Raw genomic sequence first — 57,671 nt, forward strand, 5'->3', positions numbered from 1 at the left:
AGGTGGAGTTGACTGGTACTAATAGGCCGAGGGCTTGTCCATTGATGCTCGCGTCCACTGTGTATGTTCTGAGGCAACGAACGGTTGCCGGCTTAGAGCTGAACTGTGAACACAAGTGAAGAGTGTGCTTGTTCGCTCGAAACCATTAGGGTTTCGGTGGTCATAGCGTGAGGGAAACGCCCGGTTACATTCCGAACCCGGAAGCTAAGCCTCACAGCGCCGATGGTACTGCAGGGGGGACCCTGTGGGAGAGTAGGACGCCGCCGAACAATCTTTGGAGGACCCCTGGTCACCAGCGTTCAGCTGGGACCAGGGGTCCTTTTGTTTTTACAATGCTTGTGGTACCGAAGACAGGAGTCACCATGTCCACCAACTCTCCCGACGACCGACCGGAGCGCGACCAGCGGCGACGGGACAGTGGTGACCGGGGTGACCGTGGCGGCTTCCGCCGCGACAACGACCGCCGTGACTACGACCGGCGTGGCGGCGACGACCGGCGTGGTAGCGACCGTGGTGGCGATCGTGGTGGCTACGGCCGCCGCGACGATCGCCGTGATGACCGGCGCGACGACCGCCGTGGCGGCGGTTTCCGCCGCGAGGGCGAGCGTGGCGCGCGTCCGGGGTTCCAGCGGGATGACCGCGACCGGGGCGAGCGCGGCGGATTCCGTCGCGACGACCGCCGAGACGACCGCGGTGACCGTGGTTTCCGCCGCGACGACCGCGGTGACCGGGGCGACCGCCCCTCCTTCCGCCGTGACGACGACCGTGGCGGCTACGGCCGGCGCGATGACAACCGCGGTGGCTACGGCCGCCGTGACGACCGTCGGGACGACCGGCGCGACGACCGCGACCGCGGCGAGCGCGGTGGCTTCCGGCGGGACGATCGCCGTGATGACCGGCGCGACGACCGCAGGGACGACAGCCGTGGCGGCGGCTACCGCCGTGAGGGAGACCGGGGTTCGCGTCCGGCCTTCCGTCGGGACGATCGGCGTGACGACCGTCGCGATGACCGCAGGGACGACCGCGGGGACCGTGGTTTCCGCCGTGACGACCGCGGTGACCGGGGTGACCGCCCCTCCTTCCGGCGTGACGACGACCGTGGTGGCTTCCGCCGCGACGACCGGCGTGACGACGACCGTGGCGGGTTCCGCCGCGACGACCGGCGTGACGACCACCGAGGTGGCTTCCGCCGCGATGACCGCCGTGACGATCGCCGCGATGACCGCCGTGACGATCGTGACCGCGGCGACCGTGGTGGCTTCCGGCGGGACGACAGCCGTGGTGAGCGCGGTGGCTTCCGTGGCCGTGACGGCCGGGACGACCGTGGGGGCCGCGGGCCCCGCAGGGACGACCGTGGTGACCGCGGCGGGCGTCCCGGTGGCTACCGGGGCCGTGACGGCCGTGACGGCCGGGACGACCGCCGTGGCGGCGGCCGGTTCCGTGATGAGCGGGACCGGGACCGGGAGCCGATCAAGCGGCTGCCGATCCCGGAGGACGTCACCGGCGACGAGATCGACAAGGACGTCCGGCAGGAGTTGCAGAGCCTGCCCAAGACGCTCGCGGAGGACGTCGCCAAGAACCTGGTGATGGTCGCCCGGCTCATCGACGAGGACCCCGAGGGCGCCTACGGCTACTCCAAGGTGGCCCTGCGCCTGGCGTCCCGCGTGGCCGCCGTGCGCGAGGCCGCGGGATTCGCCGCGTACGCGAACCAGAAGTACGGCGAGGCGCTCGCCGAGTTCCGGGCCGCGCGGCGGATGACCGGCACCGTGGACCTGTGGCCGGTGATGGCCGACTGCGAGCGCGGGCTCGGCCGGCCGGAGAAGGCGCTGGACATGGCCGGCGCCCCCGAGGTGCACAAGCTGGACAAGGCCGGTCAGGTCGAGATGCGGCTCGTCGCCGCCGGTGCCCGGCGTGACATGGGCCAGCTGGACGCGGCCATCGTGACCCTCCAGAGCCCGGAGCTGGCCTCCAACTCGGTGCAGCCGTGGACGGCTCGCCTGCGCTACGCGTACGCGGACGCCCTGCTGGCCGCCGGCCGGGAGCGCGAGGCGCGGGAGTGGTTCGCGAAGGCCGTCGAGGCGGACCGGGACGGCAGCACGGACGCCTCCGACCGGCTCGCCGAGCTGGACGGCGTGGAGTTCGTCGACGCCCTGTCCGAGGACGCCGAGGACACCGAGGACGGCGCGGACGCGGCCGGCGAGTCCGCCGAAGCCGCCCCGGAGGACGGCGACAAGGACTGACGTCAGTCACCGGGAAGAGGGCAGGCTCCTGAAGGAGCCTGCCCTCTTCCGTGTGCCGGCGGCCCGTGCGTTGACGCCTGCTGCCGGCTCAGATCTCCAGTGCCCGCAGCACCAGCCCCGAGGCCGGTTTCGGGCCGAACGACGTCGACTTCCGGGGCATGGTCACGCCCTGCCGGGCCAGGTCGCGTACGACCTCCTCGCGGACCGGGTGCAGCAGGACCGCCGTACCGCCGTCGCGTTCCGCCTTCTCGACCGTCGCCGCCGTGTCGTGGATGTAGGCGATGTGGGCCGGGGAGTCCTCGGGGATGTGCCAGACGTGGTCCAGCAGCGTGGCGTGCAGGACCGTCGCGTCCAGGGTGCGCCAGGCGGCCGGGCGGTCCGCGGGGACGGTCCGGGCCAGGAGATCGGGGTCCGGGCGGTCGAGCAGGTGGAAGGCGCCGTCGCCGGCGAGCAGGAAGGCGTTGCCGGCGCAGGCCGCGTCCGCCAGCGTCTCCAGGGCCTGGGCGAGGGGCTTGTCGAGGCGCCGTACCCGGAACAGGCCGTCCACCGCGGCCAGGGCGTCCGCGACCGGCAGGCCGTGCAGCAGCCGGTGGATGGCGCGGACGCGCAGCGGGTAGCGGGCGGTGTCGACCAGGAGGACCAGGCCGTAGTCCCAGGGGCTGGGGGAGGGGTGTTCCAGGCGCAGCCGGCGGTAGGTGGCCCAGCGGTGGTGGCCGTCGGCGATGAGGGCCTGGCGGCCGGCGAGGTCGGTCTGGATGCGGGTCAGTTCGTCGGGGTCGGTGACGGACCAGAGGCGGTGCCGGTAGCCGTCCTCGGTGGTCGTGGCCAGCAGGGGCGGTCGGTCCGCCGTGCGCTCGACGACCTCGGCCGCCGTGCCGTCGCCCCGGTAGGTCAGCAGCAGCGGCTCCAGGTTGGCACGGGTGGCCCGCATGAGGGCCGCGCGGTCGGCGACCACGGGCGGCATGACGTCCTCGTGCGGGAGCACCACGCCCTCGGCGGGTTCGGTGACCCGCAGGGTGCCGATGATGCCGCGCTGGAGCATGCCGTCGCCGTGCCGCTGCTCGTACACGTAGAGGCCCGGCTCGGGGTCGGCGGCGAGGATGCCCTCGTCCAGCCAGCGGCGCAGCGTGTCGGCGGCCTGCTCGGTGCGGGCGCTGGGGGTGCCGGCCTGGGGCAGGATCAGCCGGACGATGTTGTAGGGGTCGGCCGACTGGAGGTGGTGCAGGCCGTCGGGGCGTACGACGACGTCGTAGGGCGGGGAGGTGACGGAGGCGAGGCTGCCGACCCGGTCGGGGTCGTAACGAAGACCTCGGAACGGGGTGAGTTCCAGGCCTCGACGCGGTGTTGCCTCCCAGTGACCTGCTGTGTTCATCCCGGCATCGTACGTGTGTCAGTGGCGTGCGGGATGATCGGGGGAAAGGCGAGTGAACGAGGAGCGATGTGGACATGAGCCAGGGCGTCAGGACGAGGCCCGAGGGCAGTGGGCAGCCCCTGAGCGAGGCGTACGACACGGCGCTGCTCGATCTGGACGGGGTGGTGTACGCCGGCGGGAGCGCGATCGCGCACGCGGTCGACTCGCTGGCGGTGGCCCGGTCGGGCGGGATGCGTCTCGCGTACGTCACCAACAACGCGCTGCGGACCCCGGACGCGGTGGCCGGACATCTGACGGAGCTGGGCATACCGACGGGCGCGGACGATGTCATCACCTCCGCGCAGGCCGTCGCGCGGCTGATCAGCGAACAGGTGCCGGCCGGGGCCCGGGTGCTGGTGATCGGTGGTGAGGGGCTGCGGGTGGCGCTGCGTGAGCGGGGCCTGACGCCGGTGGAGTCGGCGGACGACGACCCGGCGGCGGTCGTGCAGGGTTACGGCGGGCCCGATCTGCCCTGGGGGCGGTTCGCGGAGGCGTCGTACGCCGTCCGGCGGGGTGTGCCGTGGTTCGCGTCCAACACGGATCTGACGATTCCCAGCGGGCGGGGCATCGCTCCGGGCAACGGGGCGGCCGTGGAGGTCGTGCGGATCGCGACGGGCGCCGAGCCGCAGGTCGCGGGCAAGCCGCTGCCCCCGATGCACCGGGAGACGATCATCCGGACCGGTGCGGAGCGGCCGTTGGTGGTCGGGGACCGGCTGGACACGGACATCGAGGGCGCGTTCAACGGCGGGGTGGACTCGCTGCTGGTGCTGACCGGGGTGACCGACGGGGCGCAGTTGCTCGCCGCGCCGCCGCAGCACCGTCCGACGTACGTGGACGCCGATCTGCGCGGGCTGCTCACCGGGCAGCCGGATATCACCCGGGAAGGTGACGGTTTCCGTTGCGGCGGGTGGACGGCGGCGGCCGGAACGGACCGGCTGGAGCTGACGGGCGACGGCGAGCCGCTGGACGGGCTGCGGGCGCTGTGCGCGGCGGCCTGGACGGCGGCGGGGGAGGGATCCTGCGCGCTGGACGGGGAGAAGGCGCTGGCCAGGCTGGGGCTCTGACGGTTCCCCAGGCGGTTGCCGGCGGCCCTCGGGGAGCGGCGGGACGCGGGCGGACCGCGGGGCGCCTCGGCGGGCTTCAGCGGGCCTCAGGGGAACCGGGGATCGAGATCCGATGCGAGGGTAGGCTAACCTAACCTCGTGTTGGTCGACAGTCCTCCGGAACAGCGCGCGGAGACCGCCCCCGCGCCCCCAACCCGCCGGGCGGCGAGGGCCCTTGGGCTCCTGCTCTCGGTCGTGCTCCTGGTGCTCGTCGCCCTGGCGAGCATCGCGATCGGGGCGAAAGCGCTGTCGCTGGACCAGGTCTGGCACGGCCTGTTCCACGACACGGGGACGTACGGCGACGTGGTCGTCGACGAGCGGCTCGCGCGTACGGCCCTCGGTCTGCTGGCCGGTGCCGCGCTCGGCCTGTCCGGCGCGGTGCTCCAGGCGCTGACCCGCAACCCGCTGGCCGAGCCCGGGCTGCTCGGCATGAACGCGGGCGCCTCCGCCGCCGTCGTGACGGCCATGACCTACTTCGGCGTCACCAGCCTCAGCGGCTATGTGTGGTTCGCGTTCCTCGGCGCGGCGGCGGTCGGCGCGCTGGTGTGGTTCCTCGGCGGCAGCCGGGGGGCCACCCCGGTCCGGCTCGCGCTCGCCGGTACGGCGATCAGCGCGGCCCTGTACGGCTACCTCCAGGCCGTGCTCATCACGGACGGCGCGGCCCTCGGCAAGATGCGCTTCTGGACGGTGGGTTCGCTGGTCTCGGCCACGAACTCGACCATCGTGCAGGTGCTGCCGTTCCTCGCGGTCGGCACGGTCCTCGCGCTCGCCCTGGCCCGGCCGCTGAACGCCGTGGAGATGGGCGATGACACCGCGCGGGCCCTCGGCGCGAACCTCGGTCGCACCCGGGCGCTGGCCATGCTGGCCGCCGTGGTGCTGTGCGGTGCCGCGACCGCCGCCTGCGGCCCGATCGTCTTCGTCGGCCTGATGGTCCCGCACGTCGTGCGCTCCTTCACCGGTCCCGACCTGCGCTGGATCATGCCGTACGCCACGGTCCTGGCGCCCGTGCTGCTGCTCGGCGCCGATGTCGTCGGCCGGGTCGTGGCCCGCCCCGCAGAGCTTCAGGTCGGCATCGTCACCGCGATCATCGGCGGCCCGGTCTTCATATTTCTCGTACGACGGCGGAGGACGGCCCAGCTGTGAAGACACACTCCAGGAGCCGTGCCATACGCACCCCCGGCGGGCTCTCGCTGCGCCTGGACCCGCGTGCGCTGGTCGTCGTCGTGCTGCTGCTCGCCGCGGCCTGTGCCGCCGGTGTCGCGTTGATCGGCACCGGCGAGGCGAGGATCCCGGCGGCCGACGTGCTGCGGACGCTCGCCGGCGACGGCACCGCGTACCAGGACTTCATCGTCAACGAGCTGCGGCTGCCGCGCGTCCTCGTCGGCCTGCTGGTCGGTGCCTCGCTCGGCCTCGGCGGGGCGCTGTTCCAGTCGGTCTCCCGCAACCCGCTGGGCAGCCCGGACGTGCTCGGCCTGTCGCAGGGGTCGACGGCCGGCGCGCTCGTCGTGATCGTGCTGATGTCCGGCAGCGCCTCCCAGGTGACCGTGGGCGCGCTGGCCGGCGGCCTGGCGACCGGCCTCGCCATCTACGCGCTCGCCTGGAAGCGGGGCGTGCATGGATACCGGCTGGTGCTGGTCGGCATCGGCGTCAACGCGATCATGACGGCGGTCAACGGATATCTGCTCACCAAGGCCGACCTGGTCGACGCCACCCGCGCGGTGGTGTGGATGACCGGCTCCCTGAACGGCAGGGGCTGGGAGCAGGTCTGGCCGCTGCTCGGGCTGTGCGCCGTCCTCGTCCCGCTGGTCCTCGCCAACGCGCGCGGCCTGCGGATGATGGAGATGGGCGACGACATCTCGAACGCGCTCGGCGTGCGTGTGCAGCGCGTCCGGCTCGTGCTCATGGTCTGCGCCGTCCTGCTCGTCGCCGCCGCCACGGCCGCCGCCGGCCCCGTCAGCTTCGTCGCGCTCACCGCGCCGCAGCTCGCCCGCCGCCTCACCCGCTCGCCGGGGCCGAACCTGGTGCCCTCCCTGTGCATGGGGGCGACCCTGCTGGTCGCCGCCGACTGGGCCTCCCAGCGCGCCTTCGGCGCCGACCAGCTGCCCGTCGGCGTGGTCACCGGCGTCCTCGGCGGCGCCTACCTGCTGTGGCTGCTGGTCACCGAGCGCCGGGCGGGCCGGATATGAAGCGCGCGCAGGGCCCCGACGCGAGCGGCACGCACCCGAACACCCCTAGGAGCACTGTGAACCGCCTGTCCGCGGAGAACGTCACCCTCGCCTACGACCAGCGGGTCATCGCCGAGCAACTGTCGGTGGAGATCCCGGACAACTCCTTCACGGTGATCGTCGGCCCGAACGCGTGCGGCAAGTCGACGCTGCTGCGGGCGCTGTCGCGGATGCTCCGGCCCAGCCAGGGCCGGGTGCTGCTGGACGGGCAGGCCATCCAGTCGATGCCCGCCAAGAAGGTCGCGCGGACCCTGGGCCTGCTGCCGCAGTCGTCCGTCGCGCCCGACGGCATCACCGTCGCCGACCTCGTCGGCCGGGGCCGCTACCCGCACCAGGGCCTGCTGCGCCAGTGGTCGGCACAGGACGAGCGGGTCGTGCGGGAGTCGATGCGGCAGACCGGCGTGGCGGAGCTGGCCGAGCGGTACGTGGACGAGCTGTCCGGCGGGCAGCGGCAGCGGGTGTGGATCGCCATGGCGCTGGCCCAGCAGACCCCGCTGCTGCTCCTGGACGAGCCGACCACCTACCTGGACATCCAGCACCAGATCGACGTCCTCGACCTGTGCGCCGAGCTGCACGAGGAGCAGGGCCGGACGCTGGTGGCGGTGCTGCACGACCTCAACCACGCCGCCCGCTACGCCACCCACCTCATCGCCCTGCGCGGCGGCACGGTGATCGCCGAGGGTGCCCCGAACGACATCGTCACGGCCGAGCTGGTCGAGGAGGTCTTCGGGCTGCGCTGCCAGGTCATCGAGGACCCGGAGACGGGCACCCCGCTGGTGGTGCCGGCGGCCCGGAAGGCGCGCGCGGAGAAGGCCACGGCGGCTTCCTGACGACGCGAGCGCCTACAGCAGCTTCCGCAGCCGGAACAGGTCCAGCAGGCTCGCCTCCAGCCTAACCCGGCCCGAGCCCCAGGCGGTGGCGAAGTTCAGCTCGCCGCCCACCAGGGCCACCAGGTCGTCCCCGGCCATGGCGAGCCTGATCTGCGCCTTCTCACGGGGCGGCCCCGGAAGGGTCTCGTCGACCTCGATCCGGCCGCCGGTCATCCGGCCCGCGAAGGTGACGTCGAGATCGGTGATGTGGCAGCTCACCGAGCGGTCGAGCGCGGCGGCGGCGCGGACGTCGCCCTCGGCCCCCCGCATGTTGTCCGAAAGCTTCTCCAGTGCGGCGCGGCACTCCTCGATCGTGGCCATCGCCCACGACGGTACCCCAGCGGTTCGGGGTAGCGTCTGGGCATGAGCGAGTCCGTGTCCGAGGCCGACATCGACACCGAGGCGGCGCCCGCGTACGACCCCGCGGCGCCCGCCCCCCTGAACGTCGCGCGCACCCCCACCGGCAACGCCGAGGTCGACGCCCAACTCGACCGGCTGGCCGACGCCGACCACCTCGCCACCGACGGCCATGTCGAGGTGTACGAGGATGTACACCGGGGACTGCGCGACGCGCTCACCGCGCTCGACGCCCGCCCGGGACCCGCGGCCCCCTCACCGTCGTACCACCAGAGCAGGAGCTGAACCGAACGTGGCAGGAGTCGCACGCCGCCGTCTCGACGCGGAGCTGGTCCGCCGGAAGCTCGCCCGTTCGCGCGAGCACGCCAGCCAGCTGATCGCCGCCGGGCGGGTCACCGTCGGCAGGACCGTGGCGACCAAGCCGGCCACGCAGGTGGAGTCCGCGGCGGCGATCGTCGTCCAGGCCGACGACAGCGATCCCGACTACGTCTCCCGGGGCGGGCACAAGCTCGCCGGCGCGCTGGCGGCCTTCGTGCCGCGGGGGCTCGTCGTCGAGGGCCGGCGCGCGCTGGACGCCGGCGCGTCCACCGGCGGCTTCACCGACGTCCTGCTGCGCGCGGGCGCCGCCCACGTCGTCGCGGTGGACGTCGGCTACGGACAACTCGCCTGGTCGCTCCGGAAGGATGAACGCGTCACCGTCAAGGACCGTACGAACGTACGCGAGTTGACGCTTGAGGCGATCGATGGGGAACCTGTGGATCTTGTCGTGGGTGATCTGTCCTTCATCCCGCTCGGGCTGGTGCTGCCCGCCCTGAAGCGGTGCGTGACGGCGGACGCCGACCTGGTGATGATGGTCAAGCCGCAGTTCGAGGTGGGGAAGGAGCGGCTCGGCAGCGGGGGAGTCGTACGGAGTCCGCAGCTGCGGGCGGAGGCCGTGCGAGGAGTGGCCGAGAAGGCGTGGGAGCTGGGGCTCGGGGTGCGGGGGGTCACCGCGAGCCCGCTGCCCGGCCCCTCGGGGAACGTGGAGTACTTTCTCTGGCTGCGGGCGGGGGCACCCCAGGTGGACCCGGCCGACGTCGAACGTGCAGTGGCGGAGGGGCCGCGTTGACACAGAACCTGGCGCGTACTGTTTTCCTGCTCGCCCACACCGGGCGGCCCGCGGCGATCCGCAGCGCGGAACTCGTCGTCAAGGGCCTGCTGCGGCATGGCATCGGGGTGCGGGTGCTGGAGGAGGAGGCGCGCGACCTGCCGCTCCCGGACGAGGTGGCCCTCGTCAAGGAGGCGACCCCGCAGTGCCTGGACGGGTGCGAGCTGCTGATCGTGCTGGGCGGCGACGGCACGCTGCTGCGCGGCGCCGAGTTCGCGCGGGCCTCCGGGGTGCCGATGCTCGGCGTCAACCTCGGGCGTGTCGGGTTCCTCGCGGAGGCCGAACGGGACGACCTCGACCGGGTCGTGGACCGGGTGGTGGCGCGGTCGTACGAGGTCGAGGAGCGGATGACCGTCGACGTCGTGGTGCACCGCAACGGCGACATCGTGCACACCGACTGGGCGCTGAACGAGGCGGCCGTGCAGAAGGCCGGCGCCGAGAAGCTGCTGGAAGTCGTCCTGGAGATCGACGGGCGGCCGGTCACGGGCTTCGGGTGCGACGGCGTCGTGCTGTCCACACCGACCGGGTCCACGGCGTACGCCTTCTCCGCCGGGGGGCCGGTGGTGTGGCCGGAGGTGGAGGCACTGCTGATGGTGCCGATCAGCGCGCACGCGCTGTTCGCCAAGCCGCTGGTCACCTCGCCGGACTCCGTGCTGGCGGTGGAGGTGCTGCCGCACATCCCGCCGGGCGTCCTCTGGTGCGACGGGCGGCGGACCGTGGAGCTGCCGCCGGGTGCGCGGGTCGAGGTGCGGCGGGGCGCCGTGCCGGTGCGGCTGGCCCGGCTGCACCATTCGTCCTTCACTGACCGGCTTGTGGCGAAGTTCGCGCTGCCCACCACGGGATGGCGGGGCGCGCCCCACCACCCCTCGGAGTGACATAGGCGGGCCATGTGCGCTCCCGGCCCCGGACCTCGTATGGTCTGTTCCGTGTTGGAGGAGATGCGGATACGGTCGCTCGGGGTCATCGACGATGCCGTTGTCGAGCTGTCGCCGGGGTTCACGGCCGTCACCGGTGAGACGGGTGCGGGCAAGACCATGGTGGTCACCAGCCTGGGGCTGCTGCTCGGCGGCCGGGCGGACCCGGCGCTCGTGCGGATCGGGGCCGAGAAGGCGGTGGTGGAGGGGCGGGTCACCGTGCCCCCCGGAGCCGCCGCCGTCGTGCGCGCCGAGGAGGCCGGGGCCGAGCTGGACGACGGTGCCCTGCTGATCAGCCGTACCGTTTCCGCCGAGGGCCGCTCCCGGGCGCACCTGGGCGGGCGCAGCGTGCCCGTCGGGCTGCTCGCCGAGCTGGCCGACGACCTGGTGGCCGTGCACGGGCAGACCGACCAGCAGGGGCTGCTGAAGCTGTCCCGGCAGCGGCAGGCGCTCGACCGGTACGCGGGCGACGCCGTCGCGGTGCCGCTCGCCAAGTACGGCGAGGCGTACAGGCGGCTGCGGGCCGTCGCCGCCGAGCTGGAGGAGATCACCACGCGCGCGCGTGAGCGGGCGCAGGAAGCCGACATGCTGCGGTACGGGCTCGACGAGATCGCCGCCGTGGAGCCGCGGCCCGGCGAGGACGTGGAGCTGGCCGAGGAGGCGGAGCGGCTGGGGCACGCCGAGGCGCTGTCGTCCGCCGCGACGGCCGCGCACGCCGCTCTCGCGGGCAATCCGGAGGACCCCGAGGGGATCGACGCCTCGACCCTCGTCGCGGGCGCGCACCGGGCCCTGGAGGCCGTGCGGTCGCACGATCCGGCCCTGTCCGCGCTCGCCGACCGGATCGGGGAGATCGGCATCCTGCTGGGTGACGTGGCGGGTGAGCTGGCGGGGTACGCCGACGATCTCGACGCCGACCCGCTGCGGCTGGCCGCGGTGGAGGAGCGCCGGGCCGCCCTGAACGCCCTGACCCGCAAGTACGGGGACGACGTCGCCGGCGTGCTGGCCTGGGCCGAGCGGAGCGCCGCGCGGCTCACCGAGCTGGACGGCGACGACGAGCGGATCGAGGAGCTGACCGCCGAGCGGGACGCGCTGCGCACCGAGCTGGGCGGGCTCGCGCAGGCGCTGACGGACGCGCGGACGGAGGCGGCCGAGCGGTTCGCCGCCGCCGTGACCGCCGAGCTGGCCTCGCTGGCGATGCCCCACGCGCGCGTGTCCTTCGACATCCGCCAGACCGAGGACCCGGAGGGCGTCGAGGTCGGCGGGCGGACGGTCGCCTACGGCCCCTCGGGCGTGGACGAGGTCGAGCTGCTGCTCGCCCCGCACCCGGGCGCCCCGCCGCGGCCCATCGCCAAGGGCGCCTCCGGCGGTGAGCTCTCCCGCGTGATGCTGGCCGTGGAGGTGGTCTTCGCGGGCACCGACCCGGTGCCGACGTACCTCTTCGACGAGGTCGACGCGGGTGTCGGCGGCAAGGCGGCGGTCGAGATCGGCCGGCGGCTGGCGAAGCTCGCCAGGACCGCGCAGGTCGTCGTGGTCACCCACCTGCCCCAGGTCGCCGCGTTCGCCGACCGCCAGCTGCTGGTGGAGAAGACCAACGACGGCTCCGTGACCCGCTCCGGTGTGAAGGTCCTGGAGGGCGAGGAGCGCATCCGCGAGCTGTCCCGGATGCTGGCGGGCCAGGAGGACTCCGAAACGGCCCGCGCCCACGCGGAGGAACTCCTGGCGACGGCCAGGGCTGATCTCTGAGAGCCCGGCCGGGCGGGCTTGCCGCTCGCCCGGCCCGCGGTGTCACTCGCGGCGGTTCATGCGTTGCCGCGCCATGTGATACGCCCAGGCGTGGGTCGACACCTTCTTCTCGATGCCGAAGTGCCGTCCTGTGGCTTCTTCCAGGACCTGGTGGAACTCCTCCATCAGCGAGCCCCGGTCGGTGACGGCGAAATCGCTGTCGGTCCAGCCGTAGAGGGACTTCAGTTCGTGTTTGACGGCGGCGAAGAAGGCGGGGCGCTCGCGCTCGCCCACACCGATCCGGACGCCGTGCCGCTGGAGCCACTGTGTGAGTTCCCCGGGTGCGTCCAGCCACTTGTCCGGGCTGTCCCGCAGCTCGGCATGGTCGACCCAGGCCCAGAAGCTCTCGGCGTCGGCCGTGGCTTCGCCTTCCTCGCCATGTTCTCCCCTGGAACCGTCGGTGTCGTGAGGGCATCGTGGCAGGCGGCACTGACAACGGCCGGGCGCCGGCCGGGAGCGGTGGGCCGCCCCCGGTGCCGCACCGGGGGCGGCCGCGGTGGCGGGAAACCGGCGCGCGGGGCTGCTCGCGCACGCCGTCGCTCTGGTGGCCGCGGTCCGCTACGGTGACCGGGGCAGCGCCTGGGCGCGCGCCCGGTGAGCGGCTGACCTCGTCGTATGCCCTCGTACACCGTTCGGCCGCGGCAGACGGTCCCTCACCCGTGTGGGTGATGTGCTCCGGCGCATTGCCCCGGCCCGCCGCACGGTGCGCCCTCCAGGATGTCCCTGAACGGCCGTACGTCCTGGCATGCTTGGCAGGGAACGCGGGGCGGGCAGCGGGTACGGACGGCCGGCCCGGGAGGCGCGCGGGGTGCGCCCTTCCGCCCCCCTGAGCCCGCTACCTTCTGTACGTTTCCTCGTGACCACCCACGTGATCCCCGTGCCCGTCCCCCGTGAACCAGGAGCCCCGGCCCCGTGAGCCCCCTGAGCAGCAACGCACCGCGCGGCCAGTCGCCGCTGCGCACCGTGCAGGTGCTCGGCGGAGGCAACGCCGGCAGCAGCGCGCACGTGCGCTCCCTGGCCGAGGGACTGGTGGCGAGGGGCGTGCGGGTCACCGTGTGCGCCCCCGTCGAGGCCGATCACGCCTACGACTTCCTCGGGGCCGGCGCCGAGCACGTGCACGTGCCGCGCAGCAGCGACCCCGTCTCCGTGGCCGCGCTCCGGACGGCCTGCGCGAACGCCGACCTGGTGCACGCGCACGGCCTGCACGCCTCCTTCAGGACCGTGCTCGCGCTCAGCGGGCGCACCACCCCGCTGGTGGTCACCTGGCACAACCGGGCGCACGCCCAGGGCCCGCGGGCCCATCTGCTGCGGCTGCTGGAACGGCGTGTGATGCGCACCGCGTCCGTGGTCCTCGGCACCAGCCCCGACCTGGTCGACCGGGCCCGGCGGACCGGCGCGCGCGACGCCCGGCTCGCGGCCGTCTCCCTGCCGGGCCGGCACCGCACCCGCGGCCTCCTCGGCGCCGGCGCCCTCGCCCTCGACACCCTGGACGCCTTCGACGGCCCCGACCGCGACGACCCCGACCGGCTGCGGCCCAAGACCCGGGCCGAACTCGGCGCCACCGGACGCCCGTTGCTCATCGCGGTCGGCTCCCTGGACCGGCACCGCGGCTACGACGTCCTGCTCGACGCGGCCCGCGCGTGGCGCGACCTCGACCCGGTGCCCCTGGTGGTCGTCGCGGGGGAGGGGCCGCTGCGGCCGGTGCTGCAACGGCGGATCGAGGACGAGGAACTGCCGGTGCGGCTCATCGGACACCGCGAGGACGTGCCCGAGCTGCTCGCCGCCGCCGACCTCGCGCTGCTCACCAGCAGTTGGGAGTCGCGGTCCGTCCTCGCCCAGGAGGCGCTGCACGCGCGCGTGCCGCTCGTCGCCACCCGCGTCGGCGGCATCCCGGACCTCGTCGGCGACGCGGCCGAACTCGTCCCGTACGGCGATCCGGAAGCCCTCGCCGACACCGTCGTACGGCTCCTCGCGGACCCGGAGCGGTGCGCGGTGCTGCGCGAACGCGGGACGCGGCAGGCCGCCACCTGGCCGACCGAGGACGAGACCGTCGCCCAAGTGCTCAGCGTCTACGACGAGTTGACCCAGCCGAGGCCGCTGGCCTGAGCGGGCTCAGGGCACGTGCCGGCGCGCCCGCAGGGCCAGGCTCAACGCCAGTACCGTCTGCGGGTCGTCCAGGTCGGTGCCCAGCAACTCCCCGATCCGGGCGAGCCGGTTGTACAGCGTCTGCCGGTTGAGATGCAGCTCGCGGGCCGTCTCCGCCTTGCGGCCGGCGTGTGCCAGATAGGTCTCCAGGGTCGGCAGCAGCGGCGGCCTGGAGCGGTGGTCGTGGTCGCGCAGCGGGCCGATCGCCCGGTCCACGAAGGCCGCCAGGTCCGGGTGGTCGCGCAGCCGCCACAGCAGCAGGTCGATGTCGAGGCGCCGGGCGTCGTACCAGGGCCGGTCGGTCAGGCCCTGGGCCGCCGTCGCGGTCTCCGCCGCGTGCCGCAGCCCCGCCGAGGCCGCCGCCCAGCCGCCCGCCACCCCGACGACCACCACCGGCGGCGGCGAGCCCGCCCGGCGCATCCCGGCCCGCTCCACCCCCGCCCGCAGCGCCGCCGCCACCCGGTCCGCGACCGCCGCCCGCTCCGACTCCGAGCGCAGCCCCAGCAGCACCAGCACCCGGCCCTCCACCGGCCGCACCCCCAGCAGCACCGGCACCCCCACCGCGGCCAGTTCCTCGGAGACCGCCCGGGCCAGCACCGCCCAGCCCCCGCCGGGGGAGAGGCTGTCCCCGATCCGCATCACCACGGGCAGCAGCGGGCTGTCGCCGGGCTTGAAGCCGAGCACCCGGGCCTGCGCGGGGGCGTCCTCCGCCGCGATCCGGGCCTCGGCGAGATCGGTGAGGAAGTCACCGCGCCCGCGCGCCGCCAGCTCCTCCTCCTGCCGGGCCTGCATCAGCACCACCGCCAGGATGCCCGCGGCCCGCTCGGCGGCGATCCGGTGCACCGGGGCCAGCGGTGCGCGGACCGGCAGCAGCACCAGGCGGGCGCGCACGGCACCGGCGGTCCCGGGCCCGCCGCCGGGCACGTCCACCAGCACCGACCCGGCGGGCGGCGGGGCCTGCTTGTGCGGGCCGCGCAGCCCCTCCCACACCTGGAGCGGGTCCGCGCCCTCGGGCCCGGCACCGGCGGCGTACAGCAGCCGGCCGTCGGCGGTCTCCAGGAACACCGGGTTGTCGCCGAAGCCGGCCAGGATGTCCAGCACCTGCGGCACCCCGCCGCCGCCCAGCAGGGCCTCGGTGCAGCGCCGGTGCACCTCCTCGGCGCGCTGGAGCAGCGCGTAGTGGCCGTTGACGATCTCGGTGTGGATCTCCTCGGTCACCGTCACGAACGGCACCTCGCGGTGCAGCTGGACCAGCGGCAGCCCGGCCGCCCGGGCCGTGTCCACCAGGGCGGCGGGCAGCCGGGTGAAGCGCGGGCCCAGCTCCACCACCAGGGCGGCGATCCCGCGCTCGGCGAGGGTGCGCACGAACGCCCGCTGCTCGGCCGGCCGGGTGCCGAGGCCGTAGCCGGTGGTCAGCAGCAGCTCGCCGCCCTTGAGCAGCGAGGCGATGTTCGGGACCTCGCCCGCGTGCACCCAGCGCACGGTGCGGCCGAGCCGGTCGGCGCCCGCCAGCACCTCCGGCAGCCCGCTGCGCAGTCCGGGCAGCTCCAGCGCCCGCTGCACGGTGATCCCGGCGCCCTGGGTGTCGGATCGGTGGTCGGTACGGCTGTCCATGCGGTGACGCTACCTGCGGGAACGCCCTCAGGACAGCCGCCTTGACAGGACCTAGACCGGCCGGATGTTGTGGTTGAAGCGGAAGACGTTGTCGGGGTCGTAGCGCCGCTTCACCTTCGCCAGGCGCAGGGTGTTCCCGGCGCCCAGGCCCGCGCGGACCCGCTCGGGGCCCTCGTTGCCGATGAAGTTGAGGTTGACCGCACCCGTGCTCCACCGCCGCAGGCCGGCGCGCACGTCCCGCACCCAGCCGATCGCCCGCTCGTCGCCGGCCGGGTCCGGCCAGATCGCGAGCGGGTGCGCCGCCCAGGGCGCGTCCCGGTACGGCACCGGGTACTCGTGCGGGCCCGCCGCGACGGCCCCGCCCTGCGGGAAGAGCAGGTGCTGGGTGGGGCTCGGCACGGGCATGCCGTCCGCGCGGGCGCAGAAGACGTCCACGGCCTCGTCCGGCAGCCCGGTCAGACACTCCGCCGACCAGTGGTTGCGCAGCCCCGCCGGCTGGTCGAGCATGCACTGCACATCGGCGTACGGCATGTCACCGGCCAGCTCCACCTCGTGCGGCAGCGCGAGCAGCGGCTCGGCGAGCTTGCGCAGCTCGTCCTCGCCGCCGGCGTACGTCAGCAGGGCCGCGCACAGCGGCGTGCCCACCAGCTCGGGCGGTGTGAACCGCGCGGGCGGCCCGGTGAGGTACAGCGCCGCGCCGCCCACCTCGTCCGGCCCGGTGCGGAAGATCTCGCGGAAGGTGCGGAGCACGTCCGGTCCGACGTCCGGCAGGAACAGCAGCAGGACGATCGAGAACTCCGGCAGCTCGTGCAGCCGCAGGGTGAGCGCGGTGGCGACGCCGAAGTTGCCGCCCCCGCCGTGCAGCGCCCAGAACAGCTCGGGGTTCTCGTCGGGGCTCGCGTGCACCCGCTCGGCGTCGGCGGTCACCAGCTCCACGGCGATGAGGTTGTCCACGGCGAGGCCGAAGGCGCGGTCCAGCCAGCCGGTGCCGCCGCCGAGGACGAAGCCGCCGACGCCGGTGGTGGAGGCACGCCCGCCGGTGGTCGCGAGACCGTACGGCTGGGTGGCGCGGTCCAGGTGGCTCATCGTGGCGCCGCCCTCGACCCGCACCGCCTCGGCCGCCGGGTCGACGGTCACCCGGTGCATCCGGCGCAGGTCCACCACGAGCGCGCCGTCGCCCAGCGCCGTACCCGCCACGCCGTGGCCGCCGCCGCGCACCGCGATGTGCAGGTCCAGCTCCCTGCCGAAGCGCACGGCCCGCACCACGTCGGTGGCGTCCGCGCACCGCGCGATCACCGCGGGCCGCCGGTCGACCATCGCGTTGAAGACCGCACGGGCCTCCTCGTAGCCCGGGTCCCCGGGGGCGAGCACCTCGCCGACCAGGTCCTCGCGCAGCGCGGCGAGGGCCGCGCCCGCCTTCGAGAGGGAAGCCATGGCCGCCCCCTTCCGGAACAGGGGCCGTGTCCGGCTTCCAGCCTAGGCGGGCGCGACCGCGCGGGCCCGCTCAGCCGCCGTAGGCGCCCGACGCGGTCAGCCGCAGGGCCGTGTCGATCAGCGGGACGTGGCTGAACGCCTGCGGGAAGTTGCCCACCTGGCGCTCCAGGCGCGGGTCCCACTCCTCGGCGAGCAGACCGAGGTCGTTGCGCAGGGCGAGGAGCTTCTCGAACAGCTTGCGGGCCTCGTCCACCCGGCCGATCATCGCCAGGTCGTCCGCCATCCAGAACGAGCAGGCCAGGAACGCGCCCTCGTCACCCGGCAGGCCGTCGACGCCCTCGCGGTCGCCCTCCGTCGGGTAGCGCAGGATGAACCCGTCCGGGGTGGACAGCTCGCGCTGGATGGCCTCGATGGTGCCGATCACCCGCTTGTCGTCCGGCGGCAGGAAGCCCATCTGCGGGATGAGCAGCAGGGAGGCGTCCAGCTCCTGGGAGCCGTAGGACTGGGTGAAGGTGTTGCGCTCCTTGTCGTAGCCCTTCTCGCACACGTCCCGGTGGATGTCGTCGCGCAGTTCCTTCCAGCGCTCCAGCGGGCCGTCGGCGTCGCCGGACTCGATCAGCTTGATCGTGCGGTCGACGGCGACCCAGGCCATCACCTTGGAGTGCACGAAGTGCCGGCGCGGGCCGCGCACCTCCCAGATGCCCTCGTCCGGCTCCTGCCAGTGGTCCTCCAGGTAGCGGATCAGCTTCAGCTGGAGCAGGGAGGCGTAGTCGTTGCGGGCGAGCCCGGTCATGTGGCCCAGGTGCAGGGCCTCGGTGACCTCGCCGTACACGTCCAGCTGGAGCTGGTGCGCGGCGCCGTTGCCGACCCGGACCGGGGCCGAGCACTCGTAGCCGGGCAGCCAGTCCAGTTCGGCCTCGCCCAGCTCGCGCTCACCGGCGATGCCGTACATGATCTGGAGGTTCTCCGGGTCGCCGGCGACCGCGCGCAGCAGCCACTCGCGCCAGGCGCGGGCCTCCTCGCGGTAGCCCGTGCGCAGCAGCGAGGACAGGGTGATCGCCGCGTCCCGCAGCCAGGTGTAGCGGTAGTCCCAGTTGCGCACGCCCCCGATGTCCTCGGGCAGGGAGGTCGTCGGGGCCGCGACGATGCCACCGGTGGGCGCGTAGGTCAGCGCCTTCAGGGTGATCAGCGAGCGGACCACCGCCTCGCGGTACGGCCCGTGGTACGTACAGTGCTCGACCCACTCGCGCCAGAAGTCCTCCGTCGCCTCCAGCGAGGCCTCCGGCTCCGGCAGCGGCGGCGGCTGCTTGTGCGAGGGCTGCCAGGAGATGGTGAACGCGATCCGGTCACCGGGGGCGACCGTGAAGTCGGCGTACGTGGTGAGCGCCTTGCCGTAGGTCTCGGCCTCGGTGTCGAACCACACCGAGTCCGGTCCGGCGACGGCGACCGTGCGCCCCTCGTGCTTGTGCACCCACGGCACCACCCGGCCGTAGGAGAACCGCATCCGCAGGGCCGAGCGCATCGGGACCCGGCCGGTGACGCCCTCCACGATCCGGATGAGCTGCGGGGCGCCGTCACGCGGGGGCATGAAATCGGTCACACGGACCGTGCCGCGCGGGGTGTCCCACTCCGATTCCAGGATCAGCGAGTCGCCGCGGTAGCTGCGCCGGGCGGCCGTGGGCGGCTTGGCGTCGGCGGCGTGCGCCGGTCCGAGCCGCCAGAAACCGTGCTCCTCGGTGCCCAGCAGGCCGGCGAAGATGGCATGCGAGTCGAAGCGGGGCAGGCACAGCCAGTCCACCGTGCCATCCCGGCAGACCAGCGCCGCGGTCTGCATGTCTCCGATGAGTGCGTAGTCTTCGATGCGCCCGGCCACGTGCAACTCCAGTCGAACGGCCACGTCACACCCCCGCGCAGGGGGCTGTCGCTTAGTGCGGTCAAGGGATCTTGTTAAGCGTCGTTGAGCGGTGAAGCAAAGCAGCCCGCCGAGCCCTGAGGCAACACGACAGTCTTTGCTCAACGAACTGCCGCGCTCTCGTTGTTCCGGGTGATGTTGGCGGGGGTGTGCCGTCGTTCCGGCCGGGCTCGGCAGCCAATGTCCGAGCAGGATACGACGCACGTAGATGATCTGCGTGCCGCTCCGGGCAACCTGTGTGGGCCGAACGGGTGAGCACCGGGTGAGGACAGTGTGTCCGCAGGATGACTCAAGTGACACCTGTGACCTGTGTGGCGGCCCGCTGTGCCCAGGCGAGTGCGAAGAGTGGCCGGGAGCCATCTCGCCCAGGCGCTGATACGCTGGTAGCCCGTGGACCGGTGGGAGAAAACCCCCGAACCGCAGCGACGGCACCCCCGGAAACACCCGGGAGGGTCGCCGTATCGCACCCCCAGACCGCGACCACGGGAGCCCCCTCTTGGCCATGCCGCCCAACACCACGACGACCAAGCACATCTTCGTGACCGGGGGTGTCGCCTCCTCGCTCGGCAAGGGCCTGACCGCCTCCAGCCTGGGCATGCTGCTCAAGGCGCGGGGCCTGCGTGTCGTGATGCAGAAGCTCGACCCGTACCTGAACGTCGACCCGGGCACGATGAACCCCTTCCAGCACGGTGAGGTGTTCGTCACCAACGACGGCGCCGAGACCGACCTGGACATCGGCCACTACGAGCGGTTCCTCGACCGCGACCTGGACGGCAGCGCCAACGTCACCACCGGCCAGGTCTACTCCACCGTGATCGCCAAGGAGCGCCGCGGCGAGTACCTGGGCGACACGGTGCAGGTCATCCCGCACATCACCAACGAGATTAAGCACCGCATCCGGCGCATGGCCACCGACGAGGTGGACGTCGTGATCACCGAGGTCGGCGGCACGGTCGGCGACATCGAGTCGCTGCCGTTCCTGGAGACCGTCCGCCAGGTCCGCCACGAGGTCGGCCGGGACAACGTCTTCGTCGTGCACATCTCGCTGCTGCCCTACATCGGCCCGTCCGGCGAGCTGAAGACCAAGCCGACCCAGCACTCGGTGGCCGCGCTCAGGAACATCGGTATCCAGCCGGACGCGATCGTGCTGCGCTGCGACCGGGAGGTGCCGACCGCGATCAAGCGGAAGATCTCCCTGATGTGCGACGTCGACGAGGCCGCCGTCGTCGCCTGCCCTGACGCCCGCTCGATCTACGACATCCCCAAGGTCGTGCACGCCGAGGGCCTGGACGCGTACGTGGTCCGCAAGCTGGACCTGCCCTTCCGGGACGTGGACTGGACGACCTGGGACGACCTGCTCGACCGCGTCCACAACCCCGACCACGAGGTCACCCTGGCGCTGGTCGGCAAGTACATCGACCTGCCCGACGCCTATCTGTCGGTCACCGAGGCGCTGCGCGCGGGCGGCTTCGCCAACAAGGCCCGCGTGAAGATCAAGTGGGTGACCTCGGACGACTGCAAGACCCCGGCCGGCGCCAAGGCCCAGCTCGCGGACGTGGACGGCGTCTGCATCCCCGGCGGCTTCGGCGACCGGGGCGTGCTCGGCAAGGTCGGCGCGATCCGCTACGCCCGGGAGAACAAGATCCCGCTGCTCGGCCTGTGCCTGGGCCTGCAGTGCATCGTGATCGAGGCCGCGCGCAACCTGGCCGACATCCCGGACGCCAACTCCACCGAGTTCGACCCGGCCACCGCCCACCCGGTCATCTCCACCATGGCCGAGCAGCTCGACATCGTCGCCGGCGAGGGCGACATGGGCGGCACGATGCGGCTGGGCATGTACCCGGCCAAGCTGGCCGAGGGCTCGATCGTGCGTGAGGTCTACGACGGCAAGGAGTACGTCGAGGAGCGCCACCGGCACCGCTACGAGGTCAACAACGCCTACCGCGCGGAACTGGAGAAGAAGGCCGGCATCGTCTTCTCCGGCACCTCCCCCGACGGCAAGCTCGTGGAGTACGTGGAGTACCCCCGCGACGTCCACCCGTACCTGGTCGCCACGCAGGCGCACCCCGAGCTGCGCTCGCGGCCGACCCGCGCGAACCCGCTCTTCGCGGGCCTGGTGAAGGCCGCGGTCGAGCGGAAGAACGCGCAGTAACACACCAGTTGTACGGTGGCCGGGGTGCGAACCTTCAAAGGTGAGCGCCCCGGCTTTCTTTGTCGGCCGGTTCGTTCGGAAAGCGTGTGGAAGGACAGGGCATGACGATCAAGGACACTCCCGAGGAATGGGAGATCCGGGCCACGGACACCCCCTTCGTGGGCAACAAGACCTCCGTCCGCACGGACGACGTGGTCATGCCCGACGGGTCGGTGGCCCGCCGTGACTACCAGGTCCACCCCGGCTCCGTGGCCGTCCTCGCCCTGGACGAGGAGGACCGGGTGCTGCTGATCAACCAGTACCGGCACCCGGTGCGGCACAAGCTGTGGGAGATCCCGGCCGGGCTGCTGGACGTGCCCGGCGAGAACCCGCTGCACGCCGCGCAGCGGGAGCTGTACGAGGAGGCGCACGTCAAGGCCGAGGACTGGCGGGTGCTGACCGACGTGTACACCACCCCGGGCGGCTGCGACGAGGCCGTACGGATCTTCCTGGCCCGCGGCCTGTCCGACGCCGAGGGCGAGCGCTTCGCGGCGGAGCACGAGGAGACCGACATGCAGCACGCGCGCGTGCCGGTCGAGGAACTGGTGCGCCTAGTCCTGGCCGGGGACCTGCACAACAACTGCCTCGTGGTGGGCGTGCTCTCCCTGGTCGCCGCCCGCGGCGGGGACGGCCTGGACGCGCTGCGCCCCGCTGACGCGCCCTGGCCCGCGCGCCCCTTCGAGAACTGACCCGGCCCGTCCGGGACCCGACCGGACCCGTCCGGTCCGCCGGTGTGACGATCGCCTGATCCGATCGGGCGATCCCCCCGCCGCGCTCTTCCCGGAACGTCGCAGAGCGTGAACTAGGCTCTTCAACGCCCGTATCGGAAGACACCGGCGGGCTTGCGCGTGCGGTGGGACGGGAGTGTGGCCCGTGACGGATCAGGCGGTGGACCCAGACGGTGCGGAGCGGACCGCGCACCCGGCCAGGGAGGACCGATTCCTGGGCCGGGCACGGGAGTTGAAGGAGCTGCGCGCCGACATCGAGCGCGCCGGACTGGACACCCTCTCCGGCCGCAAGGCCCCCCGCGCGCGCGTGCTCCTCATCGCCGGCCGCCCCGGCTCCGGCCGCACCCGCCTCGCCGAGCAGCTCGTCCGGCAGGTCGCCGGCCGCTACCCCGACGGAGTGCTGCGGGCCCGGCTCAGCGAGCCCGGCGGCACGCCGGTGCCCGTCGAGCAGGCCGCCCGCGACCTGCTCGCCGCGCTGGAGCTGCCCGCCCCCGCCGGCGCCGCCGAGGACGACCTGGCCGCGGCCCTGCGCGCCGCCCTCGCCGGCCGGCGGATGCTGCTCCTGCTCGACGACGCGGCCGGCGCCGAGCAGGTCGACGCGCTGCTCCCGGACGCCCCGGACTGCCTGGTGGTGGCCGTCTCCGGCGGACCGCTCACCGGCATCGCGGACGTCCGCCCCTGCACGCTCGGCGGCCTCGACACCAAGTCCGCGGTGGAACTGCTCACCGGTTACGCCGGCTCCGTCCGCGTCACCGTCGACCCGCGCTCCGCGGAGAGCCTGGTCGAGGCCTGCCACGGCCATCCGGCCGCGCTGGTGCTGGCCGGCGGCTGGCTCGCCGCCCGCCCCCAGGCCGCAATCTCCGACCTCGCCAAGCGGCTGCACACCGACGGCGGCACGGACGGCACCCCGCTGTCCCGCGTCTTCCGGCTCGTGTACGACCAGCTGCCCGGCCCGGCCGCCCGCGTCCTGCGACTGCTCTGCCTGGCCCCGGCCGGCCTGGCCGACCCGCACACCGCCTCCGCGCTCGCCGGCTGCTCGGTCGACGCCGCCCGCGCCACCCTGGACGACCTCGTCGGCCTCGGCCTGCTGCGCGCGCTGGACTCCCCGCTGCCCCAGTACGAGGTCCCCGGCTGTCTGCACCCGCTGCTGCGCGCCCTGGCCGAGGCCCAGGAGCGGCCCGCCGAGTTGCAGCTGGCCCGGGCCCGGATGCTGGAGCGGACGGTACGGCTGCTCCAGTCCTGCCGGGCGATCACCGAGACCGACAGCCCGCAGGCCCGGGAGAAGCTGAGCGGCCTGCCCCCCGCGCTGCGCTTCCCGACCCCGCGGGCCGCCGCCGACTGGCTGCGCATCCGGCGGCCCGCCCTGCTGGCGTCCGCGCGCCTCGCGGTGGCCGACGGCGAGCTGGACACCCTCGCCCGGCGGCTGATGTCCCAGCTGGTCAGGGCCCTGGCCGCGCACGTCGGCACGCAGGCCGCCGCACCCGACCTGTACGGCCTGCACGGCCTCGTCCTGGACGTCGCCGAGCGGCGCGGGCTGCCCCGGGAGAAGGCCGCGGCCCTGCTGAACCTGGGCGATCTGGACGCGCAGACCGGCCGGACCCGGGAGGCGCTGGTCCGCTACCGGGCCGCCCTGGACGCCGGACGCGAGGCGAACGACCCGTACGCGACCGGCCGCGCGATGGAATCCGTAGGCGGCGCGTACCAGGAGCTGGGGGACCACGACCGGGCCGCCGACTGGTTCGGCCGGGCGCTGGCCGAGCGGCTGGCCCGGGGGGAGCACCCGGAGGCGGCCCGGCTGTACGGCCGTATCGGCACCGCCCACACCTACGCGGGCCGTTACGGGGAGGCGCTGCGGAACTGGCGGGCCGCCCTCGCCGGCTACCGCAGGAGCGGCGATGTCGCCGCCAGCGCGCGGGCGTTGAGCGAGATCGCCCGGGTGCAGGAGTACGCGGGGCGGCCCGAGGAGTCGCTGCGCACCTGCCAGGAGGCCGTGGAGTGGGCGCGGCGCGCCGAGGACGCGCGGTTGCAGGCCGCGCTCCAGCTGCGGCTCGCCGACACCCTGGACCGGCTGGGCGACCCCGCGTCGGCCCGCCTGCACCGCGCGGCGGCGGAGCGCATGCTGGGTGAGGAGCCACCGGAAGAGGACGCACAGCCGGAACACGACGCTAACGCCTGCGAAATCCGTAGTGGTCGCAGCGAAGATTGATGCAACCGAAGGCTAGACAGTCGGAACGCCTTCATTAGACTGGCTCTGCCGCACGTTCTCCTGCGGTGTCTCCCGGTGTGCCCCTGCATGTCTGGGTACGTCTGTATTGCACCCCCATACCCCCTCTGAGCCAAGGACCGTGATCGACGTGAAGGTCGGCATCCCCCGCGAGGTCAAGAACAACGAGTTCCGGGTGGCCATCACCCCCGCCGGTGTGCACGAGCTGGTGCGCAACGGCCACCAGGTCGTCGTCGAGCGGGGCGCCGGCCTCGGCTCCTCCATCACGGACGAGGAGTACGTCTCCGCCGGTGCCGCCATCCTCGACACGGCCGACGAGGTGTGGGCCGCCGCCGACCTGCTGCTGAAGGTCAAGGAGCCCATCGCCGAGGAGTACCACCGCCTGCGCAAGGACCAGATCCTCTTCACCTACCTGCACCTGGCCGCCTCCAAGGAGTGCACGGACGCGCTGATCGAGTCCGGCACCACGGCCATCGCCTACGAGACCGTCGAGCTGCCGAACCGCGCCCTGCCGCTGCTCGCCCCGATGTCCGAGGTCGCGGGCCGGCTGGCCCCGCAGGTCGGCGCCTACCACCTGATGCGCGCGGCCGGCGGCCGCGGCGTGCTGCCGGGCGGCGTGCCGGGCGTCACCCCGGCCAAGGCCGTCGTCATCGGCGGCGGTGTCTCCGGCTGGAACGCCACCCAGGTCGCCATCGGCATGGGCTTCGAGGTGACCCTCCTCGACCGCGACATCAACAAGCTGCGCGAGGCCGACCGGATCTTCGGCACGAAGGTCAAGGCGATCATGTCCAACGCCTTCGAGCTGGAGAAGGCCGTCCTGGACGCCGACCTCGTCATCGGCGCGGTCCTCATCCCGGGCGCCAAGGCCCCGAAGCTGGTCACCAACGAGATGGTGTCCCGCATGAAGCCGGGAAGTGTCCTTGTCGACATCGCGATCGACCAGGGCGGCTGCTTCGAGGACTCCCGTCCCACCACGCACGCCGAGCCGACCTTCCGGGTCCACAACTCGGTCTTCTACTGCGTCGCCAACATGCCGGGCGCGGTGCCCAACACCTCCACCAACGCCCTCACCAACGCGACGCTGCCGTACATCGTCTCGCTGGCCAACAACGGCTGGGTGGAGGCGCTGCGCCGCGACCCCGCGCTCGCCAAGGGTCTCAACACCCATGACGGCAAGGTCGTTTACAAGGAGGTCGCCGAGGCCCACGGCCTGGACCACGTCGAGCTGGAGAGCCTTCTCGGCTGACCCAAAAGGCGATTCGTCAACACGGCTCGTCAACAGCGCGCACCCGGCCGGACCTTGCCCGACAAGGTCCGGCCGGGTGTGTGTATGGTCACTTTGCGGCTCTCGGTCAACTCGCCTCGAACGTAACCCTTCGACCGATTCGCACACCGGTGAAACCTGCCGTGCGACGGCCGTACGCCCTTGACAGCGGGATGTTTCATTGCCGACACATCGGGCCGGGTCCGGCGGATTGTGTTGCTGCGGACGCCCGACACGCCATAGAGTCGCCAACCGTCGGCATGGTGCCACGCTGACCTTGTCTAGAAGTTTCCTGGTCACCAAGGAGGTAAGACGACTTGTGAATGAGTCGACATTTTCTCCCGGGGGTGGTCAACCAGGAATGCCTGCACGGGGCCAGGGCCCCGCGGGATTCGAGGCTGTCGGCTCCGTAGCTGTGCGCACCTTCGCAGCCCACCAGAGTTCCGGTCCGCAGGCGGCCGGGACAGCACACCAGAGCATGGATGGCCATCACGTGAACGCCATGGCCGGCGACGGAAGTGGCGCGCCCCACAACCAATTCGCCGACTACGACGAACTGCCCGAGGGGCACTTCTACGACCCCGACGCCGAGTACGAGCCCGATCCCGAGTACGCGGCCACGCTCGCGCCCGACGCGGCCCGCCAGCGCCGTGAGCGCATCGGTCCGACCGGACGCCCGCTGCCGTACTTCCCGATCCCGGGCCCGCTGACCGACCACGGCCCCGCGACGATCATCGCGATGTGCAACCAGAAGGGCGGCGTCGGCAAGACGACGTCGACCATCAACCTGGGTGCCGCGCTCGCGGAGTACGGCCGGCGCGTGCTGCTCGTGGACTTCGACCCGCAGGGCGCGCTGTCGGTCGGTCTCGGCGTCAACCCGATGGAGCTGGACCTCACCGTCTACAACCTGCTCATGGAGCGGGGCATGTCCGCGGACGAGGTCCTGCTGAAGACGGCGGTCCCCAACATGGACCTGCTGCCGTCCAACATCGACCTGTCGGCCGCCGAGGTCCAGCTGGTCTCCGAGGTCGCGCGCGAGTCGACGCTCCAGCGGGCCCTGAAGCCGCTGCTGCCCGACTACGACTACATCGTGATCGACTGCCAGCCCTCGCTCGGCCTGCTCACCGTCAACGCGCTGACGGCCGCGCACAAGGTGATCGTGCCGCTGGAGTGCGAGTTCTTCGCCCTGCGCGGTGTGGCCCTGCTGACCGAGACCATCGAGAAGGTCCAGGAACGGCTCAACCCCGAGCTGGAGCTCGACGGCATCCTCGCCACGATGTACGACTCGCGCACGGTCCACAGCCGCGAGGTGCTGGCCCGCGTGGTCGAGGCCTTCGACGACCACGTCTACCACACGGTCATCGGCCGCACGGTCCGCTTCCCGGAGACCACGGTCGCCGGTGAGCCGATCACCACGTACGCCTCCAACTCCGTCGGCGCCGCCGCCTACCGCCAGCTCGCCAGGGAGGTGCTCGCCCGGTGTCACGCCGAGTGAGTCTGCCCGGGGCCGACGAACTGTTCCGCACGACCGGGGGGATGGCGCTCCAGCCGTCCACGCCCCGCCGCGCGGCCAACGGCGAGGCCCGGGTGCCGGCTCCCGCGGGGGAGAGCGACGAGGCGGCCGCCGCCGAGGACGCACCGCAGTCGGTGCCCGTCCAGAGCGGTGACGGAGAGGGCGCGGAACACGTGGCGGTGGAGGCCGAGCCGGCCGAGGCCGGCGAGTCCCGCACCCGCCCGGCGCGCCGGCAGGCGGCGCAGGAAGGTTCTGCCGCCGCGCAGCCGCGCAAGCGCGGCCGGTCGGCGGCCCGGCGGCCCAGCGGACGCGAGCGGCACGACGAGAAGATCACCGTCTACGTCTCCGCCGAGGAGCTGATGGACCTGGAGCACGCGCGGCTGGTGCTCCGCGGCGAGCACGGGCTCGCGGTGGACCGCGGGCGGATCGTCCGCGAGGCGGTGGCCGTGGTCCTCGCCGACCTGGAGTCCCGCGGGGACGCGAGCATCCTCGTACGACGGCTGCGCGGGCGGTAGCGGTAGCCTGCGGGGCTATGACCTCGAACGGAGCCCCTGCCCCCGGCGTGTCCGCCGGTCGCCGGCGTGCGCTGGGGCGAGGGCCGGGAGCGGTGCCGGACGAGCCGGCCGCCGTACCGGTCGAGGCTCCCGAACCGGAACCGGAGCTGCCCGAGCCGGAACGGCCCGAGCCCGAGCCCGAGCCCGCTGAGTCCGAGCCCGCTTCCGACGGTGTCTTCAAGGTCCGCCTCGCCAACTTCGAGGGCCCCTTCGACCTGCTCCTCCAGCTGATCTCCAAGCACAAGCTGGACGTCACCGAGGTCGCCCTGTCCAAGGTCACCGACGAGTTCATGGCGCACATCCGGGCCATGGGACCCGACTGGGACCTGGACCAGACCACGGAGTTCCTGGTCGTCGCGGCCACGCTGCTCGACCTCAAGGCCGCCCGGCTGCTGCCCGCCGCCGAGGTGGAGGACGAGACCGACCTGGCCCTGCTGGAGGCCCGGGACCTGCTGTTCGCCCGGCTGCTCCAGTACCGCGCCTACAAGCAGATCGCCGACATCTTCGACCGGCGGCTCGACGACGAGGCCCGGCGTTATCCCCGTACCGTCGGCCTCGAACCGCAGCACGCCGAGCTGCTGCCCGAGGTCGTCATCAGCATCGGCCCCGAGGGCTTCGCCAGGCTCGCCGTCAAGGCCATGCAGCCCAAGCCCAAACCGCGGGTCTACGTCGACCACATCCACGCCCCGCTGGTCAGCGTGCAGGAGCAGGCCGGGATCGTGGTCGCCCGGCTGCGCGAGCTGGGCGAGGCGAGCTTCCGGGCGCTGATCGAGGACACCGACGACACGCTCACCGTCGTGGCGCGGTTCCTCGCCCTGCTGGAGCTGTACCGGGAGAAGGCCGTGGCCCTGGAGCAGGAGGCCGCGCTCGGGGAGCTGACCGTGCGCTGGACCGGCGGGGACACGGACGCGGCGCCCATGGTCACGGACGAGTTCGACCGGCCGCCCGAGCCGCCCAAGGAGGAGAAGAAGCCGTGAGTGAGCAGACCGCCGAGGTCCCGGCCGGGCTGCGGACCGTCGCCGACCTCGACCTCAAGCCCGCCCTGGAGGCGATGCTCATGGTCGTGGACGAGCCCGCGACCGAGGAGCACCTGGCGAGGATCCTGGAGCGGCCCAGGCGGCAGATCGCGGACGCCCTGCGCGAGCTGGCCGACGAGTACACCGTGCAGGGCCGCGGCTTCGAACTGCGGTTCGTCGCCGGCGGCTGGCGCTTCTACACCCGCGCCGCCTACGCGCCCGCCGTCGAGCGGCTGGTCCTGGACGGCCAGACCGCCCGGCTCACCCAGGCCGCGCTGGAGACCCTCGCGGTCGTCGCCTACCGCCAGCCGGTCAGCCGCAGCCGGGTCTCCGCCGTGCGCGGGGTGAACTGCGACGGCGTGATGCGCACCCTCCTCCAGCGCGGTCTGGTCGAGGAGGCGGGCACGGAACCCGAAACAGGTGCGATCCTGTACAGGACGACGAACTACTTCCTGGAGCGGATGGGCCTGCGCGGCCTGGACGAGCTCCCGGAGCTCGCGCCCTTCCTCCCGGAGGCGGAGGCGATCGAGGCCGAGACCCAGGAGGGAGTCCCGTCGTTCGACCCGGACGCGCCCGACGCGCCCGGCGGTCAGGACGCAGACGACTAAGACGGAAACCTTGATGCGAAGCAGCGGCAGCGGCAAGAGCGGCGGGCGCGGTAACTACCGCGGTGCCGGCAACGACAGGGACCAGAAGCAGGGGCAGGGCCGGCCCCGCAAGCCCCGCCCCGAGGAGCGCCGCTACGACGTGGGCCCGGGGGCCACCAAGGACGGCCCCAAGGCCGGGCGCGGCGGCGCGGCGCGCGGAGGGACCAAGGGCGGCCCGAAGCGGCCCCAGCAGGGCGGCCGTACGGCCCCGTCGCGCTCCCGCGAGTACGAGACGCGGGTCGAGGAGCGCAACCGGGAGCGGTACGCGGGCAAGAAGGACATCAAGCTGCCCAAGACCTTCCCGGGCGCCGAGCAGGAGGGCGAGCGGCTCCAGAAGGTCCTCGCGCGCGCGGGCTACGGCTCCCGGCGGGCCTGCGAGGAGCTGATCGACCAGGCCCGGGTCGAGGTGAACGGCGAGATCGTCACCGAGCAGGGCAAGCGGGTCGACCCGGAGAAGGACGAGGTCAAGGTCGACGGCCTGACGGTCGCGACCCAGTCGTACCAGTTCTTCTCGCTGAACAAGCCCGCGGGCGTGGTCTCCACCATGGAGGACCCGGAGGGCCGGCAGTGCCTCGGTGACTACGTCACCAACCGCGAGACCCGGCTCTTCCACGTCGGCCGGCTGGACACCGAGACCGAGGGCGTCATCCTGCTCACCAACCACGGCGAGCTGGCCCACCGCCTCACGCACCCCAAGTACGGCGTGAAGAAGACCTACCTCGCGCACATCGTCGGCCCGATCCCGCGCGACCTGGGCAAGCGGCTGAAGGACGGCATCCAGCTGGAGGACGGCTACGCGCGCGCGGACCACTTCCGCGTGGTCGAGCAGACCGGCAAGAACTACCTGGTCGAGGTGACCCTGCACGAGGGCCGCAAGCACATCGTGCGCCGCATGCTGGCCGAGGCGGGCTTCCCGGTCGACAAGCTGGTGCGCACCGCCTTCGGCCCGATCACCCTGGGCGACCAGAAGTCGGGCTGGCTGCGCCGCCTGTCCAACACCGAGGTCGGCATGCTGATGAAGGAAGTCGATCTCTAAAGCGGCTTGCCGTGATCACCGTCCCCCTTTATTGTCATGGTGACGATAAAGGGGGACGACGCATATGCCCAAGCAGTCGGCGACCGGAGCACTCCTCGGCCTCGCCCTCGGGGACGCCCTCGGCTTCCCGACCGAGTTCAAGACCGTGCCGCTGATCCTGTCGATGTTCGGGCCCTGGCGGGAGCTGGAGCTGTCCCGGCGAGCCCGTGTCTCCGACGACACCCAGATGACCCTCGCCGTGGGACGCGCGCTCGCCACCGCCATGGAGCGCGGTCCCCTCGCGCCGAAGCGCCTGGAGCGGCCGTTGCGCGAGGAGTTCGTCGACTGGTACCAGTCGCCCGAGAACAACCGGGCCCCGGGCAACACCTGCCTGACCGCGTGCGAACTGCTCAAGGCGGAGGGGCGGGCCTGGCAGGACGCCAGCCAAGTCGGCTCCAAGGGCTGCGGCGCCAACATGCGGGTCGCCCCGATCGGGCTCGCCCCCGGGCTCAGCGCCGAACAGCGCGCCGGCGCCGCCCAGTTGCAGGCCGCGCTCACCCACGGCCACCCCACCGCGCTGGCCGCCTCCGATCTCACCGCCCACGCCGTCCACCTGCTCGCCCGGGGCACGGACCCCGCCGGACTGGTCGGGCACCTGCGCTCCTACGCCCTGGAGAACCGCACCCGCTACGACCACACCTGGCTCGGCGACCTGTGGACCCGCTCGCAGGACCCCGGCCCCGAGCAGTTCATCGCGCGCGGCTGGGACGAGTGCCTGGAGATCCTCGGCCGGCTCCAGGAGGCCGCCCGGACCGTCTCCCCGGAGACCGACCCCTGCCTGGCCACCGGTGAGGGCTGGATCGCCGAGGAGGCCCTCGCGACCGGGCTGCTGTGCTTCCTGCTCTTCCCCGACGAGCCCGTCACCGCCCTGCGCCGGGCCGCCTGCACCGCCGGCGACTCCGACTCCATCGCCTGCCTCACCGGCGCCTTCGCGGGCGCCTGGCTGGGCGCCGGGGCCTGGCCCGCCGACTGGGCCGAGCGGATCGAGTACCGAGGCGACCTGTTGGCCCTGGGGGCGCTCTGGGACGCTTAGGGTCATGATCGACGACCTCGACATAGACCTGGCCCCGGTGGTCGCGGAACAGCCCGACCCCCTGCTGTTCGCCACCGTCTCGGGAGCCCACCTGTACGGCTTCCCCTCGCAGGACTCCGACGTGGACCTGCGGGGCGTCCACCTGCTCCCCGCCGCCGACCTCGTCGGGCTGCGCGAGCCGGAGGAGACCCGCTCGCGGACCTGGGTCCGGTACGGCGTCGAGCTGGACCTCGTCACCCACGACCTGCGCAAGTTCGCACGGCTGATGCTCCGCCGCAACGGCTATGTGCTGGAGCAGTTGCTCTCGCCCCTGGTCGTGCACACCTCCGAGGCCCACCGGGAGCTGGCCGCCCTCGCCCCCGGTGTCCTCACCAGCCACCACGCCCACCACTACCGGGGGTTCGCGGTGACCCAGTGGCGGCTGTTCGAGAAGACCGGCGAACTCAAGCCGCTGCTCTACACCTTCCGCGTGCTGCTCACCGGCATCCACCTCCTGCGCAGCGGCGAGGTCCAGGCCCACCTGCCCACGCTGCTGGACGAGGTCGGCGCTCCCGGCTACCTGCCGGAGCTGATCGCCGCCAAGCGGGACCGGGAGCACGGCAAGGCCGACGTCGACCACGCGCGCGTGGAGGCCGACGTGGAGCGGCTGCACACCGTGCTGGACGAGGCGCAGGCCGGCTCAGCCCTGCCCGACGCGGCCGGCGCCCAGGACGCCCTGCACGACCTGGTGGTCCGGCTCCGCCTGGAGGGCTGAGGCCCGGCGCACCCGGTACAGGAACGCGGCCACGCGCGCGTGGTCCGGCTCCGGCGGCAGCGGGCTGCCCCGCAGGGCCCGCTCGGCCTCGGCCGCCAGCCGGACCATCCACGCCTCCGCCTCCGCCCACGGCACCTCGCCGCGCTTCACCGCCAGCAGGCGCTCGCGCCGCTCACCGACGTCGATCACCAGCTCGCCGGTGCGCAGCAGGTCCCGGGCGCTCATCAGCAGGCGCAGCAGGTGCATCGCGTGCTTCCAGCGCGGGGCGCCCGTCGCGCGGATGTCGGCGTCGAGCTTCCGGCGCTGGCCGAGGGCGTAGCGCGTGAAGGTGTCGTACGCCTGCCGGGACAGGAAGGCGCCGCGCAGGGACAGCAGTTCCCGGCCCGTGTCGTCCACGTGCTCCACCAGCGGGGAGTGCAGGCACTCCAGGACGTTCGGGTTGCCGCGCAGCGCCAGCTCGCAGAACCGCTCCAGTTCCCAGGAGAACCGCTCCTCGCCCGGCCCCTCGACATGCGTCGGCGGCTTCTCGAACCGCCAGAACAGCGGGGTCGGGGCGAGGAACACCCCGCGCCGGTCGGTGTCGCTGGCGTCCGTGGCCAGGCCGAAGGCGCGGGAGCCCATGACACAGGCGTAGACCGTGTGGTCGCGGACGAGGTCGTGCGGCTGCATCCCCGGAGCGTACGCGGCACCCTCAGGCCAGGTGGATGGATTTACCGTCCACCTGGATCGACCGCTTGGGCAGCGGCCTGGTCGCGGGGCCGTGGGCCACCGAGCCGTCGTCGATGCGGAACCTGCTGCCGTGGCAGGGGCAGTCGATGGTGCCGTCCGCCACCGCGTTCACCGTGCAGCCCTGGTGCGTGCAGATCGCCGAGAAGGCCTTGAAGTCACCCTTCTTCGGCTGGGTGACCACCACCTTCTCCTGCTTGAACACCTTGCCGCCGCCCTCCGGGATGTCACTCGTCTTCGCCAGCGCCTTCCCGCCGGTGGCCGCCTCCTGCGCGGCCGGGGACGACGCCGACGCCGACGACGCCGACGGTGTCGACGTGGCCTCACCGCCGTTCTCGGCGCCGCACCCCACGCATCCCAGGGCGATCGCACCGGCGCCCGTGGCGAGAACTGTCCGCCGTGTCGCTGGCTGGGTCATGTCAGACCTCCGTACAGAAGTGCATATCGGTGGATACCGGAACTCTCGCATCGTCTCAGCGAGCGAGCGGCGCGCGCCCGTCCCGCGCGGGCTGACTACGCTGGACGGACCAAGAACGGAACACGCATGTCAGCGAGGAGCAGCACCGTGGCGGTACGAGCGGTCCGGGGGGCCGTCCAACTGGAGCGGGACGAGGCCGGTCACATGGAGGAGCGGGTCGGGGCCCTGCTCACCGCCGTCCTGGAGCGGAACGGGCTGACCGCCGACGACCTCATCAGCATCTGGTTCACGGCCACCCCCGACCTGCACAGCGACTTCCCGGCCGCCGCCGCCCGCAAGCACGGCATCGTGGACGTCCCCCTGATCTGCGCGCAGGAACTGGACGTCGAGGGCGCCATGCCCCGCGTCGTGCGCGTCCTCGCGCACATCGAGTCGGACAAGCCCCGCGCCGACATCGCCCACGTCTACCTCGGCGCCGCCGCGGCCCTGCGCAAGGACATCGCCCAGTGAGAACCGCACTCGTCATCGGAACCGGCCTCATCGGCACCTCCGCCGCCCTGGCCCTCACCCAGCGCGGCGTCACCGTCCACCTCGCCGACCACGACCCCGAGCAGGCCCGCACGGCCGCCGCCCTGGGCGCCGGCACCGACCAGGCCCCCGAGGGCCCGGTCGACCTGGCGATCGTGGCCGCCCCGCCCGCGAACGTGGCCCGGATCCTCGCCGACGCCATGCGCCGGGGCGCGGCCCGCGGCTACGTGGACGTCGCCAGCGTCAAGGGCGGCCCCCGCCGCGAGCTGGAGGCGCTCGGCCTGGACCTCACCGCGTACATCGGCACGCACCCCATGTCCGGCCGCGAGAAGTCCGGCCCGCTGGCCGCCACCGGCGACCTCTTCGAGGGCCGCCCCTGGGTGCTCACCCCGACCCGGGACACCGACACCGAGGTGCTCAACCTCGCCCTGGAACTGGTCTCGCACTGCCGGGCCGTACCGGTCGTCATGGACGCCGACGCCCACGACCGCGCGGTCGCCCTCGTCTCCCACATGCCCCACCTGGTGTCCAACATGGTCGCCGCGCGCCTGGAGCACGCCGAGGAGGCCGCCGTACGGCTGTGCGGGCAGGGCATCCGGGACGTGACCCGGATCGCCGCCTCCGAGCCGCGCATGTGGATCGACATCCTGTCCGCGAACCCGGGACCGGTCGCCGACCTGCTCTCCGACGTCGCCGCCGACCTGGACGAGACGGTCCGGGCGCTGCGCGCCCTGCAATCCTCCGACGAGGCCAAGCGCGGCGAGGGCATCGCCGGGATCGAGGACGTGCTGCGCCGCGGGAACGCGGGCCAGGTGCGGGTACCCGGCAAGCACGGCAGCGCCCCGCGCGCGTACGAGACCGTCGTCGTCCTCATCGACGACCAGCCCGGCCAGCTGGCCCGCATCTTCGCCGACGCGGGCCGGGCCGGGGTCAACATCGAGGACGTCCGGATCGAGCACGCGACCGGGCAGCAGGCCGGTCTGGTCCAGCTGAGCGTCGAACCGAAGGCGGTGCCGGTGCTGGAGCAGGCACTGCGCGAGCGGGGCTGGGCGCTGCGCCGGTAACACCCGGTGAGGGCGCCTCCCGCGAGCCAGTAACCTTGTGCGGGGCGCCCTCGCGTCCCGGACCCCGCTCACCACCCTTCACCAGGAAGGTGCCCTCCCGTGGAAAACGGCGCCGCCCCGACCGCCAAGCCCGTGATCGTCGCGATCGACGGTCCCTCCGGCACGGGCAAGTCGAGCACGTCGAAGGCCGTGGCCGCACAGCTCGGCCTCAGCTACCTGGACACCGGTGCCCAGTACCGGGCGATCACCTGGTGGATGGTGACCAACGGCATCGACCTGGAGGACCCGACCGCCATCGCGGCCGTCGCCGGCAAGCCCGAGATCGTCTCCGGCACCGACCCGGCCGCCCCGACCATCACGGTCGACGGCGTCGACGTGGCCGGCCCGATCCGCACCCAGGAGGTCACCTCCAAGGTCAGCGCGGTCAGCGCGGTGCCCGAGGTGCGCGCCCGGATCACCGAGTTGCAGCGCTCCCTGGCCGCCGGCGCGGACAAGGGCATCGTGGTCGAGGGCCGGGACATCGGTACGACCGTCCTGCCGGACGCCGACCTGAAGATCTTCCTCACCGCCTCCCCGGAGGCCCGCGCGGCCCGCCGCAGCGGCGAGCTGAAGGGCGCCGACGTCCACGCCACCCGCGAGGCCCTGATCAAGCGGGACGCGGCCGACTCCAGCCGCAAGACCTCGCCGCTCGCCAAGGCCGACGACGCGGTCGAGGTGGACACCACCGAGCTCACCCTCGCCCAGGTCATCGAGTGCGTCGTCACCCTGGTCGAGGAGAAGCGGGCCGGGAAGTGAGCCGTCCGCCGGTCGCGTCGGAGCGGGGCGCCGAGATCGGGCGGCGCATCGGCGTCGGCCTGATGTACGGGCTGTGGCGGCCACGCGTGCTCGGCGCCTGGAAGGTGCCGGCCACCGGCCCGGTGATCCTCGCGGTGAACCACTCCCACAACATCGACGGCCCGATGGTCATGGGCGTGGCACCCCGGCCGACGCACTTCCTGATCAAGAAGGAAGCCTTCACCGGCCCGCTGGACCCCTTCCTGACCGGCATCGGCCAGCTCAAGGTGGACCGCGCCGCCGCCGACCGCACCGCGATCGGCCAGGCCCTCGGTGTGCTGGCGGCCGGGGGAGTACTGGGCATCTTCCCGGAGGGCACCCGGGGCGAGGGCGACTTCGCCTCGCTGCGCGCCGGGCTGGCCTACTTCGCGGTCCGCAGCGGGGCGCCGATCGTCCCCGTGGCCGTCCTGGGAAGCGCGGAGCGGCCCGGCCGGTTGATAAAGGCGCTGCCGCCGCTGCGCTCCCGCGTCGACGTCGTCTTCGGCGACCCGTTCGAGGCGGGCGACGGCAGCGGGCGGCGTACCCGCAAGGCGCTGGACGAGGCGACCGAGCGCATCCGGAAGCAGCTCACCAGCCACCTGGAAAACGCCAGGCGCCTGACCGGGCGCCGGGCGACACTTGAGTAGTGGATCAGCCCCCGCGGGGGCTCGTTCCACCGATCACCACGAATGAACGACGAGGTACGGACTTCATGAACGACGACATCCAGCCCGACGGCTCGGCCGAGCACGAGTACGAGCACGGGGCTCTCGGCGACGCCGAGTACGCGGAGTTCATGGAGCTCGCCGCGGAAGAGGGCTTCGACATCGAGGACGTCGAGGGCGCCATCGAGGCGGCGGGCCACGGCCCGCTGCCCGTGCTCGCCGTCGTCGGCCGCCCCAATGTCGGCAAGTCGACACTGGTGAACCGGATGATCGGCCGCCGTGAGGCGGTCGTGGAGGACCGGCCGGGCGTCACCCGCGACCGCGTCACCTACGAGGCCGAATGGGCCGGCCGCCGCTTCAAGGTCGTCGACACCGGCGGCTGGGAGCAGGACGTCCTCGGCATCGACGCCTCCGTGGCCGCCCAGGCCGAGTACGCGATCGAGGCGGCCGACGCGGTGGTCTTCGTGGTCGACGCCAAGGTCGGCGCGACCGACACCGACGAGGCGGTCGTCCGGCTGCTGCGCAAGGCCGGCAAGCCGGTCGTGCTGTGCGCCAACAAGGTCGACGGCCCGAGCGGCGAGGCCGACGCGGCCTACCTGTGGAACCTGGGTCTCGGCGAGCCCCACCCGGTCTCGGCCCTGCACGGCCGCGGCACGGGCGACATGCTCGACGCCGTCCTGGAGGTCCTGCCGGACGCCCCCGAGCAGTCCTTCGGCACCGCGATCGGCGGCCCCCGCCGCGTGGCCCTGATCGGCCGCCCGAACGTCGGCAAGTCCTCGCTGCTGAACAAGGTGGCCGGCGAGGAGCGCGTCGTCGTCAACGAGCTGGCGGGCACCACCCGCGACCCGGTGGACGAGATCATCGAACTCGGCGGCAAGACGTGGAAGTTCGTGGACACCGCCGGTATCCGCAAGCGTGTCCACCTCCAGCAGGGCGCCGACTACTACGCCTCGCTGCGCACGGCCGCCGCCGTGGAGAAGGCCGAGGTCGCCGTCGTGCTGATCGACGCCTCCGAGTCCATCTCCGTGCAGGACCAGCGGATCATCAGCATGGCCGTCGAGGCGGGCCGCGCGATGGTCATCGCCTTCAACAAGTGGGACACGCTGGACGAGGAGCGCCGCTACTACCTGGAGCGGGAGATCGAGACCGAGCTGGGCCAGGTCGCCTGGGCGCCCCGGGTCAACGTCTCGGCGCGCACCGGCCGGCACATGGAGAAGCTGGTCCCGGCGATCGAGACGGCGCTGGCCGGCTGGGAGACGCGCGTCCCCACGGGCCGGCTGAACGCCTTCCTCGGCGAGCTGGTCGCGGCCCACCCGCACCCCGTCCGGGGCGGCAAGCAGCCGCGCATCCTGTTCGGCACCCAGGCCGGCACCAAGCCCCCGCGGTTCGTGCTCTTCGCCTCCGGCTTCATCGAGGCGGGCTACCGGCGCTTCATCGAGCGCCGCCTGCGCGAGGAGTTCGGCTTCGAGGGCACCCCGATCCACATCTCGGTGCGGGTGCGCGAGAAGCGCGGCGCGAAGAAGAAGTAACGGCGCTACGACGAGGAGGGCGGCCCCGGAGCTCCGGGGCCGCCCTCCTCGTCCGTGTGCCCGTCACGCACTCCGGCGCGGCCCCGGCGGCAGGGCGGCCGCGGCCGGCACGTGCTGCATCCCCGTCTCGTGCTGCCGGCCCAGCGTGCCGACCCGCTGCCACTGCGACTGCTGCCGGGCGCTGTAGGCCCCCGCGCTGTAGGCGCTGTAGGAGCTGCTGAACGACCCCGCCCGGTGCCCGCCGTACGTGCCCGTGCCGTCCGGGAAGTCCCCGAAGGCGCTGAACCCCAGCTCCTCCTCACCGCTGCGGTCCCCCGGCAGTGTGCGGAAGGTCCTGACCCACTCCGCGTAGAGCGAGTCGTAGATCGGCGTGGCCGAGGACCCGCCGGACGGCTCGTGCGCCGCCCGGGCGGACGGCACGGAGGAGAAGGACCGGCGGGGAGGAGTGTCGTATGCGTGCACGTATGTCCAAACGACCGTAACCGGAAAGAGATGCGGCCGGACGGCTCACCGGGCTCAGGTGCCCGCGAGGGGAAGCGCCGCGGCGACCAGCCTGCCGCCCGCGGCGGCCTTGTCCAGCGCGTCCCGCAGCAGGTCCTCCCGGGGCTGACGCCCGATGGACCCGACCGGCGCGGCGAACATCAGCACCTGCTGGTGCTTGTTCGCGGCGGCCCGCCAGCTGTCGGTCACCTGGAGCGGCTGGTGCGCCTGCCACCAGGCCACCGGCTGCCCGCCGGCCGCCGACGGCTGGAGCACCGCGTGCAGCTGGCCCACGGCCAGCAGCACCGACCAGCCGTGCAGCACCGGAGGGACGGACGCCAGCTCGGCCACCGGCATGAAACCCTGCTCGATGAGCAGCGGCAGGAAGTCGTCGCCCGTCCCGGTGGTGCCCGGACGGACGATCGGCGAGGTCGGCTCGACGACGAGCGCGGGGTGCAGTTCCCCGTCGACCAGGACGAGTCCGCTGGTCACGCCGAGCACCGCCTGCTCGGGCACGGAGGTGCGCGGCTCACCGCCGGCCGGGTCGCCGCCGACGGCGCCGATGGAGCGGACGGCGCCCTGGAGCTGTTCCTCCGTCACCTGGACGACCTGCGAGGGCAGACAGCTGGCGTGGGCGAAGGCGAGGACGGCGGTCTCGTCGCCGACGAACAGAACGGTGCTGGTGCGCTCCTGCTCGGAGTCGCCCGGGGTGCGACAGGACGTGCAGTCGTAACTGCCCGGGGCGTTCTCTCCGGCGAGCAGCCGGTCGGCTTCTTCGTCGCCGATCTCGGCGCGTACGGCGTCGCTGACGTCGAGCATGCGCGGCACGGGTGGCTCCCTCGGGATGCGGTGCTGGGTCGGCCGGGTGGCTCCCGGCCGATGAGCCCCGGGGTTCCGGGCTCATGAAGAAGACAACGGGTGTCCTGTGGTGGTGGTCACGCCCCGGGGACGACTGGTTCGCACCTTCCCCGGTACACGGTCACCTGCCGTGAGGAATCGAACACTCACTGTCAACTCCATTCGCGGTCAAGGAACTTGACGGGGTGAAGTGGGTCACAGGGAGCGTCGGCTGATGGTCGACAAATCAGGAAATCAACGCATGTAGTGGGTGGCCGAAAATCGCCGATACCCGGGGTAACACGCAAGTGGCCTGGAACGACGGCGAGTTGGTTGATTCCCGGCGCTCACCCTCCTTACATTCCTCCGCCGTGTGCAACGAGCACCGCTCGGGTACGTCCGCCGACCGGCACCAGGCAGCGCAGGATCGCCGACACCGGTCACGGCGGGCGGGGCGGGCGCGAGGAACCGCGGTCCTACGCGGTGAGCCGCGCTCCGCCTTGGGGGAGCCCGGGTTCGTGGAGAGGGAACTACATGTCCGAGTGTGCCGATACCACCCGCAACACCGCCCGTCCCGACGGCGCCCGCAAGGGCCGTACGACCGCCGCGCTCGCCGGAGCCGCCCTGCTGGCCCCGCTGGGGCTGCTGGCCGCGACCGGCAACGCCGCCGCGGCGGACAACGGGGTGTGGGACCGCATCGCCCAGTGCGAGAGCGGCGGCAACTGGCACATCAACACCGGCAACGGCTACTACGGCGGGCTCCAGTTCTCCGCCGGCACCTGGCGCGCGTACGGCGGCACCGCCTACGCCCCGACGGCCGACCAGGCCTCCAGAAGCGCGCAGATCGCCGTCGCCACCAGGGTCCAGCAGGCCCAGGGCTGGGGCGCCTGGCCGGTCTGCTCGGGCCGGGCCGGAGCCTTCGGCGCCGCCCCGGCGGCGGCCCGCACCGGCTCCTCCGGTACGGCGAACCGCACCAGCGGCGCGACGACGAAGTCCGCCCCCACCCGGTCCACCCCGGCGCAGGCGCCGGAACGCCCCGCGGCCACCACCCACCGCGGTGCCCCGCACGGTGACTACACCGTCCGCCAGGGCGACACCCTGAGCACCATCGCGGCCCGGCACGGCACCACCTGGCAGCGGATCTACGCCGCCAACAAGGCCGTCATCGGCGACGACCCGAACCTGATCGTGCCCGGGCAGCGCCTCGCGCTCTGAGCCCGCTCCGCACAGCCGCTGTCCCGCCCCGGACAGCGGCTGTCCGCGTCCCCGGGCGGACTCGGGCCCGTGGGGGAGACCTCGGCACGCGCACCCGCGAGCCGCCGTCCCGGGACTCGCCGGGCGTGCGCTCCGGCAGGGGGAGTCCGGCGGTTGTGTGCTGAATCCGTGAATTTCCTACGTGGCGTCAGCCGCCGCCGGGCCGCTGCGGATTGCGCGGACAATCGCGGCCCCGGGCCCGCCCCGATCCCCACTGCGGGACTTTCCGCCGGGTAATTCGGAGCGGCCTTCCGACACACGTGAATTCTGTTCGATTACCCCGGTAGGCCGAACGGAAACCCCCGTTCGTGTGACACTCGCCGTGGCAGACGATGATGTGACCGCGGCCGAAACGGGATCGCGGTGGCTGTGACAGAAGTGTGACGGGAACCGGATACGGCTCTTACCCGTCTGTGCCCGGCTTCCGTCACCGCCCGTCGCGGCCTAGCGTGGCCGCATGGCACCGATTCCCACTCCGTCAGCGGAGCCCCAGGACAGCCCGGACGGGTACGTCGGCCTCGACGCGGCGCACGCCGAACGGCTCGCGCGGCAGCGCGGCTGGTCGACGGTGCGGTCGCTGCCGCCGGGCGCGATCATCACCATGGAGTACCGGGCCGGACGGCTGAACTTCGAGGTACGGGACGGCCGGGTGGCCCGCGCCTGGAAGGGCTGACCGCCCGTTCCCCGGGTGGATGCGCGAAAGGCCCCGCTCCGGGCAGGAGCGGGGCCTTCGTCGTGGCGTGGGGCGGTGGTGCGTACCGGACCCCGTGCCGGCGTCGGCCCTCAGCCGCCGGTCAGCGGCCGGGCCGGCTGGGACGCGCCGCGCGGGAGGCGGTCGGCGTGCGGCGGGCGGCGACTGCCCGCCGGGGTGACCGGGGTGCGTTCCGAGCGGGCCGTGTGCGGTCCGGGCGCGAGGTGCGCCAGGCCCCGGGAGGACCGGGTGGAGGCCACCGGCTCGCGGGCCGGCGCCGGCTGCTCGGCCGGCAGGCCGCGCGGCGTGAGCAGCACCGGCGTGACCGGCACGGCCGGTTCGGGCGCGGGCAGGCCGCGGCGGGCGCGCAGGCGGTCGCGCAGGTCGAACAGCCCCAGCTCGGCCTTGGCGATCAGCGGCTCGAACCAGGGCAGCGCGAGCAGGATCAGCAGACCGGCGGCCCAGCCCAGCAGCACGTCGCTCAGCCAGTGCGTACCGAGGTAGACGGTGGTGAGGCCGACGCCGAGCGAGGTGACCGCGGAGAGGGCCGACAGCCAGCGGCGCGCCGTCGGGGTGGAGGCCAGATACGCCAGGATTCCCCAGGTCACCACCGCGTTGGCGGTGTGGCCGCTGGGGAATATATCGCCGCCCAGGCCCATCTCGTTCGAGCCGATCGCGGTCGCGTAGTGCGGACCGAGCCGCCCCATGCCGAGCTTGGCGGCGCCGACCGTGATGTTCAGCAGGAGCAGCGAGGTGGCCAGGGTGAGCAGCGGGCGGAGGGTGTGCTGCCGCCAGGAGCGCCAGCCGAGCCAGGCCGCGACCATCACGGCGGTGGGGCCGCGCTGGCCCAGCACCACGTAGTAGTCGAGGAACGCGTGGATCTCGGGCCACTGCTGGTACGGCCGGAAGAACATGACCTGCCAGTCCAGCCGGACCAGCCAGGAGGTCGTCACCACGGCCCACACGATCGCCAGGTAGAAAGCCAGGGTCGCGGAGAACAGAACGACCCGGTGCCGGCTCATCCTCGGCACATCGATGTGGGCCGGTCGTTCCGGCTCACGGTCCAGCCTGGCGAACACCCGGTCCAGACGCCGGGTGAGGTTTCGTTCGGTACGCACCCAATCGACGTTACAGCGAGTGAGCGGTGTTCCCGGTCGAAACAGCGTCTTTGTGATGACGATGTGATGTGGGAAACCTCTCAAGGACGGGCCGAATTCCCGGGATTCCGCAATCCTGTGAGTCCGATCGGGCCAATTCCTTTGATCATGCCGGGTGTTGTTTATGCGGCGCTTATGAATGTGTTAACCCGGTCCTGGCGCGGAATTCTCCGGGGCGTCATCGGGCGGCCCGGCCGGTCACGGTGGGCCGGAACCGTTCAGCCAGAACGCCCCGTAGAACGCCGCGGCGACCGCCAACCCCGCCGTGAGCAGGGCCGATCGGGGTACACGCGGCCGGGCCAGGGCGCGGGCCAGCGGCAGCAGCAGCGGGAACGCGGGCATCAGCAGCCGCGGCTTGGAGCCGAAGTAGCTCGACGCGCACAGGGCGAGGACGAGCACGACGCCCGTGTAGACCAGCAGTTCGACCGGCTGGCGCGCGCGGACCCCGCTGACGTACAGCCAGATCAGCAGGGCCACCCCGGCGATCAGGCCGAGGCCGGCGAGAGCGGACGGAAATGACGTGAACTTGTCGGCCACGAAGCGGGCGAAGGCGTAGCCGCCGTCGAACCCGTTGCGCCATCCGGCTTGCACGTCCAGGTAGCCGAGCGGGCCCCCGCCGGTGCGGTGGCCGACCCAGAGGACGTAGCCGGCGGCCCCGAGCGGAGCGAGCAGCATGCCGAGCGCGCGCCGCCGACCGGGGGCGTACGGGGTGCCGGACGCGCCGGGAGCGGGCGCGGGCGCGTGTCCGTCATGGTGCGCGCCCGGCGTGTGCTGCGCGCCGCGCTCTCGCCCGAACGAGACCACGCCCGCCACCCACACCGCCGCGGCCACCGCCACCCCCACCGGCCGGGTCAGCCCGGCCAGGGCCGCCAGGACACCCGCGCCCACCCACCGCCCGGTCAGCACCGCGTACAGCGACCAGGCCGCCAGCGCGGTGAACAGCGACTCGCTGTACGCCATCGACTGCACGATCCCGACCGGCAGCACCGCCCACAGCAGCACCGCGCACACCCCGGTCCGGGGGCCGTACACCCGGTCCGCGACCGCGAAGATCCCGGCCGCGGCGGCGAGCGAGGCCACCAGGCTCACCACGAACCCGGCGCCCGCGTACGACAGCGGGGTGAGGGCGTGCAGCAGCCGCTCCAGCCAGGGCAGCAACGGGAAGAAGGCCAGGTTGGAGTGGACGTCCCCGTTCGGCAGCCGCACCTCGTAGCCGTACCCCAGTTCGGCGACCCGCGTGTACCAGAGCGAGTCCCAGCGCGCGGTCAGCAAGGTGAACGCGCTCTTGCCGCGCGCGGCGCTCCACACCGCCAGCACCGCCAGCCCCAGGGCGCGGACGGCCGCGTAGCCCAGGAGGGCCGGGGCCGCCCGGCGGAGAAGAGGGGCGTGGGGCGGGGCCACGCGCGTCGCGAGATCGGTCACGGGCTCGATTATCGACCGCGCGCTCCACCGGACCTCTCGGCGGGTCAGGGTCAAGAGCGGGGGACGTGGCGTACGCCACACGGGTTCCCTCCGGTGGGTGAGAGGTCCGCCACGTGACCGCGCGGCGGACTCGCGTACGCTGACGAGTCACCCGCGTGGGTTCGCGCGGGCCGGAGACACCGCTCCGCTCCGGCCGTACGACAGGGGGTCCCCGCCCCGTCGGTCCGCCCCACACGAGGGATCATCTGGGAGGTACGTACATGTCCGGGACGACCACGGCCGCCGTCCGGCCGCGCCGTCGGGCCCCCGGGGCAGGTGCCAACCGCTGGGTCGTCCTCGTCGTGCTCTGCGTCAGCCTGCTGCTCGTCGCGCTCGACGCGACCGTGCTGCACGTGGCGGTCCCCGCCGTCACCGAGGACCTCAAGCCCGGCGCCATCGAACTGCTCTGGATCGTCGACGTCTACCCGCTGGTCTGCGCCTCGCTGCTCATCCTCTTCGGCACCCTCGGCGACCGGGTCGGCCGCAGACGCGTGCTGCTGCTCGGCTACGCCCTCTTCGGGGTCGCCTCCGCCGTGGCCGCGTTCGCGCCGACCGCCGAGACGCTCATCGCCGCCCGCGCGCTGCTCGGTGTCGGCGGCGCCATGATCATGCCGGCCACCCTGTCGATCCTGCGCCAGGTCTTCCCCGACCGGCGCGAGCGCGCCCTCGCCATCGGCGTCTGGAGCGCGGTCGCGGCGGTCGGCGCGGCGGTCGGACCGCTGCTCGGCGGCTTCCTGCTGGAGCACTTCTGGTGGGGCGCGGTCTTCCTGGTCAACATCCCGCTGATGCTGGTGAGCCTGCCGGTGGGACGGATGCTGCTGCCCGAGTCCCGGGGCGACCGCGAGGGCCCCTGGGACGTGACCGGCGCGCTGATGGCGGCGGCCGGGCTGTTCGGCGTGGTCTTCGGCGTGAAGCGGCTCGGGGGCGGGGAGGCGGTCGCGAGCCCCCTCACCGTGCTGCCGCTGCTGACCGGCGCCGCCCTCCTCCTCTTCTTCGTACGGCGCCAGCGGCGGCTCCCGCATCCGCTGGTGGACCTGCGGATGTTCCGCCGGCCCGCGTTCAGCACCTCGGTGGGCTGCATCGTGCTGGCCATGCTCGCGCTGGTCGGCCTGGAGCTGATCGCCGCCCAGTACCTGCAACTGGTGCTCGGCCTGTCCCCCTTGCAGACCGGCCTGAGGCTGCTGCCCCTCACCCTCGCCGCGATGGCGGCCGGCCTCGCGGGCGCGCGCATGCTGCGCCGCTTCGGACCCCGCCGCATGGTGTGCTTCGGCTTCTGCCTGACGGCGGCGGCGGTGCTGACGCTGACGGGCATGGGCGGCACCGACGACCCGACGCTGCTGCTGGCCGGCTTCGTGCTGCTGGGCTTCGGCCTGGAGACCACGCTCTTCGGGGCCTACGAGTCGATGCTCAGCGAGGCCCCGGCCGACCAGGCCGGCGGCGCGGCGGCGATCGGCGAGACGTCGTACCAGCTCGGGGCCGGTATCGGCATCGCGCTGCTGGGCAGCGTGATGAACGCGGCCTACGCGCCGGGCGCGCGGTCGGTGCCGGGCGTGCCGCGGTCCGCCTCGGACGCGGCGGGCCACTCGCTCGGCGAGGCCTATGAGGTCGCCGGACGGCTCGGCGGTCCGGCCGGGGCCGCGCTGCGCCGTGCCGCGCGGGATTCCTTCGTGCACGGGCTGCATGTGACGCTCCTGGTGAGCGCGGGTCTGTTGCTGCTGGGCGTGGTGATGGCGCTGCGGCTGCCGTGGCTCATGCAGTGCGATGAGGAGTCGGCGACCGGGGAGCCGACGGGCGGCGAACCGGTGGGCGGCGAGCCCGCGCTGCCGTCGCCGCGCGAGGCGGAGGCGGCGGCCGGGAAGCCGCGGGTCACCGCCTGACCTCCTCTGGACGTGCGGGACACTGCACCGTAACGTCGGCCGGAGAGCCGTAACTAGCGTTGCTAGTTTTGCCGACGTCCCGTGTGGCGTCCCGTGTTCCGGAGGGTGTTCCATGTCCGCGTCCGCGAAGCTGCCCCCGTTCGACGCCGCCGACCCGCTCGGGATCGACGACCTGCTGGAGCCGGAGGACCTGGCCGTCCGGGACACCGTCCGCGCGTGGGCGGCCGACCGTGTGCTGCCGTACGTCGCCGACTGGTACGAGAAGGGCGAACTGCCCGGCATCCGGGACCTCGCGCGCGAACTCGGCTCGATCGGCGCCCTCGGCATGTCCCTCACCGGCTACGGCTGCGCGGGCGCGAGCGCAGTCCAGTACGGCCTGGCCTGCCTGGAACTGGAGGCGGCCGACTCGGGCATCCGGTCGCTGGTCTCCGTGCAGGGTTCCCTCGCGATGTACGCCATCCACCGGTTCGGCAGCGAGGAGCAGAAGCTCCAGTGGCTGCCGCGCATGGCGGCCGGTGAGGTGATCGGCTGCTTCGGGCTGACCGAGCCCGACCACGGCTCCGACCCCGCCTCCATGCGCACCCACGCCAAGCGGGACGGCGACGACTGGGTGCTGCGCGGCCGCAAGATGTGGATCACCAACGGCTCCGTCGCCGGGGTGGCCGTCGTCTGGGCGCAGACCGAGGAGGGCATCCGCGGCTTCGTCGTCCCCACCGACAGCCCCGGCTTCTCGGCACCGGAGATCAAGCACAAGTGGTCCCTGCGCGCCTCCGTCACCAGCGAACTCGTCCTGGACGACGTACGGCTGCCCGCCACGGCCGTGCTGCCTCAGGTCACCGGGCTGCGCGGACCGCTCAGCTGCCTGTCGCACGCCCGCTACGGCATCGTCTGGGGCGCGATGGGCGCCGCGCGCAGCAGCTTCGAGGCGGCCCTCGACTACGCCAGGTCACGGGAGCAGTTCGGGCGGCCCATCGGCGGCTTCCAGCTCACCCAGGCCAAGCTCGCCGACATGGCGGTGGAACTGCACAAGGGGATCCTGCTCGCCCACCATCTGGGGCGGCGGATGGACGCCGGCCGCCTGCGTCCCGAGCAGGTCAGCTTCGGCAAGCTCAACAACGTCCGCGAGGCCATCGAGATCTGCCGTACGGCGCGGACGATCCTCGGTGCCAACGGGATCTCCCTGGAGTACCCGGTGATGCGGCACGCGACCAACCTGGAGTCGGTGCTCACCTACGAGGGCACCGTCGAGATGCACCAGCTCGTGCTGGGCAAGGCGCTCACCGGGCTCGACGCCTTCCGGTGAGCACCGGTGCGTGAGGCGGGGCCGGTGCGGCGGCCCCGCCTCAGCTCTGGTTGAAGAAGCCGTCCGAGCGGTGGGCGGACGCCTCGCCGCTGATGATCTCGGTGTCGGCCGGGGTGAGCAGGAACACCCGGTTCGAGACGCGGTCGATCGAGCCGCGCAGACCGAAGATGAGCCCCGCCGCGAAGTCCACGACCCGCTTGGCGTCGCCGGGCTCCATGTTGGTGAGGTTCATGATGACCGGGACGCCGTCCCGGAACAGCTCGCCGATGGCGCGGGCGTCCCGGAAGCTGTCCGGGGTCACCGTGCCGATCCGGCGGCCCTTGTCCTCGGCCGTGTCCGTGGCCACCTTCACCCGGGGGTCGGTGACCCAGGCGTCCCCGGCCTCGGTGCCCTCGGAGTAGTCGTCGTCGTAGTAGCGCTCGTCATCGTTGTCGTCGACGAGGCCGAGCCACGCACTCGCCTTGCGTACCGATCCCATGGACGCCTCCTCTCACAGCGGTCTTTCTTGCTTTCCGCATCCCTATGGTCATCCATGATGCGGACGGCGCGCCAAGTGGATAGACGCCGCGCGGGGGGTTTGTGACGGTACTGGTGCACAGCGGATCCGTCGAGAGTCCTTGTGCCCCAAGGGGCGAGACTCATACGGCTGCTGACTGAGAGTGAAATATGATTGTCTGCGGCGGACGGGTGATGCACGGTGCGTACGGGTGAACGCCAACGTCGTATCACAGTACGGGGGATGTCGTGTTCGGAATCGTCAGGCCCTGCGCCCACCGGCTCGGTGAGCGGTTCAGGGCCGAGTGGATGGCGCACTTGTGCGGGCTGTGCCTCGCCCTGCGCCGCGACCACGGTCAGTTCGCACGGATCGTGACGAACTATGACGCGCTTCTCCTCTCGGTTCTGACCGAGGCTCAGACCGGCCCGCTGAGCGGCACCCGCCGCACGGCCGGGCCGTGCGCGCTGCGGGGCATGCGGACCGCGTCCGTCGCACAGGGTGAGGGCGCGCGGCTCGCCGCCGCCGTCTCCCTCGTGCTCGCCTCCGCGAAGACGCGCGACCACGTCGCCGACCGGGACGGACTGCTGGCGCGCGCGCCGGTCGCCGCCGCCGCGCGCCGGGTCGCCGCGACCTGGGGCCGGGCCGGGGAGCGCGGCGGGGCGGCGGTCGGCTTCGACACCGGCGTCCTCCTCGACGCCGTCGACCGGCAGTCCGGTGTCGAGGCCCTGGCCGGGCCCGGCACCCCGCTGCTGACGGTCACCGAGCCGACCGAGACCGCGACTGCCGCGGCCTTCGCGCACACCGCGGTGCTGGCCGGGCGGCCGGACAACGCCGGGCCGCTGGCCGAGGCCGGGCGGCTCTTCGGCCGGCTCGCCCACCTGCTGGACGCCGTGGAGGACCGGGGGGCCGACGCCGAGTCGGGCGCCTGGAACCCGCTCACCGCCACCGGCACGCCCCTCACCGAGGCGCGCCGGCTCGCCGACGACGCCCTGCACGGCATCCGGCTCGCCCTCCGCGAGGCCGAGTTCCGCGACGGCCGGCTCGTCCACCTCCTCCTCGTCCACGAACTGCGCCGCTCGGCGGACCGCGCCTTCGGGACGGCGCCGGGGTGCGCGGCCGGTCGGCACGGGGGGCCGCGGGGGTCCTACGACGCGGGGGCGCAGCCGGGGCCGTACGGAGCCGGGGTGCCGCGACAGCCGTACGGCGGTGGGAACGTGTACGGCGCCGGCGCTCCCCTCCCGGGCAATCCGTACGCGGGCGGCGGTTCTCCCGGCGGGGGCGGCGGCTTCGGCGGAGGTGGCGGTTCCGGGGGCGGCTTCGGTCCGCCGCCCGAGCCGGTCAAGGGCCGACGCGGTTTCTGGGCGGGCTGCGGGATGTTCTTCGCGCTGTGCTGCACCTGCAAGATGTGCTGCGCCGAGGAGTACGAGGGGCCGTGGTCCCGGAAGAAGCGGGAGGGCTGCTGCCGGGACTGCGACTGCCCCTGCGACGGCTGCGACTGCTGCTGCCCGTGCGACGGTTGCTGAGCCGACTTATGAAAGGGGGCTTCACCGCGCGGGCCACACCGGATCCGGGACCTCCGCCATTCGACCGCCACTCCCGCAGCAGGGCGTCGAATTCGTCATGTTCGTCACCGTCTACGCCACGTCCGACCCCGCCTCCAGCGTGACGCCATAGACCCTCTCGGCACCGCGCTCGGCAGCTTCGGGACCGCCCAGACCCCACGTGAACGCCCCGCCAGGCTCTGCCTGACGGGGCGTCATATTGTCTGGGTGTATCCGCGAAAGATCGAAGTCAGCAAATAGCGATATCGACGCGAAACTCACGCATGACCTCTATGGCCGAGTCCAGAAAGGCGCGATCCAGCACCTCTTGGGATGCTCGGAAATTTCGCCAGACAACTCTCACCAGCGGCTTCTCGTCGAGACTCGATGAAAGGCAGTCTGCCAAGGCGTCCAGATTTGACCCGAAATACCCCCCAGGACCGTTGACCGCCTCACCCAATGCACAGAAGAACCCCGACTTCGTGAAGATGTGGTCGCCATCCAAGTGTGCGACTTCATCGACTCCGTAGCGGGCGGCCCGGTGGTTCGAGGTGAACCAGGCGTTCTGGACGACATGGAGCCAGGCGCCGTGGTGGCTCACCGGCCATTGAAGCCATTCGCCCTTCTCCATTGCGACGCCCGATGCCCAGCGTCGCCAGACTGCTGCGGCTCCGGGATACTCGCAGCGATTCCCAAAGAATCGGTATGAGACACTCGAAATCTTGCCGTCTGGCAATTTCATGCCCGTGTCGCCGAGCACGGCTCGACCAATGAAGTACTCGCCAACCTTCTCCTGGCGCCGATTCACAATCTCCAATACCGCATTGTCGGTTCTTCGCCTGTCCTTCTCGACCCGATGGGCCCTCAAAAAGACGACTTCCGGCGACTCCCCCTCGGGGGCGACGAAAAATCCCTCCACCTCCTCGGCCGCTAGGAGCACCTCTCCGGACTCTTCATCGGTCACCACGTACATCGGGAAATCTGCATCAAACGTCATGGGCAGTTCGCCAGTCACCTTCGACTCCCATACCGGAGCCGGCGCGGCGACACCGGGTGTCGCCGCGCCAGTCTAACCAATGAGGCTACTAATTCCATTCCGAGTCAGGGAAGTGGGGTGCACTGAAGCGTTGGATCTTCTGGTAGTGCGTGGATGTCCACCCGTACACCTTGGCGCCGTTCGGCAGTTCCTTTTCCAGGATTCTGTCGGTTTCCGGCCTGCCGGGCACGCGATACTCCTTGGCCCCAGCCCACCATGGATGTTCACGCCCCGAATAGGTGTCGTGTGAAGGAATCCGTCCTGCCTTCACGTCATCGTAGGCCGAGGCGATCTTGTTATTCATTCCCCTGGGCAGGGGATCCGACAGCTTTTTGACGCGGCAGGTGCTGTTGTGCACCAGCACCGGCGTCTCGCCCGCCAGCACATAGTACGTGTGGACGTTCTCGACCGTGAGGTTGTACGTGCGGGCGTGGGTCGTGAACGGGCGGTTGGCGGTGACGATGACCGTGTGGCCGTCGTCCGTGCGCAGGGTCATGCCCGGCTTGAGGTTGCCGGCCTGGACCCAGTCGTGTTGTGACGGGGACCAGAAGGGGTGTTCGTGGGTCGCCGTCAGCTTCTCGATGCCGTCCTCGGTGGCGATGGACAGCTCGTTGAAGTGCTTGTCGGTGTCGGTGACGATCAGGCGGGTCACCCGTTGCGGGGTGGTCCTGCCGGTCTCCGGGTCCGTGGTGAGGACCTCGTCACCGACCTTGACGTCCTCGATGTCCTTGGTCGTCTTGCCGTCGCCCATCAGGACGTCCGTGCCGGCGAGGAAGCAGTTGCACCGCTTGGTGAGCTTGGTGATCCATTCCTCGGCGGCCTTGGCGCCCTTCTTCAGCACGGAGTCGGGCACCAGCTTCAGCGCCTTGCCCAACGGCAGGTCGGTGCCGGCGATGAGGCAACTGGAGACCCCGGAACCCGAGAGGCAGTCCTTCCATGCCTTGGGGTCGGGCAGGAAGGTCGAGGCGAGCGCCTTGATGACCGTCACCTGGGCGGAGATGTCCAGGGGCTTGTACACGATCTTCTTGCCGAGCGGGGGCAGGTCGCTGCCCGTCTTGACGACGCTGTGCAGCTCTCCCTGTCCGTTGTAGACGTAGTTGGAGTACTCGTAGTGGTAGGACCAGGTGCCGTCGCCGTTCGGGGTCATCCAGTCCCGGTAGGACTGGTCACCGTGGTCGCAGCCGTATTCGCAGGGCGTGATGGGCCGCAGTCCGTCGGGGTCGCTGTAGGTGACGGGATTGTTGACGGAGTACGAGTACGCGTTGAGGTACTGCGGGCTGTACGGCGAGTTCAACGGGTCCGGGCTGAGGAACCGGCCCAGTTTCGCGTCGTACATGCGGGCGCCCAGGACCGACAGGCCCGTCGCGTCGTCCTCGGTCTTGCCCAGGAAACCCCGGTCCGAGCCGGACGGCAGGGAGGTGCCGCCGTTCTGGGCCCCGAAGGGCAGGTAACGCCGGCGCTGTGCGGTGCCCGTGCCCGCGTCGATGGCGAGCTGGGTCGACGCCTGGGTGTCGGACATGATCCAGACGAGCTTGCTGCTCGTCTTGTCCACCGCGGTGCGCATCGCCACGGTCGTCGCGCCGTCGCCGTAGTAACGGGTGGCCTTCGGAGTGGCGCCGGGTGCCTTGTGGATCTCCTGGCTCGCGAGGTACAGGACGGTCTCGTCCGGGGACTTCCGCTCCAGGAGGTCACCGGAGGCGGCGTATACGTAGCCGGTGGTGGCGGCGCCGGAGGCGGACGTCACCTGGTGCAGTTCGTTCCAGACGAGCGTCGTCTGCTTCCCGCCGACGGTGCGGCTCTTCATCTGGCCGTCGTCGTCGTAGTCGTAGAGGTCGGTGCCCGTCGGGGTCTTCACCGAGGTCACGGCGTGCGGGTGGGCGGCGCCGGCGGTGTACGTCGACTGGTCGGCGGAGTAGCCGGGGTAGACGTAGTCGTTGACCTGGGCGCCGGTGGCGGTGGTGCTGGTGACCTTCTGGAGGTTGCCGATGCCGTCGTAGGTGTAGTCGAGCTGGTAGGGGTCCTTGCCGGTGGCCAGGTCGGGGGAGAAGGGACCGGCGCAGCCGGTGCTCGCCCCGGTGGTCCAGGCACGGCTGAGGCGGTTCAGCTCGTCATAGGTGTAGCACTGGTGCTGCCCGGTGATCCCGTCGGCCAGGTCGGTGGTCTGGCCGGCGTTGTCGTAGACGTAGTCGTCGTTCTGGACGGTGCCCTTCGTGCTGGTGGTGGTGGTGATGTTCTTCAGCCAGCCGGTGCCGTCGGCGTCGTCGTAGGCGTACGCGCGGCGGGCGGTGGTGCCGGTCGTGGCCGTGGTGCCGTAGGTGCGGTCGGTCAGCCGGCCCAGGCTGTCGAAGCCGGTGGAGTCGACGTAGACCGTGTTGTTCAGGTCGCTGCTGACCTTCTCCGGGTTGCCGAAGCCGTCGTACTGCGTGGTGACGGTCTCCTCCGGCAGGTCGCCGACGGCCGGGTAGGTGATGCTGGTCTGCCGGCCCAGCGCGTCGTAGGCGGACTTCGTGACGTAGGTGTTCTCGAAGCCCGTGCCGTCCGCCGGGACGGTCGTCTGCGACTCGGTGGCGTTGCCGTCGGCGTCGTAGGCGTTGATCTTGTCGGTGTAGGCGTAACCGCCCGCGTACGACGTCGAGGTGGCCGGCTTGCCGATGCCGCCGGCGGCCGTGTCGTAGGTGGTGCGGGTCAGCACCTTGGTGCCGTTCTGCACGGTCAGCGGCCGGTTGAGGTGGTCGTAGGTGTAGGTCAGGACCGTGCCGCCCGCGTCCTTGACCGTCTCGACGTTGCCGTTGTCGTCGTAGGTGATGGCGCCCGTGCCGTTGAGGTCCGCGTCGGGGTCCTTGCCGCCCGTGCGTTCGCCCAGCCAGTTGTAGGTGTAGGTGGTGAGGTTCCCCTTGGAGTCGGTGATCTTGGAGAGCTGGCCGCTGCGGTTGTACTCGTAATACGTCGTGTACGTGGACGGACCGAACTCGACGACCTTGCTCACCTGCCCGAACACATCGGTGTAGGTGTTGGTGCGCTCACCGGCGGGAGGCATCGTGGTGGTGTAGTCGCCGTGGTAGTTGGTGATCGTCTGGCCCTGGGCCTGCGGATCGCCGTTCACCATGATCCGGGACTCGGTGGTGCGGCCCGCGTAGTCGATGACCACGTCGGTGTAGGAGGGCAGGCTGTCCACGGTGGGCAGGACCATGCCCGAGCCGGCGGCGCCGGAGTTGTAGAACGCCGCGCTGGTGCCGGTGACGTTGCCCGAGGTGTCGTAGCGGGTCGAGATCACGGTCCGTCCGGTGCCGGTGGGCGCCGGGACCTGGGTCTCGCGGGCACGGCCGAGGCCGTCCAGGTAGTCGTAGCTGGTCAGGACCTTCCCGGCCGACTGGAGCGTGGTCGTGGTGACCTTGGGCGGGACGGTGGAGACCAGGTCCGGGACGCCCTCGCTGTTGTCCGAGGTCGTGATGTCGTACTGGTACTTCAGGCTGGGCGTGCCGTCGGGGTAGGCGGAGATCTGCGAGGGCTTGAACACCTTCGAGACGCGGCCCACGGAGTCCAGGACGATACGCGTGGTCCGGTCGTTCGGGTCCTGGATGCGGTAGGGCACGCCCCATAGGCGGGAGTACCAGGTGGTGGTGGTCTGCGGTGCGGCCGGGCCGCCGCTGCCGTCGGGGTCGGGCGTGGTCACCTTGACGCCGTCGACCGGCCATGAGGTGGCGGGCTGGTAGGTCGTCGTGGTGGTGTTCTGCTCGCCGTCCGTCGTGGAGATCTGCCGGCCGGCCTGGTCGAACTTCGCCTTGGTCTCGCGGTAGTGCGTGGCGTCCGTGTAGGCGCGCACCGTGGTGGGGTGCCCGTCGGCCGGCTTGTCGGTGTCGACCGAGGCGGCGTCGTCGTACAGGGTGACGGCGTAGGCGTCCTGGTTGGCCGCGGACCTGGCCGCGCAGTCGGCGGCGTAGTGCCGGGTCTCGTCGGGCAGCACCATCCAGCGCTGGACCTGCGAGCCGGGGAAGTAGTCGGTGTTGTAGGCGCGGCCGAAGGTGGTGCACCGGTTGTCGTCCGTGTCCGACAGGCCCCAGTCGTTGGTGCGCATCGGCAGGCCGTACTTGGTGCTGGCCGGCTCCGTGTCGTCGTACTCGTTCTTGACGGTGTGCTCGCGCCAGCCGCTGGAGGTCAGTTCGTCCGTGGTGGTCTTGGAGTCGCGGACGAAGCGGGCGTCGGGCAGGCCGTCGTACTGCGCGGTGTCGTACACCCAGTACTCGTGCCAGACCCGCTTGTGCGACTGGCCGGAGCCGTCGCGGTTGCTCGATTCCAGCACCTTGCCGTTGAGCCAGGGGGAGTCGGTCACCGCCGGGCGACCGCTGTCGCCGTCGTCGACGGTCACGCTGCGGGTCTTGGACGGGTCGTCCTTGTCGGTGCGGTCACCGTCCATACCGCGGTACAGCCAGTAGTAGGTGGAGGCCGCGTTCGACTTCGTGCCGGTGTGGACCTCGACCTGCTGGTAGCCGCGCCAGTCGGTCCAGGACTCGTCCTTGTCCTTGGTCAGCGGGTCGTTGGGGAACGCCCACGCGGGCTTGCCGACGTAGTCGTACGTCGTCGTCATCACCGGGTCGCCGTCGTTGCCCGAACCCGCGCCGGGGCCGGGGTCGACGCTCACCTTGGCGACGACGTACTTCTTGAACCACCCCGTCTTCTCGTCCGTGGCGCCCTCGGGCACCCAGCGCTGCTTGAAGCAGGCCTGGGTGTTGTTCGACTCGCTGGGCGGGTTGTCGATGTCGCAGGCGTCCTGGGCGTCGTAGTTGCGGTAGGTGACGTTGACGAACGAGCCGAGGTCCTGGTGGATCTGGGTGACCCGGCGGAAGTTCAGGGTGCCTCCGCCGAGCTGGTTGTCCCGCCACTCACCGTTGATGTTGATGGTGGGCAGGGTGATGTCGGTGCCGTCGCCGTAGCCCTTGCGCTGGATGTAGTCCAGCCACAGGGTGCTGTCGATGGTGCCTTCGGGGTTGGGCAGCCCGTACTTCATCTGGTACTGCATCGCCGGGTCCCACGCGGAGGCGTCGTTGTCCCGGACGTAGGTCTTGACGTCCCACAGCATCTTCGTGGCGAAGAACGTCGGCGAGTACGTCTCACCCTTGATCGTCCGGCATCCGTCGTCGGCGCTCGTGCCGTCGCACATCAGGTCCGTCGGCACGTCCGGATAGGAGTCCGGGTGGTCGGAGATGCCCGGGCAGTCCGCCGGCTCGCTCGCCAGCGGGTCCTTGTCCGCCATCCGCTCCACACAGCGGCCCACGTAGCGCAGGTCCACCTTCGCGGGCAGCTGCGCGCCCGGGATCTGGGAGGCCCAGCCGTACTCGACACGCACCGGATAGGCGGCGGAGTCGTACACCCGCGCCTGGTCGGCGAGCAGCACCGAGCGGTAGTGGTTCTGCTCCTTGTCGTAGAAGTAGGCGGTCTCCACCTCGTCGGCGTCCACGACCCGGTCCAGGCCCCAGCGGTAGGCCTGCGTGGTGACGCCGACACCGCCGTTGTAGCCGGGCTCTCCCGGGTTGTTGCCGAAGACGGGGACGGTCAGCACCGAGTCGGTCGCGGCGTCGGTGCGCTCGGAGCGGCCCCAGCCGAAGTAGTAGCGCATGCCGTCCTGGGTGGAGACCACCCAGTACTCGTCGTCCGACCCGTGACCACCGGTCAGGTGCTGCACGCGCCAGCCCGGGTCGTCCTGCACGTGGTAGGAGCCGGTGCCGTTGTCGTCCTGGACCAGGTTGGAGGTGACGCCGTCGAAGTTGATGACGTAGACCGCGCCGTCGGGCTCCTTGGCGGAGTTGGGCGAGTCCCAGCACAGGTCGCCGACCCAGCCGGTGCCCGTGCCGTCGTCCTGGCAGCCCCGGTAGCGGCGCTCGATGAAGCCGATGCCGCTCAGGTCCCAGCCGAGGCCGGTCCAGTTGGCCTGGGTGTTCTGCGCGGAGGTGAGGGCGTCCACCGACTGCGAGTTGTACGACAGCGCGAGCGACGGCGCCTGACCGGCGGGCGGCTTGGGCACGTCGAAGGGCAGGCTGTAGGAGAAGGCGCCCGAACCGGTCGAGACGTTCCAGGAACCGGACGGCTTCAGCGAGGACGCCCGGTAGTCGCCGGCGTCGGAGGACGACGTCGACGCCAGCGTGTACACCGTCGCGCCCGAGGTCGTGGCGGCGCTGAGCGCCGAGGACGACAGCGCGGACTTCGCCGTCCGGTCCGGCTGGATGACGGAGATGGACGGCTTGGGGTCGCCGTCGGCCTGGACGGTCGCGGTGATGGTGCCCTTGGCCACGTCGTTGTGGACGGGCACGGGCCGGGGGTCGGCCGTCGAGCAGCCCTTCGCCTCCGGTGTGGTCAGCGCGCAGGCGGGCAGCGCGACCAGACGCAGACGGGCGGCGAAGTCGCCGCCGTAGGCGTACTTGAACTTCGAGTAGTCGAAGGTGACGTTCACCGGGCCGGGCGTGCCGCGGCCGTCGCGCCGGGTGAGCTGGACGCCCATGCCGATGCCGTTCGTCCGCTTCAGCCCGGTCCGGTCCAGGACCTTGACGTCGACGTCCGCGGGGGCGGGGACCGCGATGGCGGACCGCTGCCTGGCCAGGGCCGACGCGGGAGCGGGCCCCACCTGCACGGCGGCCGTGTCCGGGGCGTCGCCGGCCGGTGTCACCGGCAGGGTCTTGCCCGGCTTCAGACCCGACAGGGCGAGGCGGGCGTGCGCCGCCTTGGGCCACACCGGCCGGACCGGCTTGGTCCGGGTCGGCTCGGCGCCGTCGCGCGGCACGCTGCCGGCGGCCCGCGCGGGCACGTCGACCGGTTGCCCGTGCCCGGCCGCGGTCGCCTTGGCCGTACCCGCGGCCTGGGCCGCGGGCGCGGCCAGCAGCGATGCCGCCAGCGCCATGGCCAACGCCCAGGGGGCGCCTCTTCCTTGTCTGTGCGCGCGTCGCACGGACCATCCCCAACCCGAAGAAGGCCGGGACCCTGTCCCGGCGCGTGTGCAAAGCAAAGGCCGCATGGCATCGGGCTGTCGGTGAAGTGAAAGCCGCATGAGGCCAGGCCAACGCTGCACGTTAAGCAGGACGTGGCGCCCGCGAACAGTCCCTCAAAACGGACCGATGAGTCACAACCGTCTCTTCACGTTACGTTTACAGTTGTGTTCTGGATCACGTTTGCTCTCGTGGCCTCAGTGAAGCCCCGGAGCTGGGCAAACGAGGCTGGCGCGAGCCCGATCGGCATGGTTCAATCCTGCGTCGCACACATCGTGCACACATCAAGGCCCGGTCCCGGGCCGACGAAACGTCCCGGAGAACACATGAAGCGCGAGCCGTCCGGCGGTCCGAGCCGGCGCCAGGTACTGCGGCGTGTCGGCGGGTTGGCGGCGGCGGCCGTCGTCGGGGCCGTCGCCCTCGACCAGGCCGGCACCGCCTCCGCGGCCGTCACCACGTCCAAGCGCTTCGACCTCACCGACGGGTCCGACGAGTGGTTCCGGGAGATCCCGCTCAACGAGACCCGGATCCTCCAGTCGTTCGCGTTCGACAACACCAACAAGCACCTGTACACGGCCCAGTTGGTCCAGGGCGGCCGCGTCCTGCCCGGCGAGACGCAGGCCGCCAGCGGCGCCGACCGGTCGAAGAACGGCGATCTGTGCATCACCC

General features: G+C 72.2%; 48 protein-coding genes and 1 rRNA gene (1 of these 49 running past the window's edge). 33 read left to right on the plus strand and 16 right to left on the minus strand.

The genetic code is table 11. The features are described 5' to 3' along the window. Positions 1 to 152: 152 nt before the first annotated feature. Positions 153 to 269: ribosomal RNA gene (gene rrf / locus AQJ11_RS36405) — 5S ribosomal RNA — on the plus strand. A gap of 30 nt (positions 270 to 299) precedes the next feature. Here rrf and AQJ11_RS50530 read toward each other — a convergent pair. Next, complete coding sequence (locus AQJ11_RS50530) at positions 300 to 1,175, minus strand: hypothetical protein (RefSeq protein WP_059266155.1); 876 nt, start codon at positions 1,173 to 1,175, stop codon at positions 300 to 302. Between the two features lie 303 nt (positions 1,176 to 1,478). Here AQJ11_RS50530 and AQJ11_RS50535 point away from each other — a divergent pair, with 303 nt between their 5' ends. Further along, positions 1,479 to 2,240, plus strand: a complete 762-nt coding sequence (locus tag AQJ11_RS50535; protein ID WP_208616708.1) for a tetratricopeptide repeat protein — start codon at positions 1,479 to 1,481, stop codon at positions 2,238 to 2,240. An 88-nt stretch (positions 2,241 to 2,328) separates the two neighbouring features. On the opposite strand, the gene AQJ11_RS36420 is transcribed toward AQJ11_RS50535, so the two are convergent. Continuing rightward, positions 2,329 to 3,612, minus strand: coding sequence for a DUF1015 domain-containing protein (locus tag AQJ11_RS36420; protein ID WP_059266157.1), 1,284 nt, complete (start codon positions 3,610 to 3,612; stop codon positions 2,329 to 2,331). 74 nt (positions 3,613 to 3,686) lie between these two features. Between AQJ11_RS36420 and AQJ11_RS36425 the strand changes: the two genes are divergently transcribed. The 4 genes from AQJ11_RS36425 to AQJ11_RS36440 all read left to right on the plus strand — a co-directional run bounded on the left by AQJ11_RS36425 (position 3,687) and on the right by AQJ11_RS36440 (position 7,809). Beyond that, positions 3,687 to 4,715 (plus strand): HAD hydrolase-like protein, encoded by a 1,029-nt coding sequence (locus AQJ11_RS36425; protein WP_059266158.1) that lies wholly within the window; start codon positions 3,687 to 3,689, stop codon positions 4,713 to 4,715. Positions 4,716 to 4,853: 138 nt separating this feature from the next. After that, positions 4,854 to 5,897 (plus strand): FecCD family ABC transporter permease, encoded by a 1,044-nt coding sequence (locus AQJ11_RS36430; RefSeq protein WP_041665079.1) that lies wholly within the window; start codon positions 4,854 to 4,856, stop codon positions 5,895 to 5,897. Beyond that, on the plus strand, positions 5,894 to 6,940 hold the full coding sequence (locus AQJ11_RS36435) for a FecCD family ABC transporter permease (RefSeq protein ID WP_059266159.1): 1,047 nt from the start codon (positions 5,894 to 5,896) through the stop codon (positions 6,938 to 6,940). Before AQJ11_RS36430 ends, AQJ11_RS36435 begins: the two co-directional genes overlap by 4 nt. Continuing rightward, complete coding sequence (locus AQJ11_RS36440) at positions 6,937 to 7,809, plus strand: ABC transporter ATP-binding protein (RefSeq protein ID WP_208616703.1); 873 nt, start codon at positions 6,937 to 6,939, stop codon at positions 7,807 to 7,809. The genes AQJ11_RS36435 and AQJ11_RS36440 overlap by 4 nt, the downstream gene beginning before the upstream one ends. A gap of 12 nt (positions 7,810 to 7,821) precedes the next feature. On the opposite strand, the gene AQJ11_RS36445 is transcribed toward AQJ11_RS36440, so the two are convergent. Then, positions 7,822 to 8,169: a sterol-binding protein gene (locus tag AQJ11_RS36445; protein WP_014671842.1), complete on the minus strand. Its 348-nt coding sequence runs from the start codon at positions 8,167 to 8,169 to the stop codon at positions 7,822 to 7,824. 42 nt (positions 8,170 to 8,211) lie between these two features. On the opposite strand from AQJ11_RS36445, the gene AQJ11_RS36450 reads away from it, so the two are divergent. From AQJ11_RS36450 to recN, 4 genes are read left to right on the plus strand one after another with little or no spacing between them, the layout of a single operon-like run. Then, positions 8,212 to 8,490, plus strand: a complete 279-nt coding sequence (locus AQJ11_RS36450) for a hypothetical protein (protein WP_014671841.1) — start codon at positions 8,212 to 8,214, stop codon at positions 8,488 to 8,490. A 7-nt stretch (positions 8,491 to 8,497) separates the two neighbouring features. After that, positions 8,498 to 9,313 (plus strand): TlyA family RNA methyltransferase, encoded by an 816-nt coding sequence (locus AQJ11_RS36455; protein WP_059266161.1) that lies wholly within the window; start codon positions 8,498 to 8,500, stop codon positions 9,311 to 9,313. Beyond that, the gene (locus AQJ11_RS36460; protein WP_014671839.1) at positions 9,310 to 10,227 is read left to right on the plus strand and encodes an NAD kinase; all 918 of its coding nucleotides are present in this window, start codon (positions 9,310 to 9,312) and stop codon (positions 10,225 to 10,227) included. Before AQJ11_RS36455 ends, AQJ11_RS36460 begins: the two co-directional genes overlap by 4 nt. Positions 10,228 to 10,266: 39 nt before the next feature. After that, a complete protein-coding gene (recN, locus tag AQJ11_RS36465; RefSeq protein WP_014671838.1) occupies positions 10,267 to 12,009 on the plus strand; it encodes a DNA repair protein RecN in 1,743 nt (580 codons plus the stop codon). Positions 12,010 to 12,051: 42 nt separating this feature from the next. On the opposite strand, the gene AQJ11_RS36470 is transcribed toward recN, so the two are convergent. Next, positions 12,052 to 12,282 (minus strand): hypothetical protein, encoded by a 231-nt coding sequence (locus tag AQJ11_RS36470; protein WP_059266162.1) that lies wholly within the window; start codon positions 12,280 to 12,282, stop codon positions 12,052 to 12,054. Between the two features lie 678 nt (positions 12,283 to 12,960). Here AQJ11_RS36470 and AQJ11_RS36475 point away from each other — a divergent pair. Further along, positions 12,961 to 14,154: a glycosyltransferase family 4 protein gene (locus AQJ11_RS36475; protein WP_059266163.1), complete on the plus strand. Its 1,194-nt coding sequence runs from the start codon at positions 12,961 to 12,963 to the stop codon at positions 14,152 to 14,154. A gap of 6 nt (positions 14,155 to 14,160) precedes the next feature. Here the strand turns inward: AQJ11_RS36475 and AQJ11_RS36480 are convergent, their stop codons facing one another. The 3 genes from AQJ11_RS36480 to AQJ11_RS36490 all read right to left on the minus strand — a co-directional run bounded on the left by AQJ11_RS36480 (position 14,161) and on the right by AQJ11_RS36490 (position 19,114). Then, the gene (locus AQJ11_RS36480) at positions 14,161 to 15,807 is read right to left on the minus strand and encodes a PucR family transcriptional regulator (protein WP_014671835.1); all 1,647 of its coding nucleotides are present in this window, start codon (positions 15,805 to 15,807) and stop codon (positions 14,161 to 14,163) included. Positions 15,808 to 15,858: 51 nt separating this feature from the next. Continuing rightward, positions 15,859 to 17,241, minus strand: a complete 1,383-nt coding sequence (locus AQJ11_RS36485; RefSeq protein WP_059266164.1) for an FAD-binding oxidoreductase — start codon at positions 17,239 to 17,241, stop codon at positions 15,859 to 15,861. A 70-nt stretch (positions 17,242 to 17,311) separates the two neighbouring features. Further along, positions 17,312 to 19,114, minus strand: coding sequence for a glycoside hydrolase family 15 protein (locus AQJ11_RS36490; RefSeq protein ID WP_058079999.1), 1,803 nt, complete (start codon positions 19,112 to 19,114; stop codon positions 17,312 to 17,314). Positions 19,115 to 19,655: 541 nt separating this feature from the next. On the opposite strand from AQJ11_RS36490, the gene AQJ11_RS36495 reads away from it, so the two are divergent. The 11 genes from AQJ11_RS36495 to AQJ11_RS36545 all read left to right on the plus strand — a co-directional run bounded on the left by AQJ11_RS36495 (position 19,656) and on the right by AQJ11_RS36545 (position 32,152). After that, the gene (locus AQJ11_RS36495) at positions 19,656 to 21,305 is read left to right on the plus strand and encodes a CTP synthase (protein ID WP_059266165.1); all 1,650 of its coding nucleotides are present in this window, start codon (positions 19,656 to 19,658) and stop codon (positions 21,303 to 21,305) included. A 101-nt stretch (positions 21,306 to 21,406) separates the two neighbouring features. Then, the gene (locus tag AQJ11_RS36500; protein WP_041665078.1) at positions 21,407 to 22,033 is read left to right on the plus strand and encodes an NUDIX domain-containing protein; all 627 of its coding nucleotides are present in this window, start codon (positions 21,407 to 21,409) and stop codon (positions 22,031 to 22,033) included. 184 nt (positions 22,034 to 22,217) lie between these two features. Next, entirely contained in the window at positions 22,218 to 24,278 is a 2,061-nt protein-coding gene (locus AQJ11_RS36505) for a tetratricopeptide repeat protein (protein WP_014671829.1), read from the plus strand. 139 nt (positions 24,279 to 24,417) lie between these two features. Further along, entirely contained in the window at positions 24,418 to 25,542 is a 1,125-nt protein-coding gene (ald, locus tag AQJ11_RS36510) for an alanine dehydrogenase (RefSeq protein ID WP_014671828.1), read from the plus strand. Positions 25,543 to 25,921: 379 nt separating this feature from the next. Then, complete coding sequence (locus tag AQJ11_RS36515; RefSeq protein ID WP_078611716.1) at positions 25,922 to 27,055, plus strand: ParA family protein; 1,134 nt, start codon at positions 25,922 to 25,924, stop codon at positions 27,053 to 27,055. Continuing rightward, the gene (locus AQJ11_RS36520) at positions 27,040 to 27,588 is read left to right on the plus strand and encodes a hypothetical protein (protein ID WP_059266166.1); all 549 of its coding nucleotides are present in this window, start codon (positions 27,040 to 27,042) and stop codon (positions 27,586 to 27,588) included. The genes AQJ11_RS36515 and AQJ11_RS36520 overlap by 16 nt, the downstream gene beginning before the upstream one ends. Positions 27,589 to 27,605: 17 nt before the next feature. Further along, complete coding sequence (locus tag AQJ11_RS36525; RefSeq protein ID WP_208616704.1) at positions 27,606 to 28,604, plus strand: segregation and condensation protein A; 999 nt, start codon at positions 27,606 to 27,608, stop codon at positions 28,602 to 28,604. Next, positions 28,601 to 29,251 carry an SMC-Scp complex subunit ScpB gene (gene scpB, locus AQJ11_RS36530; protein WP_014671824.1) on the plus strand — a complete coding sequence of 217 codons (651 nt, stop codon included), beginning with the start codon at positions 28,601 to 28,603 and terminating at the stop codon, positions 29,249 to 29,251. The genes AQJ11_RS36525 and scpB overlap by 4 nt, the downstream gene beginning before the upstream one ends. 13 nt (positions 29,252 to 29,264) lie before the next feature. Next, positions 29,265 to 30,326, plus strand: a complete 1,062-nt coding sequence (locus AQJ11_RS36535; RefSeq protein ID WP_014671823.1) for a pseudouridine synthase — start codon at positions 29,265 to 29,267, stop codon at positions 30,324 to 30,326. Between the two features lie 64 nt (positions 30,327 to 30,390). Further along, entirely contained in the window at positions 30,391 to 31,398 is a 1,008-nt protein-coding gene (locus AQJ11_RS36540; RefSeq protein ID WP_059266168.1) for an ADP-ribosylglycohydrolase family protein, read from the plus strand. A gap of 4 nt (positions 31,399 to 31,402) precedes the next feature. Further along, on the plus strand, positions 31,403 to 32,152 hold the full coding sequence (locus AQJ11_RS36545) for a nucleotidyltransferase domain-containing protein (protein WP_014671821.1): 750 nt from the start codon (positions 31,403 to 31,405) through the stop codon (positions 32,150 to 32,152). Here AQJ11_RS36545 and AQJ11_RS36550 read toward each other — a convergent pair. Further along, positions 32,078 to 32,821 (minus strand): nucleotidyltransferase domain-containing protein, encoded by a 744-nt coding sequence (locus AQJ11_RS36550; RefSeq protein ID WP_041665074.1) that lies wholly within the window; start codon positions 32,819 to 32,821, stop codon positions 32,078 to 32,080. The two genes, AQJ11_RS36545 and AQJ11_RS36550, sit on opposite strands and share 75 nt — an antisense overlap. 22 nt (positions 32,822 to 32,843) lie before the next feature. Further along, complete coding sequence (locus tag AQJ11_RS36555; RefSeq protein WP_059266169.1) at positions 32,844 to 33,296, minus strand: Rieske (2Fe-2S) protein; 453 nt, start codon at positions 33,294 to 33,296, stop codon at positions 32,844 to 32,846. Positions 33,297 to 33,443: 147 nt separating this feature from the next. Here AQJ11_RS36555 and aroH point away from each other — a divergent pair, with 147 nt between their 5' ends. The 5 genes from aroH to der all read left to right on the plus strand — a co-directional run bounded on the left by aroH (position 33,444) and on the right by der (position 37,895). Then, on the plus strand, positions 33,444 to 33,806 hold the full coding sequence (gene aroH / locus AQJ11_RS36560) for a chorismate mutase (protein WP_014671819.1): 363 nt from the start codon (positions 33,444 to 33,446) through the stop codon (positions 33,804 to 33,806). Continuing rightward, positions 33,803 to 34,888 (plus strand): prephenate dehydrogenase, encoded by a 1,086-nt coding sequence (locus AQJ11_RS36565; protein ID WP_014671818.1) that lies wholly within the window; start codon positions 33,803 to 33,805, stop codon positions 34,886 to 34,888. The genes aroH and AQJ11_RS36565 overlap by 4 nt, the downstream gene beginning before the upstream one ends. 99 nt (positions 34,889 to 34,987) lie before the next feature. Then, positions 34,988 to 35,683 carry a (d)CMP kinase gene (gene cmk, locus AQJ11_RS36570; protein ID WP_014671817.1) on the plus strand — a complete coding sequence of 232 codons (696 nt, stop codon included), beginning with the start codon at positions 34,988 to 34,990 and terminating at the stop codon, positions 35,681 to 35,683. A 62-nt stretch (positions 35,684 to 35,745) separates the two neighbouring features. Next, complete coding sequence (locus tag AQJ11_RS36575; protein WP_237281118.1) at positions 35,746 to 36,348, plus strand: lysophospholipid acyltransferase family protein; 603 nt, start codon at positions 35,746 to 35,748, stop codon at positions 36,346 to 36,348. Between the two features lie 65 nt (positions 36,349 to 36,413). Then, positions 36,414 to 37,895 (plus strand): ribosome biogenesis GTPase Der, encoded by a 1,482-nt coding sequence (der, locus tag AQJ11_RS36580; RefSeq protein WP_059266170.1) that lies wholly within the window; start codon positions 36,414 to 36,416, stop codon positions 37,893 to 37,895. Between the two features lie 63 nt (positions 37,896 to 37,958). Here der and AQJ11_RS36585 read toward each other — a convergent pair whose 3' ends face one another. After that, on the minus strand, positions 37,959 to 38,357 hold the full coding sequence (locus AQJ11_RS36585; protein WP_014671814.1) for a hypothetical protein: 399 nt from the start codon (positions 38,355 to 38,357) through the stop codon (positions 37,959 to 37,961). A gap of 54 nt (positions 38,358 to 38,411) precedes the next feature. Continuing rightward, positions 38,412 to 39,203 carry a hypothetical protein gene (locus tag AQJ11_RS36590; RefSeq protein WP_014671813.1) on the minus strand — a complete coding sequence of 264 codons (792 nt, stop codon included), beginning with the start codon at positions 39,201 to 39,203 and terminating at the stop codon, positions 38,412 to 38,414. 543 nt (positions 39,204 to 39,746) lie between these two features. Between AQJ11_RS36590 and AQJ11_RS36595 the strand changes: the two genes are divergently transcribed. Then, positions 39,747 to 40,427 carry a LysM peptidoglycan-binding domain-containing protein gene (locus tag AQJ11_RS36595; RefSeq protein WP_014671812.1) on the plus strand — a complete coding sequence of 227 codons (681 nt, stop codon included), beginning with the start codon at positions 39,747 to 39,749 and terminating at the stop codon, positions 40,425 to 40,427. A gap of 496 nt (positions 40,428 to 40,923) precedes the next feature. Then, the gene (locus AQJ11_RS36600; RefSeq protein ID WP_014671811.1) at positions 40,924 to 41,139 is read left to right on the plus strand and encodes an I78 family peptidase inhibitor; all 216 of its coding nucleotides are present in this window, start codon (positions 40,924 to 40,926) and stop codon (positions 41,137 to 41,139) included. Between the two features lie 110 nt (positions 41,140 to 41,249). On the opposite strand, the gene AQJ11_RS36605 is transcribed toward AQJ11_RS36600, so the two are convergent. Next, the gene (locus AQJ11_RS36605; protein ID WP_059266171.1) at positions 41,250 to 42,275 is read right to left on the minus strand and encodes a phosphatase PAP2 family protein; all 1,026 of its coding nucleotides are present in this window, start codon (positions 42,273 to 42,275) and stop codon (positions 41,250 to 41,252) included. A gap of 237 nt (positions 42,276 to 42,512) precedes the next feature. Further along, positions 42,513 to 43,736, minus strand: coding sequence for a glycosyltransferase family 39 protein (locus tag AQJ11_RS36610; RefSeq protein ID WP_059266172.1), 1,224 nt, complete (start codon positions 43,734 to 43,736; stop codon positions 42,513 to 42,515). Positions 43,737 to 43,996: 260 nt separating this feature from the next. Here AQJ11_RS36610 and AQJ11_RS36615 point away from each other — a divergent pair, with 260 nt between their 5' ends. Together AQJ11_RS36615 and AQJ11_RS36620 are read left to right on the plus strand one after the other, a co-directional pair. After that, positions 43,997 to 45,652 carry an MFS transporter gene (locus tag AQJ11_RS36615; protein WP_059266173.1) on the plus strand — a complete coding sequence of 552 codons (1,656 nt, stop codon included), beginning with the start codon at positions 43,997 to 43,999 and terminating at the stop codon, positions 45,650 to 45,652. 112 nt (positions 45,653 to 45,764) lie between these two features. Next, the gene (locus AQJ11_RS36620) at positions 45,765 to 46,955 is read left to right on the plus strand and encodes an acyl-CoA dehydrogenase family protein (protein WP_014671806.1); all 1,191 of its coding nucleotides are present in this window, start codon (positions 45,765 to 45,767) and stop codon (positions 46,953 to 46,955) included. A 40-nt stretch (positions 46,956 to 46,995) separates the two neighbouring features. On the opposite strand, the gene AQJ11_RS36625 is transcribed toward AQJ11_RS36620, so the two are convergent. Beyond that, entirely contained in the window at positions 46,996 to 47,433 is a 438-nt protein-coding gene (locus AQJ11_RS36625; protein ID WP_014671805.1) for a cell division protein SepF, read from the minus strand. Between the two features lie 266 nt (positions 47,434 to 47,699). Between AQJ11_RS36625 and AQJ11_RS36630 the strand changes: the two genes are divergently transcribed. Continuing rightward, positions 47,700 to 48,974 (plus strand): DUF5685 family protein, encoded by a 1,275-nt coding sequence (locus tag AQJ11_RS36630; RefSeq protein ID WP_208616705.1) that lies wholly within the window; start codon positions 47,700 to 47,702, stop codon positions 48,972 to 48,974. Between the two features lie 268 nt (positions 48,975 to 49,242). On the opposite strand, the gene AQJ11_RS36635 is transcribed toward AQJ11_RS36630, so the two are convergent. Both AQJ11_RS36635 and AQJ11_RS36640 read right to left on the minus strand, forming a co-directional pair. Continuing rightward, positions 49,243 to 50,007 carry a barstar family protein gene (locus AQJ11_RS36635; protein ID WP_159061744.1) on the minus strand — a complete coding sequence of 255 codons (765 nt, stop codon included), beginning with the start codon at positions 50,005 to 50,007 and terminating at the stop codon, positions 49,243 to 49,245. Between the two features lie 70 nt (positions 50,008 to 50,077). Further along, entirely contained in the window at positions 50,078 to 56,917 is a 6,840-nt protein-coding gene (locus AQJ11_RS36640) for a polymorphic toxin-type HINT domain-containing protein (RefSeq protein ID WP_079082571.1), read from the minus strand. Positions 56,918 to 57,328: 411 nt separating this feature from the next. On the opposite strand from AQJ11_RS36640, the gene AQJ11_RS52245 reads away from it, so the two are divergent. Further along, positions 57,329 to 57,671 carry the 5' end (the start) of a phage baseplate protein gene (locus AQJ11_RS52245; RefSeq protein WP_059266175.1) on the plus strand. 725 nt of this gene lie beyond the right edge of the window, so 343 of the gene's 1,068 nt are visible here — the first part of the coding sequence; the start codon lies at positions 57,329 to 57,331; its stop codon lies off the right edge, out of view.

The organism is Streptomyces corchorusii (genome assembly GCF_001514055.1).
GTDB classification, from domain to species: Bacteria; Actinomycetota; Actinomycetes; order Streptomycetales; family Streptomycetaceae; genus Streptomyces; species Streptomyces olivaceoviridis.

Coding starts and splice junctions, on each gene's coding strand:
- AQJ11_RS36420 (WP_059266157.1), bottom strand. CDS start 3,612: ATGAACACAGCAGGTCACTGGGAGGCAACACCGCGTCGAGGCCTGGAA.
- AQJ11_RS36425 (WP_059266158.1), top strand. CDS start 3,687: ATGAGCCAGGGCGTCAGGACGAGGCCCGAGGGCAGTGGGCAGCCCCTG.
- AQJ11_RS36440 (WP_208616703.1), top strand. CDS start 6,937: ATGAAGCGCGCGCAGGGCCCCGACGCGAGCGGCACGCACCCGAACACC.
- AQJ11_RS36445 (WP_014671842.1), bottom strand. CDS start 8,169: ATGGCCACGATCGAGGAGTGCCGCGCCGCACTGGAGAAGCTTTCGGAC.
- AQJ11_RS36450 (WP_014671841.1), top strand. CDS start 8,212: ATGAGCGAGTCCGTGTCCGAGGCCGACATCGACACCGAGGCGGCGCCC.
- recN (WP_014671838.1), top strand. CDS start 10,267: ATGGTCTGTTCCGTGTTGGAGGAGATGCGGATACGGTCGCTCGGGGTC.
- AQJ11_RS36480 (WP_014671835.1), bottom strand. CDS start 15,807: ATGGACAGCCGTACCGACCACCGATCCGACACCCAGGGCGCCGGGATC.
- AQJ11_RS36485 (WP_059266164.1), bottom strand. CDS start 17,241: ATGGCTTCCCTCTCGAAGGCGGGCGCGGCCCTCGCCGCGCTGCGCGAG.
- AQJ11_RS36495 (WP_059266165.1), top strand. CDS start 19,656: ATGCCGCCCAACACCACGACGACCAAGCACATCTTCGTGACCGGGGGT.
- AQJ11_RS36500 (WP_041665078.1), top strand. CDS start 21,407: ATGACGATCAAGGACACTCCCGAGGAATGGGAGATCCGGGCCACGGAC.
- AQJ11_RS36515 (WP_078611716.1), top strand. CDS start 25,922: ATGCCTGCACGGGGCCAGGGCCCCGCGGGATTCGAGGCTGTCGGCTCC.
- AQJ11_RS36525 (WP_208616704.1), top strand. CDS start 27,606: ATGACCTCGAACGGAGCCCCTGCCCCCGGCGTGTCCGCCGGTCGCCGG.
- AQJ11_RS36535 (WP_014671823.1), top strand. CDS start 29,265: ATGCGAAGCAGCGGCAGCGGCAAGAGCGGCGGGCGCGGTAACTACCGC.
- AQJ11_RS36540 (WP_059266168.1), top strand. CDS start 30,391: ATGCCCAAGCAGTCGGCGACCGGAGCACTCCTCGGCCTCGCCCTCGGG.
- AQJ11_RS36545 (WP_014671821.1), top strand. CDS start 31,403: ATGATCGACGACCTCGACATAGACCTGGCCCCGGTGGTCGCGGAACAG.
- AQJ11_RS36550 (WP_041665074.1), bottom strand. CDS start 32,821: ATGCAGCCGCACGACCTCGTCCGCGACCACACGGTCTACGCCTGTGTC.
- AQJ11_RS36555 (WP_059266169.1), bottom strand. CDS start 33,296: ATGACCCAGCCAGCGACACGGCGGACAGTTCTCGCCACGGGCGCCGGT.
- AQJ11_RS36575 (WP_237281118.1), top strand. CDS start 35,746: ATGTACGGGCTGTGGCGGCCACGCGTGCTCGGCGCCTGGAAGGTGCCG.
- der (WP_059266170.1), top strand. CDS start 36,414: ATGAACGACGACATCCAGCCCGACGGCTCGGCCGAGCACGAGTACGAG.
- AQJ11_RS36595 (WP_014671812.1), top strand. CDS start 39,747: ATGTCCGAGTGTGCCGATACCACCCGCAACACCGCCCGTCCCGACGGC.
- AQJ11_RS36600 (WP_014671811.1), top strand. CDS start 40,924: ATGGCACCGATTCCCACTCCGTCAGCGGAGCCCCAGGACAGCCCGGAC.
- AQJ11_RS36615 (WP_059266173.1), top strand. CDS start 43,997: ATGTCCGGGACGACCACGGCCGCCGTCCGGCCGCGCCGTCGGGCCCCC.
- AQJ11_RS36620 (WP_014671806.1), top strand. CDS start 45,765: ATGTCCGCGTCCGCGAAGCTGCCCCCGTTCGACGCCGCCGACCCGCTC.
- AQJ11_RS36625 (WP_014671805.1), bottom strand. CDS start 47,433: ATGGGATCGGTACGCAAGGCGAGTGCGTGGCTCGGCCTCGTCGACGAC.
- AQJ11_RS36640 (WP_079082571.1), bottom strand. CDS start 56,917: ATGGCGCTGGCGGCATCGCTGCTGGCCGCGCCCGCGGCCCAGGCCGCG.